The sequence below is a fragment of the Geodermatophilus sp. SYSU D01119 genome, from assembly GCF_054049975.1.
In genome coordinates, this window is the sequence record NZ_JBJGYL010000001.1 from 112,478 (window position 1) to 170,148 (window position 57,671).

Genomic DNA, 57,671 nt, shown 5'->3' on the forward strand with positions numbered 1-57,671 from the left:
CCATCTGCCACTACATCGCCGTCTACTTCGCGATGTACAACTCTCCTTTCGTCTGACCTCCGGTCAGACACCGCGGCCAGGTGCCGTTCCCCTGGTGCGCGGAGCCCTCCCCGACCGGTGTCGGGGGCCCCTGCGGGCCCCCGCTCCGCCGGTCCGCGGCTGCGCCGCGGTTCCCTCCGCACGTCACGTCCCGTCACGCCTCGGGGAGCCCCCGGCCCCCGCTCGGCGCGCCGCTCAGCTGAACGGAGGCCGGTCGTCCCAGCGGGTCGAGGTGCGGCCGGCGGCGCGCCAGGCGCGGGCCACGGCGTCGCGGTCCTCCTCGCCCACCAGGTTGCCCATCACCCGCAGGGCCACGGTCATGAGCGACCGCGAGCGCATCCCGACGGGACCCGCCGTGGGCAGGAACCGGGGCACCGTGAGCAGGCCGGCCAGCCGCCGGGCGATGGAGAACGCCTCCCCGTAGTGGCGGCGCAGCGTCGCCGGCCAGGCCTGCGACCAGTCGTCCTCGCCGAACAGGTCGACGACGGCCCGCCCGGTCTCCAGGCCGTAGTCGATGCCCTCGCCGTTGAGCGGGTTCACGCACCCGGCGGCGTCGCCGACCAGCGCCCAGTTCCGCCCGGCGACCCCGGAGACGGCGCCGCCCATCGGCAGCAGCGCCGACGCGACGTCGCGGACCGGCCCGTCGAGCTGCCACTCCTCCCGCCGCGACTCCGCGTAGAACTCCAGCAGCGCCTTGAGCTGCACGCCGGCCGGCCGGCGCGCCGTCGCCAGGGTGCCGACGCCGAGGTTCACCTCGCCGGCCGCCGCACCCAGCGGGAAGACCCAGCCGTAGCCCGACAGCAGCTCCCCCTCCTCCCCGCGCAGCTCGAGGTGGGAGGAGATCCACTCGTCGTCGCTGCGGCCGGAGCGGACGTAGCTGCGGGCGGCGACGCCGTAGGCGGTGTCGCGGTGCCACTCCCGCCCGAGCACCCGGCCCAGCGGCGAGCGCACGCCGTCGGCGACGACGAGCCGCCGGCAGGCGACGCTCACCCGGCTGTCGTCGGCGAGCTCGAACACCACCGCGGCGACGCGGTCGCCGTCGCGCTCGACGTCGACCGCCCGGGCGCCGTCGAGGGGCGCGGCGCCCGAGCCGAGCGCCACCTGGCGGATGCGGGCGTCGAGCCCGGTGCGCGGGACGGCGCTGCCGTGGTCGGGGAACTGCCCGCCGGGCCAGGGCAGCTCCCAGGTGCGGCCGAAACCGGCGGCGCGCAGGCCCCGGTTGCGGGCGTGCCCGCGGACCCAGTCGCCGAGGCCCAGCAGGTCCAGCTCGGCGACCGCCCGGGGCGTGAGCCCGTCCCCGCAGGTCTTGTCGCGGGGGAAGACGGCGGCGTCGGCCAGGACGACGTCGTGCCCGGCGCGGGCCGCCCACGCCGCCGCGGCCGATCCCGCGGGTCCGGCGCCCACCACGAGGACGTCGGTCGCGGACGGGACGGCGGCAGCTGCTGGCACGTCCCCAGTGTCCCTGCTCCAGACCGCGCGCTAGCCGAACAGGGGGAAGCGGCCCGCGGCCTCCCCCAGCGCCGTCCGGTCGGCGTCGGTGAGCGGCTCGCGGCCGGTGCCGCGGCGGGCCGCCGTCGCGTCGTCCCAGGCCGCGGGCAGCGGGCCGCCGAGCAGCCCTTCGAGCACGCGGCGCGCCTCGGCCAGGCCCCCCGGGCCGGGACCCGGGCGGTCCAGGTGCGCCACCAGGTCGAGGTGGTGGACGGCGGCCTCGACCGCGAGCGTCGAGCACAGGTCCCCGGCGGTCAGCACCCGGCCCTGCGTGCCCACCAGGTCGGTCGCGCCCACCCGGCCCGCGGTCACGCACACGGCGGCCGCCGTCTCGGCGTACAGCGGCGCCAGGTGCACCAGGCCGCCGGTCGTGCTGGCCCGCACGCGGGTGCGCCAGGCGGTGCCGTCGTCCTCCTCGGGCGTCGGCTGCCAGGACCGCCAGTAGACGACGGCGTCGGTGGTGGCCGGGCCGCCCGCCGGGGTGGCCAGGGCGACCAGGCCCCGGCGGGCGTCGTCGAGCAGGTGCTGGGTGAGGTCGAGGACGGTCCACCCGCTGCACCCGCTGGGCCGGTCCCCCTCCCCCGGCGTCAGGCCGGTGACCAGGCCGGCGAGGTCGGCGTAGGTGGCGCGCAGCAGGTCCGTGCTCACCCGGGCAGCCTGGCAGGGATCACGGCTGGGGACCGCGCGCCCGCACCTCCTCCACCGAGGCCATGGCCTCCCGCAGCTCGGTGAGCCAGGCGTCGGCGTTGCGGCCGACGAGCCGCACCGCCCACACCAGCGCCTCGGAGCGGGAGCGGGCGACACCGGCGTCGACCAGCGTGTCGAGCACGAGGCGCTCGGGCTGGCGCAGCCGGGTCATCACCGGCACCGAGGCGTTGGTGAACACCTCGCGCTCGTCGCCGCAGGACGCGCCCCAGGCCACCGAGCGGCCGTAGCGCTCCTGGGCGGCGTCGGCGATGGCCATGCGCTGCTCGCGGGTGTCCTCGCGGAAGCGGGCGATCCGCCCGGCGCGGGCGGCGGCCGGGTCCCCCTCGCCGGCGTCGGGCTCGGCCAGCGGACCGACGACGGTGATCTCGTCCCGGTCGACGGCGATCTCGACCGGCCCCGTGAACCAGCCGTCCGGGAGCCGGCCGGCGAACCAGCCGGCCACCTCGGCGCGGTCGACCGGGGGTGCGGCGTCGGCTCCCCGCCCGCGGCCGCCGGGGCCGCGACCGCGGAACCCGGGGGCGCCCATGCGGGCGAAGGGGGAGTCGGCGAAGCGGTGGTGTCCGTACACGACGACCTCCAGGTGAGACGTGATTACACGCTTACACGGTAGGTGCGCCGGCGGGACGTCACCACGGCCGGCGCTACGCCCGGAGCGGACACGCCCCGTGTCCACCCACCGTCACCGACCGGGCACGGACACGTCATGTGCTCACTCGTGTCGCGCACAGGGGCCCGTTTCCTGTCAACAGTGCACAGCCAGCAGCCCCGCGGATCGACATCCGCGGGCAAGCCGAGCCATTCCCTCGGCGGGCGTGTCTGCGGATTCTCTCCGTCGTCCGCACCACCCATCCCCCTGACCCCGGGAGACCCACCATGAGCACCACCCGTACCCGCGCCGCGCTGGTCCTCGCCGCTGCGGCGGCCTTCACCGGCGTCGCCCTGCCGTCGGCCTCGGCGGCCGGCTGCAGCACCGCCTGGGGCTCGCTGCCGGAGTCCGCCGTCGAGAGCGGCGGCGGCACGCTCGACGACGTCCGCGCCGGCCGGCACGCCTGCTACGACCGGCTCGTCCTCGACCTCGACGGCATCGACGCGTCCGAGGTGTCCTACGACGTGCGCTACGTGACCGAGGTCCGGGAGGACGGCTCCGGCGAGCTGGTCCCGCTGCGCGGCGGGGCCGACCTGCAGGTGCTCGTGCACACCCCGGCCTACACGGGAGGCGGCGCGGCCACCTACGACCCGGCGAACGACGCCGAGGCCGTCGACGTGGGCGGGTACTCCACGTTCCGCCAGGTCGCGTGGGCGAACTCGTTCGAGGGCGAGAGCACCCTCGGCCTGGGCGTCCGCGCCCGGCTGCCGTTCCGGGTCATGGTCCTCGACGGCCCCGGCGACGGGTCCCGCCTCGTCGTCGACGTGGCGCACACCTGGTGAGACGCGCGGGGGCGGGCCGGCACGCCGTCGCTGCCGCGCCGGCCCGCCCCTGCACTCCCCGGCCCGCCGGCGTCAGCCCGCCGGCGGGCCGGTCCGTCCGTCGTCGCGCTTCGGGCCCTCGATGGCGCGCGGGGCCCGGCGCAACGTGTCGAGCAGGTCCTGCCCCGGCTGCCGCGGCTCGACCAGGTCGGCCGGGGTGTCGGGGACGACCACCTGCGGCCCGTCGGGCTCGTCGAAGCTCCGCGGCAGCCGCTTGAGGTGCTTGCTCATCGACTTGACCAGCAGGAACGCCGCCAGCAGCAGGATCAGCGTGAGCAGGGCGCCCAGCGGGCCGGACTTGCCGACGTCCTCGGGCTGCTGGACGGCCAGGTGCACCAGCTCGAGCGCGGTCACGGGACCGGCACCTCGCTGCGGATGCCGGCGAACAGGTCGTCCTCGGGCAGTGTCGAGTCCACCAGCGAGCGGGCGAGCTCGTAGTCCTCGGTGGGCCACACCCTCTGCTGCAGGTCCATCGGGCAGGCGAACCAGCGGCCGTCGGGGTCGATCTGCGTCGCGTGCGCGATGAGAGCGGCGTCGCGGACCGGGAAGTACTCGGCGCAGGGCACCCGGGTGGTGACCCGGTGCGACATGTCCCGCTCGGGGTCCCAGTTCGCCAGCCACTCGGCGTAGGGCGACTCGGCGCCGGTCTCGAGCATGGCCTCGTGCAGCGCCCGCGTCCGGGTCAGCGTGAAGCCCATGTGGTAGTAGAGCTTGCTCGGTTGCCAGGGCTCGCCCAGGCCGGGGTAGCGGTCGGGGTCGCCGGCCGCCTCGAAGGCCACCACCGAGACGTCGTGCGTCTTGATGTGGTCGGGGTGCGGGTAGCCGCCGCGCTCGTCGTAGGTGAGGACGACGTGCGGGCGGAACCGCCGGATCAGCTCGACCAGCGGCGCGGCCGCCTCCTCGGTGGGCACGAGAGCGAAGCAGCCCTCGGGCAGCGGCGGCAGCGGGTCGCCCTCGGGCAGGCCCGAGTCGACGAAGCCGAGGAACTCCTGCTGGATGCCGAGGATCTCCCGGGCGCGCGCCATCTCCTCGACGCGCAGCTGCGGGAGGCGCTCCCAGATCTCCGGCCGGTCGAGCGCCGGGTTGAGCACGGAGCCGCGCTCACCGCCGGTGCACGTCGCCACCATCACCTGGACGCCCTCGGCGACGTACTTGGCCATGGTCGCCGCGCCCTTGCTCGACTCGTCGTCGGGGTGGGCGTGGACGGCGAGCAGGCGCAACGGGTCCGCTTCGGTCACCCGGACAGTGTCCCCCGAGGAGGCCGGCCGCCGCCGTGACGACCCCCATCCGGACGGGTGGATGTGCTGCCCGTCACGCTCCGTTCCGGTACGGTCCCGTCTCCCGACCGGCTCGCAGGTCCGTGCAGCGGCCCTCCGGCCGGTGTTAGCTTGGCCGGATCGACGTCGACCGCCCTCCCGTCCGGGAGGCGGCCCCCGAGAGCTGCAGGAGTACCGCGCGTGACCACCCCCACTGAGAACGAGCAGGGCATCTGGCTGACCCAGGAGGCCCACGACCGGCTGAAGGCCGAGCTCGACCAGTTGGTGGCCGGACGGCCGGCCATGGCCGCCGAGATCAACGCCCGCCGCGAGGAGGGCGACCTCAAGGAGAACGGCGGCTACCACGCCGCCAAGGAGGAGCAGGGCAAGCAGGAGGGCCGGATCCGCCAGCTCACCGACCTGCTCCGCAAGGCGCGCGTGGGCGAGCCCCCGACGACGGCGACCACCGCCGAGCTCGGCACCGTCATCACCATCCGGTTCCAGGGCGACGACGACACCGAGAAGTTCCTCCTCGGCTCGCGCGAGATCGCCGGCACCACCGACCTCGCCGTCTACTCGCCGGAGTCGGCCATGGGCTCGGCGATCCTCGGCTCGAAGCCGGGCACCTCGGTCACCTACAAGGCGCCCAACGGCCGCGACATCACCGTCGAGGTCGTCGCCGTCGAGCCGTTCGTCCCCTGACCGGGGTCCGCGCCGTGGCCCGCTCCCGGCGGGCGGAGAACACCGGCTTCGTCTGCGTGCACTGCGCCGCCGACGTCCCCGCCAACACCGACGGGCACTACCGGAACCACTGCCCGGTGTGCCTGTGGTCGCTGCACGTCGACGACCTCCCCGGCGACCGGGCCAGCGAGTGCCGGCAGCCGATGGAGCCGATCGGGCTGGTCGAGAAGTCCGGCAAGGGCTGGCAGGTGGTGCACCGCTGCACGGCGTGCGGCCACCGCCAGCCCAACCGGCTGGTCCGCGACGGCGACGCCCCCGACGACCTCGACCTGGTGCTCTCGCTCCCCTGGCTCTGACCCCGCACTGACGGCGTTCCGCTCACGCCGGAGCGAGAGCCCGCAGGCTCAGGTCGGCGGCGTCGAGGACGTGCACCCCGTCGTCGTCCGCCTGGACGAGTGCCTGCCCGTCCCGGACCGGGGCCATCCCGGAGACCGGCCGCCAGGGGCGCTGGTCCACCACCGCACCGTCGTCGGTGACCCGCACGAGGAACGTGCGGCGGCTGTCGAGGTCCGACCGCACGACCACCCACGTCCCCGACGCGGCGTCGCGGCCGACCCCGCGGATCCCCTCCCCCGGCCACGTCACGGACGCCCGCGGCACGCCGTCCCGGTCGAGCACGCGCAGCAGGGACCCGCCCTCCTCGGCCTCGACGACGGCGACCGTCTCCGGGGCCACCGCGGCGCTGAGCACCGCGGATCCCGCGAGCGGCGCCCGTCGCCGGACCGGCGTCAGGTCGGCATCCGCCACCTGCAGCCACCCGGTGCCGGCGAGCAGCGTCGTCCGCCTGTCCAGCGCCACCACCGTGGTGACCCCGCGCAGCGACGCCAGCTCCCGGCCCGTCCCCGCGTCGAGGACCAGCGTCGGCTGGCTCGCGTACCCGACGGCGACCCGGCCGCCGGTCAGCGCGGTCAGTTGCTCCACGTTGCGGCGCGTGCGGTTCTGCCAGATCCGGAAGCCGTCCAAGGCGTAGCCGCAGACGCCGTGCCGCGTCCACGCGCCCGCCACGACGACCGGCTCCGGCTCCGCGACGAGGGCCAGCCGGGTGCCGCCCGCGTCCAGGACGGTGTCGAGGCCGGTGACGTGTGCGCCCCGGGACGATGACCAGACGTCGACCGTCCGCTCCCACGACCCCGTCGCCACGAGGTCGTCGTCCCAGGGCGCCGCGGCGACGTGCCACACGCGGCGGCGCGCCGGCCCGCTCACGCCGGGGCGAGGCCGCGGCGGCGCAGGAGCGGGCCCGGGTCGGCGTCGCGGCCGCGGACCGCGCGGAAGGCCTCCAGCGGGTCCACCGACCCACCGACGGCGAGCAGCCGCTCGCGGAAGACGTCGCCGTTCTCCCGCCGCAGCCCGCCGTGCTCGCGGAACCACTCCACCGTGTCGGCGTCGAGCACCTCGGACCAGATGTAGGAGTAGTAGCCCGCCGCGTAGCCGCCGGCGAACACGTGCTGGAAGTACGTCGTCCGGTAGCGCGGCGGCACCAGGTCGAAGGCGACGCCGGCCCGCTCGAGCGCGCGCCGCTCGAACTCGGCCGGGTCGCCGACCTCGGTCTCCGGCGTGATGCGGTGCCAGGCCTGGTCGAGCAGCGTGGCCGCCAGGTACTCCAGCGTCGCGAAGCCCTCGCCCCACAGCCGGGCGGCCTCGATCGCCTCGACGACGTCGCCCGGCAGCGGCTCGCCCGTCTCGACGTGCCGGGCGTAGTGCCCGAGCACCTCCGGCCAGGTCGCCCACATCTCGTTCACCTGGCTCGGGAACTCGACGAAGTCGCGGGGCACCGCGGTGCCGGCGAAGCGCGGGTAGGTGACCGCGGAGCTCAGCCCGTGCAGCGCGTGGCCGAACTCGTGGAAGAGCGTGTCGACCTCGTCGAGGGTGAGCAGCGTGGGCCGGCCCTCCGGCGCGGGCGCCACGTTGAGGTTGTTCACCACCACCGGCCGGGTGTCGAGCAGCCGCGACTGCGTGACGAACGAGCTCATCCACGCCCCGCCGCGCTTGCCCTCGCGGGCGAGGAAGTCGCCGAGGTAGAGGCCGACCTGCCCGCCGTCGGGGCCGGTGACCTCCCAGACCCGGACGTCGGGGTGGTACCCGGCGAGATCGGGGCGGGCGGTGAACCGGAAGCCGTAGAGCAGCTCGGCGGCGCGGAACACGCCGTCGACGAGCACCCGGTCGAGCTCGAACCACGGCCGAAGCGCCGCCCGGTCGACCGAGTACCGCTCGGCCCGCACCCGCTCGCTGTAGTACGCCCAGTCCCAGGCGGCGAGGTCGGCGACGCCGTCACGGGCGGCCACCTCGGCGAGCGCCCCGGCCTCGGCGCGGGCGTTGGCCATCGACGGGCCGACCATCGAGGAGAGCATCGCGTCGACGGCGGCGGTGCTGCCCGCGGTCTGGTCGGCGAGCACGAGGTCGGCGTGCGTGGTGAAGCCGAGCAGGCGCGCCCGCTCGGCCCGGACCCGGGCGATGCGCGCGGCCACCGGCCCGTTGTCGTGCTCCCCCGCCGACGCGCGGCCCACCGACGCCTCGAACACCCGCCGGCGCAACTCCCGGTCGCGCAGCTTGGCGAGCACCGGCTGGCCGGTGGGCAGCAGCAGCGGCAGCAGGTGCCCCTCGAGGCCGCGGTCGGCGGCGGCGCGCGCGGCCGAGGCCACCTCCTCGTCGGACAGGCCGTCGAGCTCGGCGGCGTCGGCGACGCGCACCGCGGCGGCCTCGGTGGCCAGCTGCAGGTTCTGCCCGAACTGCGTGGACAGCTCCGAGAGCTCGCGGTTGAGCTCCGACAGCCGGGCGCGGCCGGCGTCCCCGAGGCGGGCGCCGGCCAGCACGCGGTCGAGGTGGTGGCGCTCGACCAGCCGGACGGCCTCGGCGTCCAGGCCCGAGGAGTGCCGCGCCTCGTGGACGGCGTCGATGCGGGCGAACAGCACCGGGTCCAGCCGCAGCGCGTCGGCGTGCGCGGCCTCCAGCGGCGCGAGCTCGCGCTCGATCTCCCGCAGCCGCGGGCTCGACAGCGACGAGGCGAGGTTGCCGAACACCGCCTCGGCCCGGCGCAGCAGCGCCCCCGAGCGCTCCAGCGCCACGACCGTGTTCTCGAAGGTGGGCGGCTCCGCCGAGCCGGTGATCGCCGCGAGCTCGGCGCGCTGCCCGGCCATCCCGGCCAGGATCGCCTCGCGGCAGTGCTCGAGCGTGATGTCGGCGAACGGCGGCAGCCGGTACGGCAGCGGCGACTCGGCGGACAGCGGGTTGTCGGCGGACAGGGCGGCGGCAGGCTCGGCGCTCATCGGCGTCCATCCTGCGCCGCTCCGCCCCGCCGGACACCAGTGGCCCGGAACCGGTGCGGTTCCGGGCCATGACATCGCGGTCCCACCGGACCGCACCGCGGCCGGGCGCCGTCCCGGCTGCCGGGGAGCCGGCCCCGCCGCTCCCGCGGAGATCTCCGGCCCCCACTCGTCCCGGCGACGGGCTCCGCCGCCGGGACGGGCGAGCCTCAGCGCGAGGCCGTGCGCTCGTACAGGCGGACCGACAGCGGCACGAAGACCGCGAGGATGACCGCCGTCCAGATGAGCGTGTAGAGCACCGGGTTCTGCAGCGACCACGCGTCGGGCACCGGGTAGTCGGCCGGCATGTTGCCGAACAGCTCCCGTGCGGCGAGCGTCACCGACGACACCGGGTTCCACTCGGCGAAGGTGCGCAGCACCGACGGGAAGGTCTCCAGCGGCACGAAGGTGTTCGCGATGAACGTCAGCGGGAAGATCACGATGAAGCTGGCGTTGTTGACCACCTCGGGCGTGCGGACCAGCAGCCCGACCACCGCCATCAGCCACGAGATGGCGTAGGCGAAGGCGAGCAGGACGAGGAACCCGCCCACCGCCTCGCCGATCGAGGAGTTGATCCGCCAGCCGACCACCAGGCCGGTCAGCGCCATCACCGCGATCGAGATGACGTTGAGCCCGGCGTCGGCGACCGTGCGCCCGACGAGCACCGCCGCCCGGGACATCGGCAGCGACCGGAACCGGTCGATGAGCCCCTTCTGCAGGTCCTCGGCGATGCTCGCGCCGGTGACCGTGGACCCGAAGACGACCGTCTGGGCGAAGATCCCCGGCAGCAGGAACTCCGCGTAGCTGACGCCCGGCGGCAGCCCGCCGATGGCGCCGCCGAACACGTAGCGGAACAGCACCACGAACATGATCGGCGACAGCGTGGCGAACACGATCAGGTCGGGGACCCGCTTGACCTTGATCAGGTTGCGCTTGGTGATGACGACGCTGTCGGACAGCGTCGCGGACAGCGAGCTCATCGCACGTCTCCCGTCGGGACCGGCTGGGCCGGGGTCTGGTCGGCGCCGGCGGACTCCTCGGCGCGCTCCTCGGCCGCGTGGCCGGTGAGGGCGAGGAACACGTCGTCGAGGTCGGGCCGGCGCAGCCCGACGTCGAAGATGTCGGCGGTGTGCCCGTCGAGGCGGGCCAGCGCCTCGGCCAGCACCTCGGCTCCCCCGCTGACCGGGATGCTCAGCCGGCGGGCCTGCTCGTCGACGTGCGGCTCGTCGACCGCCAGCGGCCGCAGCCGCTCCACCATCTGCGGCAGCGCGCCCGCGTCGGTGACCGCGAACTCCAGCCGCTGACCGCCCACCTGGGCCTTGAGCTCGTCGGCCGTGCCGCGGGCGATCACCCGGCCGCGGTCGATGACCACCATCCCGTCGGCCAGCCGGTCGGCCTCCTCCAGGTACTGCGTGGTCAGCAGGATCGTCGTCCCCCCGCCGGCGAGGTCGGCGATGAACTCCCACATCCCGAGCCGGCTGCGCGGGTCGAGCCCGGTGGTGGGCTCGTCGAGGAAGAGCACCCGCGGGCGGGCGATGAGCGAGGCGGCGATGTCCAGCCGCCGGCGCATGCCGCCGGAGTAGGTCTTCGCCGGGCGGCCGGCCGCGTCGGCGAGGTCGAAGCGGTCGAGCAGCTCCTGCGCCCGCGACCGCGACTCCCGCTTCCCGAGCCGGTACAGCCGGCCCACCATCTCCAGGTTCTCGAACCCGGTGAGGTACTCGTCGACCGCGGCGTACTGGCCGGTCAGCCCGATGACCGACCGCACCCGCGCCGGGTCGCGCACGACGTCGACCCCGGCCACCTCGGCCCGCCCGCCGTCGGGCTGGAGCAGCGTGGTGAGGATGCGGACGACCGTGGTCTTCCCCGCACCGTTGGGTCCCAGGAGGCCGAGGACGCTGCCCTCCGGGACGGTCAGGTCCACCCCCGCCAGGGCGGTGTTGGAGCCGAAGCGCTTCTGCAGTCCCTCGACGAGGATCGCGTCGCTCATGCCGGCCACGCTAGGTGTGAGGACCGACACTTCCGGGGCCCTGTTCGCGGGCAGCGCAGCTGAGGCACGTCCTGTCGACCGGGCCCGCGCCGCGAACTCATCGCGGCGCCGCGGATCAGTCCTCCGTGGGGGCGAAGCCGGCCTGCTCCAGCGCCGTGACGACGGTGGCGGCGTGGTCGGGCCCGCGGGTCTCGAGCACCACGAAGACCTCCACCTGGCCCAGGTCGAGACGGGTCGCCGTCCGCTCGTGCTCGACCTCCAGCACGTTGGCGCCGACGCGGGCCAGCACCGCCAGCACCGCCGCCAGGGAGCCGGGCCGGTCGGGCACGCGCAGCGTCAGCCGCAGGTAGCGCCCGGCGGCGGCCATGCCGTGCTGCACCACCTTGAGCAGCAGCACCGGGTCGATGTTCCCGCCGGAGACCACCGCGACCACCGGCGGCGGGAAGGCCGTCGGGTCGGCGAGCACCGCGGCCACCGCCGCCACGCCGGCCGGCTCGACGACGAGCTTGGCCCGCTCCAGGCAGAACAGCAGGGCGCGGGAGAGGTCCTCCTCGGTGACCGTGCGCACCTCGTCGACGAGGTCCCGCACGTGCGCGAGGGTCATCTCGCCCGGCGACCCGACCGCGATCCCGTCGGCCATCGTGGCCATCCCCGACAGCGGGACCGGCCGGCCGGCGGCCAGCGACCCGGGGAACGCGGCGGCCGCGGCCGCCTGCACCGCCACCACCCGCACGCCGGGGCGGCGCTCCTTGACCGCCGCGGCGACCCCGGACACCAGCCCGCCCCCGCCGGTGCACACGACGACCGTGGCGACGTCGGGGCACTGGTCGAGCACCTCGAGGCCGACGGTGCCCTGCCCCGCGATGACGTCCGGGTGCTCGAAGGGGTGGATGAACACCGCCCCGGTCTCCTCGGCGTGGGCCACCGCGGCCTCCAGCGCGGCGGTGAGGTCGGCGCCGCCCAGCCGGGCGTCGGCCCCGTAGGACCGGGTGGCGGCCACCTTGGGCAGCGGCGCGGTCTCGGGCATGAAGACGGTGGCGCGCACGCCGAGCATCCGGGCCGCCAGCGCCACGCCCTGCGCGTGGTTGCCGGCGCTGGCCGCGACGACGCCGCGCGCCCGCTCCTCCGCCGTCAGCCGGGACAGCCGCACGTAGGCGCCGCGGAACTTGAACGAGCCGGTGTGCTGCAGGTTCTCGCACTTGAGGTGCACCGGGCCGCCGACCCGCTCCGCCAGCGCCCGGGAGTGCTCCAGCGGCGTCCGCCGCGCCACCCCGTCGAGGAGGGCGGCCGCGGCCGCGACGTCGTCGCCACTGGTCAGCCGCACCACGGCGGACATCCTCCCAGGCCGGGTCCCGGCATCCGGGCATCCCCGCATCGCCGCAGGTCGTCGTACCGTGGCTGAGGTGACGGACGTCGCCCCAGCGCAGACCCCACCCGCACCCACGACACTCGGCGCGCTCCGCGACAGCGGGGCCGCCTTCCGGCCGGTCAAGGCCGAGATCCGCGCCAACCTGCTCGCCCGGCTCGGCGCCGGCGAGCCGACCCTGCCCGGCATCGTCGGCTTCGAGGACACCGTCGTCCCCGAGGTCGAGCGCGCCCTCATCGCCGGCCACGACCTGGTCCTGCTCGGCGAGCGCGGCCAGGGCAAGACCCGCCTCATCCGCACCCTCGTCGGCCTGCTCGACGAGTGGACCCCCGTGCTGGCCGGCAGCGAGCTCAACGAGCACCCGCTCGCCCCGATCAGCGTCTGGGCGCACCGCCAGATCGCCGAGCACGGCGACGACACCCCGGTCACCTGGCTGCACCGCAGCGAGCGGTTCGGGGAGAAGCTGGCCACCCCGGACACCAGCGTCGGCGACCTGATCGGCGACGTCGACCCGATCAAGGTGGCCGAGGGCCGCACCCTGGGCGACCCGGAGACGGTGCACTACGGCCTGGTGCCGCGCACCAACCGCGGCATCTTCAGCGTCAACGAGCTGCCCGACCTCGCCGAGCGCATCCAGGTCGCGCTGCTCAACGTGCTCGAGGAGCGCGACATCCAGATCCGCGGGTACCGCGTGCGGCTGCCGCTGGACCTGCTGCTCGTCGCCAGCGCCAACCCCGAGGACTACACCAACCGCGGTCGGATCATCACCCCGCTCAAGGACCGCTTCGGCGCCGAGGTGCGCACCCACTACCCGATCGAGCTCGCCGACGAGATCCGCCTGCTGCACCAGGAGGCGCAGACCAGCGGTCTCGGCGCCCCCAGCGGGCACGACGGCTTCGACGCGCCCGTCGTGCCGCAGCACCTGGTGGAGATCGTCGCCCGGTTCACCCGCCTGGTGCGCGAGTCCAGCCACGTCGACCAGCGCTCCGGCGTCAGCGCCCGGTTCGCCATCGCGGGCCTGGAGACCGTCGCCGCCTCCGCCGTCCGGCGGGCCGCGATCGCCGGGGAGACCCGGCCGGTGGCGCGGGTGGTCGACCTGCCGGGCATCGTCCCGGCCAGCCGCGGCAAGGTCGAGTTCGCCGACGCGGGCTCCGACCCCGACGACGACCGCGAGCTCGAGGTGCTCGAGCACCTGCTCCGGCAGGCCACCGCGCAGACGTTCCGCGCCCGCTGCGGCGGGCTGGACCTGACCGGCCTGCAGGAGCACTTCACCGGCGGGGAGACCGTCGAGTCCGGCGAGCTGGTGCCCGGCGCGGCGCTGCTCGGCCAGCTCGGCACGATCCCGCGCCTGGCCGAGCTGCTCGGGCGCCTCGGCGTGCCGGAGGGCGAGGAGTCGGCCGAGCAGGCCGCGGCCGCCGTCGAGTTCGCGCTCGAGGGCCTCTACCTCACCCGCCGGCTGGCCAAGGACACCGACGGCACCCGCACGGTGTACGGGGCCTGACGTGCCACGCCGGCCCGGGAAGGGCTACCGGTACGGACGCTGGCGGGGCGGGCCCGACCCGCTCGCCCCGCCCTACGACCTGGGCAGCGCCGTCGACGAGATCGGCGACTCCGTCCTGGGCGGCAGCGGCGTGCGGGAGGCGCTGCGCGAGCTGCTGCGCCGCGGCATGGACGGCCGGCGCGGCCTCGACGAGCTGCGCCGCTCGGTGCGCGACCGGCTGCGGCAGGCGCGCAGCGCCGGCCGCATGGACGGCACGCTGCAGGAGGTGCGCGAGCTGCTCGACCGCGCGCTGGACGCCGAGCGGCGGGAGCTGTTCCCCGACCCCGACGACGCCGCCCGGCTGGCCGAGGCCGAGCTGGACGCCCTGCCGGAGGACACCGCGGGCGCGGTCCGGGCGCTCAAGGACTACCCGTTCCGCTCGGGCGAGGCCCGCGAGGCCTACCAGCAGATCCAGGACCTGCTGCGGCGCGAGGTGCTCGACAGCTCCTTCGCCAACATGAAGCAGGCGCTGGAGAGCGCCACCGAGCAGGACGTGCAGGCGGTGCGCGACATGGTCGCCGACCTGTCGCGGCTGGTCGACGCGCACAACCGCGGCGAGGACACCGACGAGCAGTTCCGCGACTTCATGGAGAAGCACGGGCAGTTCTTCCCCGACGACCCGCAGTCGGTGGACGAGCTGATCGACTCCCTGGCCCGCCGGGCCGCCGCGCAGGAGCGGATGATGGCCGGCCTCTCCCCCGAGCAGCGGGCCGAGCTGGCCGACCTCATGGCCCAGACCATGTCCGACATGGGCCTGGCCAGCGAGATGGCCCACCTGCAGGACGCACTGCGCCAGGCGCGGCCCGACCTGCCCTGGGGCCAGCGCGGCCAGGTGCCCGACGGCGAGCAGTCCCTCGGCCTGGGCGACGCGACCAGCGCCGTCGCCGAGCTCGCCGACCTCGAGGCGCTGTCCAACCAGCTCTCCCAGGGCTACGCCGGCGCCTCGCTGGCCGACGTCGACGAGGAGCTGCTGGAGCAGGCGCTGGGCCGGGAGGCCGTCGACGACCTCGCGGCGCTGCGGCAGATGGAGCGCGAGCTGGAGCGGCAGGGCCACCTCATCCGGCGGGACGGCAAGCTGGAGCTCTCCCCCAAGGCGGTCCGCCGGCTGGGCGCCACCGCGCTGCGGCGGGTGTTCGCCAAGCTCGACGCCACCGGCCGGGGCGAGCACGACGTCGCCGACGCCGGCGCCGCGGGAGAGCTGACCGGCGGCTCGCGGGAGTGGCGGTTCGGCGACGAGCAGCCGCTCGACGTCGTCCGCACCGTCCGCAACGCCGTCCTGCGCACCGCCGGGGAGCGGCGTTCTCCGGCCCACCCCACCGCCCCGGGCGTGACTGGTGAGCGCCGGGTGCGCATCGCCGTCGAGGACTTCGAGGTGGTGGAGACCGAGCGGCGCACCGGGGCCGCGGTCGCCCTGCTGGTCGACCTCTCCTACTCGATGGCGCTGCGCGGCACGTGGGGCGCGGCGAAGTCGACGGCGATGGCCCTGCACTCCCTGGTCACCACGCGGTTCCCGCAGGACGCGATCCAGATCATCGGCTTCTCCTCCACCGCGCAGGTGCTGCGACCGGAGACGCTCGCCGAGCTCAGCGTGGACACGCTGCAGGGCACCAACCTGCAGCACGGGCTGATGCTGGCCCGCCGCTTCCTCGCCCAGCACCGCGACGCCGAGCCGGTGGTCCTCGTGGTCACCGACGGCGAGCCGACGGCGCACCTGGAGGAGGACGGGACGCCGTACTTCTGCTGGCCGCCGATGCCCGAGACGATCGCCAAGACCGTCGCCGAGGTGGAGCGGGTGGCCCGCTCGGGCGCGACGCTCAACGTGTTCGCGCTCGACCCGGAGCCCGGACTGGTGCACTTCGTCCACGACATCACCGCGCGCGCCGGCGGGCGGGTGTTCACCCCGGACAGCGACCGGCTCGGCGAGTACGTCGTCGCAGATTATCTGCGCTCCCGGAGGGGGCGGCGGAGCCGTTGAGGCCTGCTCCCGGGCCCCGGCCCGAGCTCGCGAGGGCTGGGGAGGAGCAGGTCCTCCCGCTGCGCACCCGCCGGGGACGCCGGGCCCGGTGACCGTCCGCGTCGGGCAGGTCGGCCTCGACGTCGTCCTGCCGTTGCGCAGCGCCGTGCTGCGCGACGGCGGGCCGGCCGGCCTGCCCGGCGACGACGACCCGGCCACCGTCCACCTCGCCGCCCGCACCGCCGACGGGCGGGTGGCCGGCGTCGTCCGGCTCTCCCCCGCCCCGTGCCCCTGGCGCGATGCCCGCGCGCCGTGGCAGCTGCGGGCCATGGCCACCGACCCGGCCGTCCGCGGCACCGGCGCCGGCCGGGCGCTGGTCGCGGCGGGGCTGGCGCTGGTCGCCGGCCGCGGCGGGGACCTGGTGTGGTGCAACGCCCGCGTCGGCGCGGCCGGCTTCTACGGGCGGCTGGGGTTCGCCGTGGTCACGGCACCCTTCGACGTGCCGCCGATCGGCCCGCACGTCGGCATGCTCACCGCGGTACCGGGTGCGACCCGCTCGAGCTGATGCCCGGGATGCGGCCCGCCCGGAAGGCGTCGACGAACAGCCGGTGGTCCTCCTGCGTCTGCCGGGCGTAGGAGTGCGCGAAGGCCACCATGTCGTCGAGGAACTCCTCGCGCCGGTCCCCGACGAGCTCCGCGATCGCCTCCTCGGTCTGGAAGTCGACGAGCGTGTGGTCGCTGTCGGCGTCGCCGACGCAGTGCATCTTCGCCGTCGCCCGGCCGAGCTGGACCATCACCGGGGCGATCTCCTCGGGCTCGGTGAGGTCGTCCCAGTCCAGGTCGTTCTCGTAGGGCGAGAGCTCCTGCACGACGAACCCCACGCCGCCGATCTCGGTGTGGCCGAGGAACTGCGAGGCGTGGGACTGCAGCGCCCGCTGGCTGACCGCCGTCCGGTGGCCGTGGTGCTCGAAGTAGGCGGCGATCCGCTCGTCGCGCACGACCCGGCTCGGTGCCGCCACGTTGCCCTGCTTGATCGACAGGACGACGTCGTTCTCCAGCGCCTGGTCGTAGCCCTCGAGCAGCACGTTGTAGGCGGGCAGGCCGGCGCTGCCGATGCCGAACCCGCCGGTGCCGATGACGTCCTTCACGTCGTAGGCGACGTCGCGGCGGCGCACCGGCGGGTGCACGGTCCCCCGCCAGCGGTCGAGCGCCGCCAGCACGCGCTCGCGCTCGGCGTCGTCGAGCCGGCGGGTGCGGCCGCCGTCGGCGAACCGCCGCTGGTACTCCTCGACGACGGTCATCCGGTCCAGCAGCGAGGCGCGGGTGCGCGTCGTCGTCTCGAGGATCGCCAGGCGCACCGCGCCCTCGGTGTCGGCCGCGGTGAGGGCGAAGGAGCGGTCGTCGTCGGAGCGGCGGAAGGCCTCGACCTGGTCGAGATACGCTGTGAGGTAGGCGCGCAGCAGGTCGGCGATCACGTCGTCGGCCAGCGCCTTCCGCCAGGCCAGCAGCGCGAAGCTGGCCACGAACCGGCGCAGGTCCCAGCTGACGTGCCCGACGTAGGCCTCGTCGAAGTCGTTGACGTCGAACACGATCCGCCCGGCGCCGTCCATGTACGTGCCGAAGTTCTCCGCGTGCAGGTCGCCCTGGATCCAGACCCGGCTGGTGCGCTCGTCGGCCCAGCGGTCGTCGAGGACGTCCATGTCCGCGTAGAACAGGCAGGCGCTGCCCCGGTAGAAGGCGAACGGGTCGGCCGCCATCTTGCGGAACTTGGTGCGGAACGCGTCGGCGTCGGCGGCCATCAGCTCGGAGAAGGCGTCGACCAGCACGTCGACGATGAGCTGCGACCGGTCACCGGGGGTCCCGTCGGCGGACACCCGTCGGGGGGATTCGGACACGGGGGGCACCGTAGAGGCTGGATAGCCTGCAGGACAGGTGGCTGCAGGGCGCGACGATCGGGGTGGCGGTGACGCGAGCGGGAACGGCCCGGCGGCTGGTGGCCGGCGCCGCCTACGGCGGCGGGGGCCTCGGCCTGGCCGGCGCAGGCCTGCTCGCGCTGCTGCGCCTGGAGGCCCGCGCCGCGCGGCGGCGCGTGGAGTCCCGCACCTCCCAGCAGGAGCCCCCGTCCGGCGACGGCGTCTACGGCCGCGGACGCGGGCGGGCCAAGCCGCTCGTGTTCGTCGTGCTGGGCGACTCCAGCGCCGTCGGCCTCGGTGTCGAGCGGGCCGGGGAGACGCCGGGTGTGCTGCTCGCCGCGGCGCTGGCCGAGCTGGCCGAGCGCCCGGTGCGGCTGGTGCGGGTCGCGGTCTCCGGCTCGGAGTCCTACGAGCTCGACCCCCAGGTGGACCGCGCGCTGGCGGAACGGCCCGACCTCGCGCTGATCATGATCGGCGCGAACGACGTCACCTCCCGCACCCGGCCGTCGGTGTCGGTGCGCCACCTCGCCGACGCGGTGCGGCGGCTGCGGGAGGCCGGCGCGCAGGTCGTCGTCGGCACCTGCCCCGACCTCGGCACCATCCGGCCGATCGGCCAGCCGCTGCGGCTCCTCGCGCGGCGCTGGAGCCGTCAGCTGGCCGCCGCGCAGACCATCGCCGTCGTGGAGGCCGGCGGGCGCACCGTGTCCCTCGGCTCGGTGCTCGGCCCCTCCTTCGCCCAGGACCGGTCGCTGTTCAGCGTCGACGAGTTCCACCCCAGCGCCGCCGGCTACGCCTCGGCCGCCGCGGTGCTCCTCCCGGCACTCGCCGACGCGGTCGGCGTCTGGCCCGAGCGCGCCGACCGGCGGCGGGTGCGCCGCGGCACCGTCCGCCCGGTGGCGCGGGCCGCGGCCCGCGCGGCCGGTCGCACCGGCACCGAGGTGCGCGCGACCGAGGTGCGCGGCTCGGGCACCGGCCCGCTGGGCACCTGGGCGCGGCTGCTCCGCCGCCGGCCCTCCGACCTGCCGGTCCCCGCGGGGGTCGACGCGGCCGACGAGCTGCCCGTCGGCTGACCGCCACGTGACACGGAACACAGCGGCCGTCTGTTCCGGCATCACCCGCGACCGGCCGCCTACCCGGGGGTAGTTTCCGGGGTGACCCGACACCCGGCACCCCCGGCCGGGAGCCCGCCTCACCGTGGAGGACCCCATGCCCGAAGCCGTCATCGTCGCGACCGCCCGCTCGCCCATCGGCCGCGCGTTCAAGGGGTCGCTCAAGGACTTCCGGCCCGACGACCTCGCCGCCACCATCATCCGGGCGGCGCTGGACAAGGTCCCGGCCCTCGACCCCACCGACATCGACGACCTGATCCTCGGCTGCGGCCTCCCCGGCGGCGAGCAGGGCCACAACATGGGCCGCGTCGTGAGCGTGCTCCTCGGCATGGACCACCTGCCGGGCACCACGATCACCCGGTACTGCTCGTCGTCGCTGCAGACCACCCGCATGGCGATGCACGCCATCAAGGCCGGCGAGGGCGACGTGTTCATCTCCGCCGGCGTGGAGATGGTGTCGCGGTTCGTGAAGGGCAACAGCGACTCGCTGCCCGACACGCACAACCCCGTCTTCGCCGACGCGCAGGCCCGGGTGGCCAAGACCGCCGAGAGCGGCGCCGACTCCTGGACCGACCCGCGGCAGAACGGCGAGGTCCCCGACATCTACATCGCCATGGGCCAGACCGCGGAGAACCTGGCGCTGCTCAAGGACGTCTCCCGCCAGGAGATGGACGAGTTCGCCGTCCGCAGCCAGAACCTGGCCGAGGAGGCGATCGGCGAGGGCTTCTGGGAGCGGGAGATCACCCCCGTCACCGCCCCCGACGGCACCGTCGTCAGCACGGACGACGGCCCGCGCGCCGGCACCACCCTCGAGGGCATCTCCGGCCTCAAGCCGGTCTTCCGCCCCGACGGCCGGGTGACCGCCGGCAACGCCTGCCCGCTCAACGACGGCGCCGCCGCCGTGGTGGTCATGAGCGACACCAAGGCCCGCGACCTCGGCCTGACCCCGCTGGCCCGCGTGGTCTCCACCGCGGTCACCGGCCTCTCGCCGGAGATCATGGGCTACGGCCCGGTCGACGCCTCGAGGCTCGCGCTGCAGCGGGCCGGCCTGACCATCGACGACATCGACCTCGTCGAGATCAACGAGGCCTTCGCCGCGCAGGTCATCCCCAGCTACCGCGACCTGGGCATCGACATCGACAAGCTCAACGTGCACGGCGGCGCCATCGCCGTCGGCCACCCCTTCGGCATGACCGGCGCCCGCATCACCGGCACGCTCATCAACGGCCTGCAGACCAAGGACGGGACCCTCGGCCTGGAGACCATGTGCGTCGGTGGCGGCATGGGGATGGCGATGGTCCTGGAGCGCCTCAGCTGACCCGTTCCTGAACGGCCAGTGGCCCGGGCCCCCGCGAGGGGACCGGGCCACTGTCGTGCGGGGCCCCGCCGCCGGGGCGGCGGAGCCGGTGCTCAGTTGTCCTGGAAGTAGGACAGCAGGCGCAGGATCTCCAGGTACAGCCAGACGACCGTGACGAGCAGGCCGAAGGCGACGTACCAGGCGAACTTGGCCGGGGCGCCGCGGCGGATGGCCTGGTCGGCCATGTCGAAGTCGAGCAGCAGCGTGAACGCCGCCACACCGATCACGACGAGGCTGAACACGATGGCCAGCGGGCCGCCGTCACGCAGGCCCAGGCCGCCGGGGACGAAGAACGACACCAGCAGGTTGACCAGCACGAGGGCCAGGACGCCGAACAGCGCGCCCACGACCCAGCGGGTCAGCTTGGGGGTGACCCGGATGGCGCCGGTCTTGTAGACCACCAGCATGCCGGCGAAGACGCCGAAGGTGCCGATGACCGCCTGGACGACGATGCCCGGGTAGATGGTGTTGAAGGCCTCGCTGATCGCGCCGAGCGCGACACCGTAGAGCGCGCCGTAGGCCAGCGTGGCCGCCGGGTTGGCGATCTGCTTGAAGCTGATCACCAGGCCCAGGACGAAGGCCACGAGGACCGCGGGCAGCGCCAGGCCCCAGGCCGCCTGACCGGGCAGGGCCCAGACGACGGCGGCGGCCAGGACGGTGACCAGGAAGGACAGGCCCGTCTTCTGGACGACGTCGTCCATCGTCATGTAGCGGGTGGCCGGGCCGGCGGGGGCCGGGGCACCGTACTGCTGGCCGTAGGGCTGGCCGTACTGCTGGTCGTAGCCCTGGGGAGCGCCGTAGGGCTGGGGCTGACCGTAGCCGGGAGCGGCGTAGCCCTGCTGGCCGTACGGCTGCCCGTACTGCTGGCCGTAGCCGGGAGCGCCGTACCCCTGCTGTCCGCTGCCGTTGGCGGCGTTGGCGAAGCCCCGGCCGAAGACCGGGTTGGAGCTGGGCATCGTCATCTCCTCGAGGTGACTGGTCGGTCGGTGGGCTGCACCCTCGCATCCCACTCGGTTCCTACAACGTCGCACGTGGCCTGGACGTTCCGCGCGCGACACGGTCACCCGTGCGGTGGAGACGGCCGTGGCGCCGCCCCCCGGAGGGGACGGCGCCACGGTCGGTCAGCGAGGGTCAGACGGCGTCGCCGTGGCTGTGCTCGTGGTCGTGCGCGAGCCCGCCACCACCGGTCTCCTTGCCGGCCGGCTGGCGGAAGTCGCGGTCGGCCGGGTCACCCTGGTAGGTGCCGCCCGGGACCGGCTGGCCCGTCACCCCGTTCACCCGCGAGGTGTCGTAGGCCAGCGTGAGCACCGCGTAGGCGATGGCGTCGGAGTTCGTGTCCAGCGCCACGCGGTTCACGTTCGCCAGCGTGTCCCCGACCTGGTGGTAGTTCGGGTCGTACGCCAGGCCCGCCGTGCCGCCGTAGTCGGCGGCCTGCTCCGGCGTCTTGACGCCCTCGGCGCCGGTGAACAGACCACCGGAGGGGATGCCGGCGAGGATGAAGGCCTGGTAGTCGCTGCGGCCGCTGAACTCGGTGGCCTCGTAGGGCAGCTGCCGCCGCTCGAAGTAGTCCTCGAGGACGTACTCGATCTGGTCCGAACCCTCGGGCACCGTCACGGGCGCGGTGAACGCCGACTGGTCGCCGTCGTAGATGAACCGGGCGAAGTTCGGCGAGCCGACCATGTCGAAGTTCAGGTACAGGCCGATGTCGGCGACCTGCTCCTCCGACAGCTGCGAGACGTAGTGGTTGGAACCGAGCAGGCCGTACTCCTCGGCGCCCCACCACGCGAAGCGGATGGTGTTCTGCGGCTTGGTCTTGGCGATGTTCTGCGCGACCTCGAGGATCGCCGCGCTGCCGGACCCGTTGTCGTTGATGCCCGGGCCCGCGGCGACCGAGTCGAGGTGCGCACCGGCCATGACGACGTTGTCGCTGGTGCGGCCCCGGAGCTCGGCGAGGACGTTCTCGGTCTCGCGGAGCTCGCTGATCGTCGTGGTGGAGATGGTCACGGTCGCACCCTCGAGGGCGCGGCCGGTCGCGTAGCTGACACCCACCGTCGGGACGGCGCCCTCGATGGGCGCGCCGAGCGTGGGGTTCAGCAGGATGTCGCGGCCGGGCTGGCCCTCGTTGAACAGGATGACGCCGGCCGCGTCGGCAGCGACCGCGTTCTGGACCTTGATGCCGAAGCTGCAGGTGCCGCGCTGCAGCAGCGCGATGCCGCCCTCCGGGAAGCCCTCGAAGTCCGCGGCCTCGCAGCCACTGGTGCTGCTGTTGGCCGGTCCCGTCGGGTCCACGATGTCGACGGCCGTGACGACGCCCGTGACGCTGCCGCTGCCCGAGTACGTGGCGACCGCGTAGTCCGTGTTCTCCACGTACGTGGTCGGGGTGGGCGTGACCTGGCTGAAGGAGCTCGGCGCGGTCTGCTCGAAGAAGGGGAACTCGAAGGACTGGCGGGTGACGGTGTACCCGGCGGCCTCGAGCTGCCCGGTCACGTAGTCCGCCGAGGCCGTGTAGCCGGGGCTGCCGGAGACGCGGGTGCCGCCGTTGGCGGTGGCGATGTCCTGCAGGGCCTGCAGGTGCTGGGTCACGCCGTCGACCGTGACGCACTCGGTCAGCTTGGCGACGGTGTTGTTGTTGCGGTTCTCGCAGGCGTTCCCGCCGGCCGCCGCGGGCAGCGCGGTGACGACGGTGCCGGCGAGTGCGAGGACACCGGCACTGCCGAGCACGGCCGCGCGCGACCGGCGGGACGGATGAGCTGAGGTCATGGACGTCTGTTCCCCTCGAACGTCGGAGTGAGCTCCATTGCTCACGGGGAGTCACCCTGCCGGATCGGTCACCGGGGACGTCAAGCCCTGTATTTCCTGCGGGTCGTGGTGTAGTGGGCCGCAGATCCTGCGGTGCCCCCGGTGGGACTCGAACCCACACTGCGACCCTTTTAAGGGGCCTGCCTCTGCCGATTGGGCCACGGGGGCGGGCGGGCGACGGACGCCCGGGAGGCTGCGTCAGCCGGCCTGCACGCGCTCGGCCCCCGGCCGGCCGGGGGCGAGGCCGGCCGCGGTGACGAACTCGCGGCGCGGGTCCTGCAGCTGGCCCAGGGCGATGACCTCGCGGCGGAACACCGAGGCCAGCGTCCAGTCGGCGACCACCCGAGCCTTGCGGTTGAAGGTCGGCACCCGGCTCACGTGGTAGGCCCGGTGCATGAACCACGCCGGCCAGCCCTTGAGCTTGACGCCGTAGACCTGCGCCACGCCCCGGTGCAGCCCGAGGCTCGCCACCGACCCCGCGTAGGCGTGCCGGTAGGGCCGCGGCTCCTCGCCGCGCAGCACCGCGACGACGTTGTCGGCCAGCCGCTTGGCCTGGCGGACGGCGTGCTGGGCGTTGGGCGCCGTGGTGGCGCCGGGCGTGTCCTTCGTGAGGTCGGGGACGGCGGCGAGGTCGCCGGCGGCCCAGGCGTCCTCGAGGCCGCTGACCTGCAGCGTGGGCTCGCAGCGCACGCGGCCGCGCTCGTCGAGGGGCAGGTCGGTCTCGGCGAGCAGCGGGTTGGGCTTGGTGCCCGCCGTCCAGACCAGGGTGTCGCTGGCGAAGGAGTCGCCGTCGCTGAGCCGCACGACGCCGTCGGACACCGCCTCGAGGCGGGTGTTGAGCCGCACGTCCATGCCGCGGGCGGTGAGCTGCTTGACCGTCCAGGCGGCCATGTCCAGGTCGACCTCGGGCAGGATCCGCCCGGTCGCCTCGACCAGCACCCACCGCATGTCGCCCGGCGACAACCGCGGGTAGTAGTGCTCGACGGCGTAGCGGGCCATGTCCTCGAGCTCGGCGAAGGCCTCGATGCCGGCGTAGCCGCCGCCGACGAAGGTGAACGTCAGCGCCCGCGCGCGCACGGCCGGGTCGTCGGTGGAGGCGGCGGCGTCGAGCCGGGCGAGCACGTGGTTGCGCAGGTAGATGGCCTCGCCGACGGTCTTGAAGCCGATGCCGTGCTCGGCCAGCCCCGGGATCGGCAGCGTGCGCGCCACCGAGCCCGCCGCCATCACCAGCACGTCGTAGGACAGCTCGTACGGCGCGCCCTCCACCGGCGCGATCCGCGCCCGCCGCTGGGCGTGCGACAGCGACACCACCGCGCCGGTCACCACCCGGCAGCGGGGCAGCGTGCGCCGCAGCGGGACGACGACGTGCCGCGGCTCCACCGAGCCGGCCGCCGCCTCGGGCAGGAACGGCTGGTAGGTCATGTGCGGCTGCGGGTCGACGACGACCACCTCGGCGCCGCCCCGGGCGAGCCGCTTCTGCAGCCGCAGGGCGGTGTAGAGGCCGACGTAGCCGCCGCCGACCACCAGCACCACCGGACGGGACCCAGCACCCGGACGAGTCGCCATGGGGCCAGCCTAGGGGCGCGGCAACCCGCCCTCGCCCCCGTGCGCCCGCCCCGTCCCGGCCAGCTCGGTGGCCCGCGCGAGGACGGCGTCGAGCATCGGCTCGGTGAGCCGGCCGGTGAAGGTGTTCTGCTGGCTGACGTGGTAGCTGCCCAGCAGGGTCAGCTCGCCGCGCGGCCCGGAGACGGTGACCTCGACCCCGTGCCCGAACGCCGGCCGCGGGCGGGGCAGCGCGTACCCGGCGTCGGCGAGGACCGGCCACAGCGCCGTCCAGCCGAACCCGCCGAGCACGACGGCGACCCGCAGGCCGGGCAGCAGCGCCAGCTCGCGGGCCAGCCAGGGCGAGCAGGTGTCGCGCTCGGCCGGCGTCGGCATGTTGTCCGGCGGGGCGCAGCGGACGGCGGCGGCGACCCGCACGCCGGTGAGCTCGAGGCCGTCCCCGACGTGGGTCGACGTCGGCTGGCTGGCCAGGCCCGCCCGCCACAGCGCGGCGAAGATCCAGTCGCCGCTGCGGTCGCCGGTGAACACCCGGCCGGTGCGGTTGCCGCCGTGCGCGGCCGGCGCCAGCCCGACGACGGCGATGCGGGCGTCGGCGGGGCCCAGGCCCGGCACCGGGCGGCCCCAGTAGTCCTCGTCGCGGAAGGAGGCCCGCTTGACCCGGGCCACCTCCTCGCGCCAGGCGACCAGCCGCGGGCAGGCCCGGCAGCCGGAGATCCGGGCGTCGAGGACGGCGAGGTCGCGCGCCGCGCGGGCGGAACGGGCGACGCCGGCGGGGCTGCGGGTGACGGGGAACCCCTGCGCGTCTCTCGATCGGCCCCGCTGCAGGGTCCCGCCGCGAGCCTGCGAGGGGCGGGGGGCAGTGGGGTCCTCCATCCGGCCAGTGGACCACCCGGGCGGGGACGGGCGGCCGCCGGGGCGGCAGGGCATGATCACCGCATGGCCCGCAAGGAGAAGGCGCCGCTGACCTGGAAGCTGCTCGGCTCGGGGCTCGCCGTCCCGGCCGGCATCGCCGCCCGCAAGCTCACCGACGCCGCCTGGTACGCCGCCCGCGGCACGAACCCGCCGAAGAACCCGGCGGCGCCCGGGGTGAGCTGGCCCGACGCGCTGGCCTGGGCGGCGTTCTCGGGGGTCGTCGTCGCCGCCGGCCGGCTGGTCGCCGCCCGCGGCGCCGCGGCCGCCTACCAGTCGCTGACCGGCAAGCTGCCCCCCGGGCTCAACGAGGGTCCCTGACCCGGCGCCCTCAGCCCCGGGCGAGCCGCAGGGCGATGCCGTCGAGGATGTCGTGCTCGCTCACGACCACCTCGTCGAGGGCGAAGGCGTCCATCACCACGCGGAGCACCAGCGCGCCGGCACCGATGACGTCGACCCGGCCCGGGTGCATGACCGGCTCCGCGGCCCGCCGCTCGCGGGTGGCGGTGAGCAGCCCGGCGGTGACCGACCGGACGGCGGCCACCGGGATGCGCGAGCCGTGGATGGCCGCCGCGTCGTAGGCCGGCAGCCGCAGCGCGAGCGCGGCGACGGTGGTCACCGAGCCGGCCAGGCCGACCAGGGTCGCCGCCTCCCCCACCGGCACCGCGGCGGCCACCTGGGCCAGCGCGGCGCGGATGTCGGACTCGGCGCGGCCGATCTCGTCGGCGGTGGGCGGGTCGCCGTGCAGGTGCCGCTCGGTGAGCCGCACGCAGCCGACGTCGACCGACCGCGCGGCGCGCACGCCACCGGCGTCGCCGAGGACGAACTCGGTGGAGCCGCCGCCGATGTCGACGACCAGGTACGGCGGGCGGGGCGGCGGGCCGCCGTGCCCGGCGGCCGCGGCGTCGAGCGAGGCGGTGGCGCCCAGGAAGGACAGCCGGGCCTCCTCGTCGCCGGGGACGACGTCGGGCGGCAGCCCGAGGGTGTCGCGGACCATCGCCTCGAAGTCGGCGCGGTTGGCCGCGTCGCGGGTGGCGCTGGTGGCCACCATGCGTACCGCCGTCGCGCCGAGGTCGCGGGACCGGGCGGCGTACTCGGCGAGCACGACGCGGGTGCGCTCGATCGCCTCGGGGGCCAGCCGGCCGGTGGCGTCGACGCCCTGGCCGAGCCGGACGACCTCCATGCGGCGCAGCAGGTCGGTGTGCGCGCCCTCGGGGGGCACGTCGGCCACCAGCAGCCGGATGGAGTTGGTGCCGCAGTCGATGGCGGCGACCCGGGTGACACTGCGGGTCACGGGCGGTCCTCCTCGGGGAGCGCGCAGGGCCCCTGGGCCCACCACTCCCCCATCTCGGCGACGGCGCGGTCGCCGATCGGGTTGACGCCGGGGCCGGCCGCGAGGGCGTGGCCGGCCAGCGCGTGCAGGCACTTCACCCGGTCGGGCATGCCGCCGGCGGTCGCGCGGGTGGGCAGCTCGCCGAGGGCGTCGCGCTCGGCGAGGTAGGCCTCGTGCGCGGCGAGGTAGGCGGCGGCCAGGTCCGGGTCGGTCCCGAGCTCCTCCTGCCACTCGCGCATCCGGCCGGCCGACTCCAGCCGGCTCGCGGCCGCCGAGGCCCGCGGGCAGGTCAGGTAGTACAGCGTCGGGAACGGGGTGCCGTCCTCCAGCCGCGGGGAGGTCTGCACGACGTCGGGCTGCCCGCAGGGGCACCGGTGCGCCACCGCGCGGACGGCGCGCGGCGGGCGGCCGAGCTGCCGGCCGACGGTCTCGCGCTCCTCCGGGCTGATCGGCTCGCGCACCCGCTCCCCTGGTGAGGTCATCCGTCGGCCTCCGCGACCGAGCCCAGCAGCTGCTCGTACCAGGGGCGGGCGGCGGAGGACGTGTCCGGCAGCGTGCCGGCGTCGCCCTCGGCCACCTCGCCGTCGACGACCACCACCAGCCGGTCACCGGGCAGCACGTAGGACAGCCGCTCGCGGGCCTGCTGCGCGGTCCAGTCCGGGTCGGACTGGCGCTCCAGCTGCGCCTGCAGGTCGGCGATGCGCTCGTCGTGGGCGCTGCTCTCGGCGGCGAGCCGGGCGAGCTCCGCCCGGCCCTCCAGCCACTGCCGCACCGGCCCGGCCAGGGTCAGCGCGAGCAGCAGGAGCAGGCCGACCAGCACGACGCCGCGCCCGGTGACCAGCGGCCGCCGGGTGGCGGTCACGCGCGGCGCGGGCCGCGGGGTGCGCCGGCCCTGGCGGCGGGCGTCGGGACGGCTGCCCGCGCCCGACCGCGTCCCGGCCGGGACCGGCCGGGACGCGGCGTGCGAGAGCGGGCGGCCGGTCGAGCGCCGCCTCCCCGTACCGGCGCTCACCCGGTCAGGAGATCCGCAGGCGGGGGAAGGCCGCCGCGCCGGCGTAGCGCGCGGCGTCGTCGAGCTCCTCCTCGATGCGCAGCAGCTGGTTGTACTTGGCCACCCGCTCGCTGCGGGCCGGGGCGCCGGTCTTGATCTGCCCGCAGTCGGTGGCGACGGCGAGGTCGGCGATCGTGGTGTCCTCGGTCTCGCCCGAGCGGTGGCTCATCATGCTGCGGTAGCCGCTGCGGTGCGCCAGGTTCACGGCGTCGAGCGTCTCGGTGAGCGTGCCGATCTGGTTGACCTTCACCAGCAGCGCGTTGGCGGCGCCGCGGGAGATCCCGTCGGCCAGCCGGGCGGGGTTGGTGACGAACAGGTCGTCGCCGACGATCTGCACGCGGTCGCCGAGGGTCTGGGTCATCGCCACCCAGCCGTCCCAGTCCTCCTCCGAGAGCGGGTCCTCGATGGAGACGATCGGGTAGGCGTCGACGAGCTCGCGGTAGTAGTCGACGAGGTACTCGGCCGACCGGGTCTGGCCCTCGAAGTCGTAGCCGCCCTCGCCGTGGAACTCGGTGGCGGCGACGTCGAGCGCGAGCGCGATGTCGGTGCCGAGCGAGTAGCCGGCCTTCTCCACGGCCTCGGCGATGAGGTCGAGCGCGGCGCGGTTGGTGGGCAGGTCGGGGGCGAAGCCGCCCTCGTCGCCGAGGCCGGTGGACAGGCCGCGGCCCTTCAGCACCGACTTGAGCGCGTGGTAGGTCTCCGCGCCGACGGCGAGCGCCTCGGCGAAGGTGGCCGCGCCGATCGGCGCGATCATGAACTCCTGGACGTCGACGTTGCTGTCGGCGTGGGCGCCGCCGTTGAGGATGTTCATCATCGGGACCGGCAGGAGGTGCGCCGAGGGCCCGCCCACGTAGCGGAACAGCGGCAGGCCGGTGGACTCCGCGGCGGCGCGGGCGACGGCGAGGCTCACGCCGAGGATCGCGTTGGCGCCCAGGCGGGACTTGTCCGGGGTGCCGTCGAGGTCGAGCAGGCGCTGGTCGACGAGGCGCTGCTCGGTGGCCTCGTAGCCGACGAGCTCGGGGCCGATGACGTCGAGGACGCCGTCGACGGCCTTGGTGACGCCCTTGCCGCCGTAGCGCTCCCCACCGTCACGCAGCTCCACCGCCTCGAAGGCGCCGGTGGAGGCGCCGCTCGGGACCGCCGCGCGGGCGATCGTCCCGTCGTCGAGGGCGACCTCGACCTCCACGGTGGGGTTACCGCGCGAGTCCAGGATCTCCCGCGCGCCTACGGCATCGATGCTCGGCACGGGGAGCAGCCTAGCGACGGCCGGGGGCGCACCCGTCCGCGGCGCGGAGCCGCGGCGGACCTGTCACCAGATGGTCACGGCGCGGTCACGGAGCGGCTCCGGCGGAACAGGATCGGCGCTAATCTCGGGCCTCGGGCGCCTCCCCGCGCCCACACCGTCGGAGGACCCGATGACCGAGCGCCGGCAGGACCCGCCCCCCTTCGACGCGGACGACGGGACGGGCGCGTCCGTCCTCGGCTTCCCGCCGGACACCTCGGCGGACGACGACACCGGCGACCTGGAGCCGGTCCCGGACGGCGCCGAGGTGGCCGGGGTCGCGGCCCGCCCCGGGCTGGCCTACGTGCGCCACCCCGACGTCGCGGGCGGGGTGCTCCTGCTGCTCGCCGGCGTGGCCGGGGCGGCGAGCGCATGGCTGCCGTGGGAGCGGGGCGGGGAGACGACCGGGCTGGACCTCGTGGCGCGCGCGGTCGGCGCGGCCCGGGACGGGGTGGCCGGGCTGGGACCCACCGGCCTGTGGCAGCCGGCGGCGGTGGCGGCCGGGAGCGCCGTGCTCGTCGTCCTCGGGCTCCTGCTGCTCCGGCCCGCGCGGGGCCACCGGGTGTCCGGGGTGCTCGCGCTGGCCGTCGCGCTGGCCGGAGCCGCCGCGGTGGCCGGCCGGCTGGTGGACGCCGGCTGGGACGCCGCCTCCCTCGGGCCGGGGGTCTGGTGCGCCGCCGCCGTCGCGGGGCTCGGCGTGCTCGGGGCGCTCAAGGCCATGCTCACCGCGCCCCGGGTGACCACCACGCCGGACGCGCCGCTGCCCGTCGGCTGACCGCGGCGGCGCTCCCCTCGCGCTGCGTCACCGCCCGCCGGAGCGCTTCACCCGCAGAAGATCGCGCGCGACCCGATGGGGTGAGGCGCGCTCCCGGGCCGGGGTCGGCCCGGCCTCCCGAGCCGCACACTCGGCCGGTGCCCGCCGGTCCGCGGTGGCGCGAGGAGGGGGACCCGCGTGACCGCCAGCCCGACGCTCGAGCGGCTCGACGGCGCCGACGTCCGGGCCGGCGAGCCGCAGGTGCACGTCGTCGCGCTGGAGGCCGTGACCGCGCCGACGACGGCCCTCCCCCGCGAGCCCTACGTCACCGTGCTGGTGCCCGCGCACGACGAGGCCGACCAGATCGCCGCGACCCTCGCGGGGCTGCGCCGCCAGACGCTCCCGCCGGCGCGCGTGGTCGTCGTCGCCGACAACTGCTCCGACGAGACGGTCGCCATCGCCCGGGCGGCCGGTGCCGAGGTGTTCGAGACCGTCGGCAACACCGACAAGAAGGCCGGCGCGCTCAACCAGGCGTGGGCGCTGCGCTTCCGCCGGGTGGCCGAGGACGAGCGCCGCGGGGGCGAGCGCCGGGCGGCCGACCGCCGCACCGGCACCGGCGCCACCACCGGGCCCGAGCGCCGCGCGGGCAGCCGGCGCACCGCGGCCGACCGCCGGGACGGCGCCGCCGACCGCCGCAGCTCCCCCACCGGCCGGCCCGACGCCGCCGACGACGACCTCGTGCTCGTCCAGGACGCCGACTCCTCGCTCGACGAGGGCTTCCTCGAGGGCGCCGCGCACCACGTGCTGACGGACGACCGGATGGGCGCGGTGGGCGGCACGTTCCGCGGCGACCCCGGCGGCGGCCTGGTTGGGCACCTGCAGCGCAACGAGTACGCCCGCTACGCCCGCGACGTGCGCCGCCTCCAGGGCAAGTGCCTCGTGGTCACCGGCACCGCCGCCATGTTCCGGGCGGCCACCCTGCGGCGGATCTCCGAGGCCCGCCTGGACGGCCGGGTGCCCCGGGGCGACGGCCGCGGCGGCATCTACGACACCACCGTCCTCACCGAGGACAACGAGCTGACCTTCGCGATCCTGCACCTGGGGTACCAGGTGCTCAGCCCGAAGGAGTGCACGCTCACCACCGAGGTCATGCCGACCTGGCGGGCGCTGTGGAACCAGCGGCTGCGGTGGAAGCGCGGCGCCATCGAGAACTGCGTGCAGTACGGCGTCACCCGGATCACCTGGCGCTACTGGGGCCGGCAGCTGCTCACCCTCGCGGGCGTCCTCATCACGTTCCTCTACCTCGGCTCGCTCGCGGTGTCCCTGGTCGGCACCGGGCACGTCAACGTGCAGCCGTTCTGGCTCGCGGTGACCGGTGTCTTCGTCCTCGAGCGGGTCATCACCGTCCGCGACCGCGGGTGGAGGCACATGCTCGCCGCGGCGACGATGTACGAGCTCCTCTACGACGTCTTCCTGCAGTTCGTGCACGCCCGCGCCTACCTCGACGCGGCCCTCCGTCGTGAGAGGAGGTGGTAGAGGTGTACGACAACCCCGCGGCTCCCCTGGCGGCCGGCGGCACCGGATCGGTGCTCGCCTACACCGGCTTCGGCAGCATCTGGCTGGCGCTGGCGGCCTTCGCGCTCATCGCGGTCGGCACGGCGCTCCTGCGCATCGTGCCGCGCAAGCAGGGCTGAGCCCCCGGGCCCGGTGACGACACCGTCACCGGGCCCGCGCTCACTCCCCGGCGCGCTCGCGGCGGCGGGCCTCGGCGTCGAGCTCGCCGGCGTAGCGGCGGACCGCCTCGCGCAGCGCGTCCTCGGCGTCCCAACCGCGCCGCTCCGCGGCGGCGACGACGGCCAGCAGCCGCTCCCCCAGCTCCTCCGGCGACGCCGACCCGAGGTCGGCCGGCTCCGGCACCGGGAAACCGGCCCGCCCGGCGCGGCGCACCAGCGCTGCGCCCCACGCGGCCGCCGGCTGCGAGCGCGAGACGCCCTCGGTGGGCGAGCGCCGCTGCTTCTCCGCCTTCTTGATCTCCTCCCACCCGGCCTCGACGCCCGCCACGTCGATGGGGGCACGGCCCGGCGATCGATCGCCGAACACGTGCGGGTGGCGGCGGACCAGCTTGTCCACCAGCTCCCCGGCGACGTCGTCGACGTCGAACCGGCGGCCGGGCTCGGCCTCGGCGGCCACCCGGGCGTGGAAGACGACCTGCAGGAGCACGTCGCCGAGCTCCTCGCGCATGGCGACCGGGTCGTCGTCGACGATCGCGTCGTAGGCCTCGTGCGCCTCCTCGAGCAGGTAGCCGCGCAGCGAGGAGTGCGTCTGCTCGGCGTCCCACGGGCAGCCGCCGGGCGAGCGCAGCCGGTCCATGACGCCGACGACGTCGAGCAGCCGGGCGCCGGGCGGCTCGGGCGCGCCGTCGACGACCTCGGCGCCGGGCACGGACTCCCCCGGGCCGGCGAGCACGGCGACGCCGTCGTCCAGGCCCGCGGCCTCGGGGGCGTCGGCGACCTCCCACCCGGCGGCGCGCAGGGCCTCGGCGGTGGCCGCGGCGCCGGGCAGCGCGGCGACCGGGCGGCCCGCGAGCGCGGCCCAGCCGGCCGGGCCGAGCAGGCCGGGCAGCCGCGGGCTGACGGTGACGACGACCGGGGGCACCGGGTCAGCCCTCCCCGGTCGTGGGCGCCGCGGTGCCGGCGTCGTCGAGGAGCTGCACGACGCCGCCGTCGGCCTCCTGCACGACGTCCTCCTCGAGGGCGCCGTAGCGGGGGTTGACGGTCACCGACAGCTCGTCCTGCACCTCGCCGACGACGGCGGCGCCGGCCTCCTCGACGCCGCCCGCGGCCTGGCTCTCGATGTCGGCCCGGGCCTCCTCGAACGACGGGGTGGTGCGGGTGGCGACGAAGACGACGACCACGCCGTCGACGCCGGGGACCGTGGTGGTGAAGCCGGTGCCCGGGGCGGCCGCCGTGATGCCCTGCGCGAGCGGGCCGCTGACCTCCGACACCGGCGTGCTCTCCACCTGCGGGAGCGAGTTCTGCCCGGGGAAGCGCGCGGCCACCGCCGGGTAGGACGCGGGCGCGGCGGTCAGCTCGGCGACGGCCGCGTCGGCGACGGCCTGGTCGGGGACGACGAAGTAGCCGACCTCGGCCTGCTCGAGGCCGGCGCGCGCCTCCTCGTAGCGGGCGCGCAGCGCGGCCTCCGACAGGGCGTCCCCCTCGCCGGTGGCGAGCCCCAGCTCGCGGCGCAGCAACTGCTGGCGGGCGCTCTCCCGGACGTCCTCGCGCGAGTAGCCCTGCCCGGCGGCCTGGGCGTAGAGGGCCTCCTCGTCCTGGCCGCCGAGCGCCTGGGTGATGAAGTCGGTGAGCTCGGCGTCGGTGACCTCGACGTCGTACTCGCGGGCGGCCGCGGCGTAGACCTGCTCGCGCACCAGCAGGGTGAGCACCTGGCGGGTGAAGTCGGCGCCCCCTCCCCCGGCCGCTTCGGCGATCGCCGGGTCGGCCAGGCGGTCGTCGACGGCCGACTGCAGCTCGGTGACGGTCACCTGCTCGTCGCCGACGTAGGCGGCCACAGACGGCGAGGTCCGGCAGCCGGCCACGGGGACGGCGACGGTCACGAGCCCCAGGACGAGGGCGGCGGGACGGCGGATGCGCACGCCCGCAGGCTGCCACATGCGCTGTGACGGCCGTCGCAGGACGCGGCCCGGCGGGACGGGGCGCTCGCCGCCCTCGGCCCCGCCGCCGCTCAGCTCGCCGCCGCCACCGGCTGCTCGATCACCGCGCGCAGCAGCGAGTGCAGGTGCTCGAGCAGGGCGACGTCGCGCAGCGGCGTCCGCCGGTCGGGGCCGACGGGCACCTTCAGCGAGATCGTCTCGACGGCGGACTTGTACGAGGCGCCGTCGGCGAGCCGGGCCAGGCGCATCTGCTGCGACTCGCGCAGCGGCACCGGCGACACCCGGATGACGCGGCCCTGCAGCGACACCTCGGTGATGCCGAGGGTGCGCACCGCGGCGCGGAACCGGGCCACCGCGAGCAGGTTGAGCACCGGGGCCGGCGGGGTGCCGTAGCGGTCGGTGAGCTCGTCGAGGACGGCCTGCGCCTGGTCGTCGTCCTGCACGCTCGCGACCTTGCGGTAGGCCTCCATGCGCAGCCGCTCGCCGGGCACGTAGTCGTGCGGCAGGTGGGCGTCGACGGGCAGGTCGACGCGCACCTCGACCGGCTCGGCGGGCGCGGCCTCGCCGGTGACCTGGGCGCGGTAGTCGGCCACCGCCTCGCCGACCAGCCGGACGTAGAGGTCGAAGCCGACGCCGGCGATGTGCCCGGACTGCTCGCCGCCGAGCAGGTTGCCCGCGCCGCGGATCTCGAGGTCCTTCATGGCCACGGCCATGCCGGCGCCGAGGTCGGTGTTGTGCGCGATCGTGGTCAGCCGGTCGACCGAGGTCTCGGTCAGCGGCCGGGACGGGTCGTAGGTGAAGTAGGCGTAGGCGCGCTCGCGGCCACGGCCGACGCGGCCGCGGATCTGGTGCAGCTGCGAGAGGCCGAAGGTGTCGGCGCGGTCGACGATCAGGGTGTTGGCGTTGGGGATGTCCAGGCCCGACTCGACGATCGTCGTCGCGACCAGGACGTCGTACTCCTTCTCCCAGAAGCCGACCATGATCCGCTCGAGCTCGTGCTCCTTCATCTGGCCGTGGCCGACGGCGACGCGCGCCTCGGGCACCAGCCGGCGGATCTTCGCCGCGGCCTTGTCGATCGACTGCACCCGGTTGTGGATGACGAACACCTGGCCGTCGCGCAGCAGCTCGCGGCGGACGGCGGCGGCCATCTGCTTGTCGTCCCAGGCGCCCACGTAGGTGAGCACCGGGTGCCGCTCCTCCGGGGGCGTGAGGATCGTCGACATCTCGCGGATGCCGGTGAGGCTCATCTCCAGCGTGCGCGGGATCGGGGTGGCCGACATCGACAGGACGTCGACCGCCGTCCGCATCGTCTTCAGGTACTCCTTGTGCTCGACGCCGAAGCGCTGCTCCTCGTCGACGATCACCAGGCCGAGGTCCTTGAACCGGGTGGTCGGCTGCAGCAGCCGGTGCGTGCCGACGAGCACGTCGACCTCGCCGGCGGCGAGCTGGCGCAGCGTCTCGGCGCTCTCGGCGTCGGACTGGAACCGGGAGAGCACCTTCACGGTGACCGGGAACTGGGCCATCCGCTCGGAGAACGTCTTGAAGTGCTGGTTGGCCAGCAGCGTCGTCGGCACCAGGACGGCGACCTGCTTGCCGTCCTGCACCGCCTTGAAGGCCGCGCGGACGGCGATCTCGGTCTTGCCGTAGCCGACGTCGCCGCAGATGACCCGGTCCATCGGCACCGGGTTCTCCATGTCCCGCTTGACCTCGTCGATGGCGGCGAGCTGGTCGGGCGTCTCGGTGAACGGGAAGGCGTCCTCGAGCTCGCGCTGCCAGACGGTGTCCGGGCCGAAGGCGTGGCCCTTGGTGGCCATGCGCGCGGAGTAGAGGCGGATGAGCTCGGCGGCGATCTGCTTGACCGCCTTGCGGGCCTGACCCTTGGTCTTCTGCCAGTCGGCCCCGCCGAGCTTGGACAGCGCCGGCTGCTCGCCGCCGACGTAGCGGGTGAGCTGGTCGAGGGAGTCGGTGGGCACGAACAGGCGGTCCGGCGGCTGGTTCCGCTTGCCCGGCGCGTACTCGACGATCAGGTAGTCGCGCTGCCCGCCGTGCACGGTGCGGCTGACCATCTCGATGTAGCGGCCGATGCCGTGGTGCTCGTGGACGACGAGGTCGCCGGGCTGCAGCTGCACCAGGTCGACGGCGTTGCGGCGGCGCGCGGGCATCTTCTGCGCGTCGCGCATCGTGGTGCCGCGCTGGCCGGTGAGGTCGTGCTCGGTGACCAGCGCGAGCTTCACGCCGGGGAAGGCGAAGCCGGACTCGAGGTTGCCCTGGGTGATGGAGGCGATCCCGGCCTCGGGCGCGGTCTCGAGGCCGGGGACGAGCCGCACGCCGAGGTCGGCGGCGCCGAACTGGTCGGCGGCGCGCTGGGCCGGTCCGGGGCCGGCGAAGGTCAGCACGACGCGCCAGCCCTCGCGGGTCCGGTCGCGCAGCGCGCCGACCGCGCGGTCGAGGTCGCCGGAGAAGCGCTCGACGGTGGTGGCGTCCAGCGCGGCCGCGTCGTCGTCGAGGTCGCCGAGGGTGAACGCGCCCGTGGTCCACCACGGCAGGCCGCGGCCGCGGGCGGCGGCCTCGACGTCCTCCAGCGCCCGGAACGACGACGCCCCGAGGTCCAGCGGCGCCTCGCCGGCCTCCGCGGCGGTCGCCCAGGACGCGGCGAGGAACTCCTCGGCGGTGCGGACGAGGTCGGCGGCGCGGCTGCGCACCCGCTCGGGGTCGGCGACCAGGACGTGGGTGCCCGCGGGCACGAGGTCGGTGAGCAGCTGCAGCTGCCCCTCGACCAGCGCGGGGGTGAGCGACTCCATGCCCTCGACGGCGATGCCCTCGGCGAGCTTGCCGAGCATCTCGGCGAGGCCCGGGTGCTCGGCGGCGAGTTCCGCGGCGCGGGCGCGGACGGCGTCGGTGAGCAGCAGCTCGCGGCACGGCGGCGCCCACAGCCGCTCCGGCCGGTCGTCGAGGGAGCGCTGGTCGGCGGCGGAGAAGTAGCGCAGCTCGTCGACCTCGTCGCCCCAGAACTCGACGCGGACGGGGTGCGGCTCGGTGGGCGGGAAAACGTCGAGCAGGCCGCCGCGGACGGCGAACTCGCCGCGCTTCTCGACCAGCTCGACGCGGGTGTAGGCGGCGTCGGCCAGCGCGCGGGCGACGTCGTCGAGCTCGGCGGTGTCGCCCGGCCTCAGCTCGACCGGGACGAGGTCGCCGAGGCCCGGCGCCAGGGGCTGCAGCACGCTGCGGACAGGGGCGACCAGCACGTCGACCGTGCCGTTCTCCCCGGGGTTCGTGAGGTCGCGGAGCACGGCCAGCCGGCGCCCGACGGTGTCCGCGCGGGGGGACAGCCGCTCGTGCGGCAGCGTCTCCCACGCCGGGAAGGTCTCCACCCGGCGACCCGGGAGGAAGCAGCGCAGCAGGTCGGCGGCGACGTCGGCGTCGCGCTCGCCGGTGGTGACCAGCAGGACCGGCACGCCGGCACCCGGCGCCTGCGCGGCCAGCGCGGCCGCGACCAGCGGCTGCACCGGCGGCGGCGCCGGGACGGCGAGCTCGGCCGACCCCGCGGCGGCCACCACGCGTGCCATGCCGGGATCGCTGAGGACGACGTCGAGCACGCCGCGCAGGCTCACGGGGACTTCCTCCTGGGGACGACGGCCCGCGCAAGGTGCCGCCGAGTGCGGCGCAGGCCCCCTCCCAGGCTAGACGCCGGGGACCGGCCCCGCCGGGGTGCGATCGGCCACCTCGGTGCGCGGGGCGGGCACCGCGGGCCGCGGCGTCCCGGCGTCGTCCGCGGTGCGCTCGAGGACCAGCGCGGCCAGCTCCCCCGCGTCCGGCTCGGGTGCGCGCACCGGCCGGCCGACCCCGGGCGGGACGACCTCCGGCCACACCGGGGCGGGCAGGCCCAGCGCCCGCCGGTGGACCTCCACGTAGCGGACCGCCTGCTCGGCCCAGTCGAGCTCGGCCACGGCCCGCGCCCGCGCGGCCAGCGACAGCTCCAGCCTCCGCTGCGGGTCGTCCAGCAGGGCGTCGATCGCGGCGGACAGGCCCTCCGCGCCGAGCGCCGGGTCGACGAGGACGCCCGTGTCACCGGCCGAGACGCGCGTCTCGGGCAGGTCGAAGGAGACGACCGGAACGGCGAAGGACATGTACTCCATGACCTTGTTCATCGTGGAGACGTCGTTGAGCGGGTTGCTCGGGTCGGGGCAGATGCCGAGGACCGCGGTGGACAGGTAGCGGGCGACGACCTCGGCGTCGGCGCGGCCGGTGAACGTCACGTGCTCGTCGAGGTCGAGCTCGGTGGCCAGCCGGCGCAGGTCGGGCAGCGAGTCGCCGAAGCCGAGCAGGGCGAGGTGGACGTCACGGCGGCCGCGGCCGTACACGAGGTCGGCGAGGGCGTGCAGGGCGAGGTCGACGCCGTCCTGCGGCCCCATGATGCCGAGGTAGACCAGGAGCTGGCGGCCGTGCCGCAACTCGGGCTCCGGGTGCCGCGGGCTCATCCGCGCCGTGTCGGGCCCGGACCGCACGACCGTCACCCGGGCCGGGTCGCGGTCGCCGCGGGTCACCGCCACGCGGCGGTAGGACTCGTTGGTCGAGACGACCTCGTCGGCGGTGCGGTAGGTGGAGCGCTCGAGCCAGAGCAGCGCCCGGTACTGCAGCCGCTCGCGGGCACTGCGCGGCTCCCCGAACCGGGAGCGGAAGACCTCGGGGTTGAGGTCGTGCTGGTCGTAGACGAACCGCACCCCGCGGCGCCGCCACAGCCGGGCGAGCAGCCAGTAGGTGTCGGGCGGGTTGCAGGCCTGGATGACCGAGAAGCCGTCCCGCCGCCACACGCGCACCGACAGCAGCGCCGTGCGGATCCAGCAGTAGACGAACTCGACGAGGTAGGACAGCACGCCGGAGGTGGCCGGCGCCGGCCGGTACTTGTAAACCGGCACCCCGTCGATGACCGCGAACGACGGGTCGCCCGGCCCCTTCGGACAGATTACCGAGACCCCGATGCCCTCGGCCACGAGCGCCTGGCACTCCAGCCAGACACGGCGGTCGAGGGGCACGGGCAGGTTCTGGACGATCACGAGGACTCGGGACATCGAACGCTGGCGCATGGTCATCCCTCGGGGCCGGGCACGTCGACGTGCGGTGACCCGCAGTGAGCGACGGTCGTCACGTTCCCGCCATCCACTGTGGGCCCGGCGGACAGTAGTGACGGCTGCCGCACCACGGGGACCTGCGCAACTCGGACCGGACGGTAGCCGCGGGGACGCCGGCGCCGAACGGCTCGGCGCGCGCTCCGCGCGCGTTCTCGCGCACGCAGGGTAACGGACGAGCGGGTGCGGCACATGGATCGGACCGCAATCGGGGCGCCGTGCGCGCAGGCATGGTCAGGACCGGGGGCGCTCGACATCATCGCGCCATGCCGCAGGACGGGGACGGGACGGGACGGCCACGCCGTCGGCCGGGCGCTGACCGTGCGCCGGGCTGGATCTGCTTCTCCGCCCAGGACTGGTGGTACCAGAACCAGGCCCACTCCGACTTCCAGCTGATGCGCCGGGTCGCCCGGACCAGGCCGGTGCTGCTCGTCAACTCCATCGGGCTGCGGATGCCGCTGCCCGGGCGCAGCACGCAGGTGCTGCGGAGGATCGCCCGCAAGGTGGCCAGCACGGCCCGGCTGGTCCGGCGCCCCCTCCCGGACACCCCGGGCTTCCACGTGATGACCCCGGTGGTCCTGCCCTTCTACGGCAGCCCCCTGCTCCGGCGGCTCAACGCGTGGAGCGTCCGCACGCAGGTCCGCCTCGTCAGCCGGCTCATCGGGCTGCCGCCGGACCCGGTCGTCGTCTGCACGATCCCGACGGCCTGGGACGTCGTCGCACCGATGTCCCGGCGCGCTCTGGTCTACAACCGTTCCGACCGGCACTCCGACTTCCCCGAGAGCGACCGGGCCACGATCGCCGCCCTCGAGGAGTCACTGCTGCGCACCGCCGACGCGGTGCTCTACGTCAGCCGGGCGCTGATGGCCGAGGAGGCGCCGCTCACCGGCAGCCGCGCGCGTTTCCTCGACCACGGCGTCGACCTCCGGCACTTCGAGCCGGGGGCCGGGCCGGAGCCGGCCGACCTCGCGCCGATCCCCCACCCCCGGGTCGGCTTCTTCGGCGGGCTGGACTCCTTCCTCGTCGACTTCGACCTGCTCGAGCGGGTGGCCCTGGAGGTCCCGGAGGCGCACCTCGTGCTGGTCGGTGACGCGGACCGGGCCACGGACCAGCTCACCCGGCACCCGACCGTGCACTGGCTCGGCCGCCGGTCGTACGAGCAGATCCCCGCCTACGGCGCCGGCTTCGACGTCGCCCTGATGCCGTGGCAGGACAACGAGTGGATCGCCCGGTGCAACCCGATCAAGATGAAGGAGTACCTCGCGCTGGGGCTCCCCGTGGTCAGCACCGACTTCCCCGAGGTCCGGCGGTACGCGGACACGATCGCCGTCGCCACCGACCGCGACGACTTCGTCGACCTCGTCCGGCGGACGCTGAAGGACAGCGGGCCCGGGGACCCCGCACGGCGGCGGGCCGCCGTCGTCGCCGACTCGTGGGACACCCGCGCCGCCGAGCTCGTCGCGGTCGCCGAGGGCGACGGGACGGCGGGCTGATGTGCGGCATCGTCGGCGTCCACCGGTGGGACGGCCGTCCCGTCGACCCGGACCTGCTCGACGCGATGGCCGGTCAGCTCGTCCACCGCGGCCCGGACGGGCACGGTCGCTGGACGTCCGGCTCCACCGGCTTCGGCCACCGCCGCCTGTCGATCATCGACCTCGAGCACTCGGCCCAGCCGATGGCCGGGCCCGGCGGCCGGCAGCACCTCACGTTCAACGGCGAGGTCCTCAACTACCGCGAGCTCCGGCGCGCCCTCCCGGACTACCCCTGGACGACCGACGGCGACACCGAGGTGGTCCTCGCGGCGTACCGGCGGTGGGGCGTCGAGGGCGTCCGCCGGCTGCGGGGCCAGTTCGCCTTCGCGCTGCACGACGCCGACACGGGCGAGCTGCACCTGGTGCGCGACCGCATGGGCGTCCTCCCGCTCTACTGGTACGCCGACGCCCGGATGATCGCCTTCGCCAGCGAGGTCAAGGCCCTGCTGCCCGCGCTGCCGCGGGTCGACGTGGACCTCCTCAGCCTGGGCGACCACCTGACCCACCGGTCGGTCCCGGCGCCGCACACGCTCGTCGCCGGCGTGCGCAAGCTGCGTCCGGGGCACCGGCTGCTCGTGCGCCCCGGGGGCCGGGTCACGGAGGTCCCCTACTGGCAGCTCCCGGCCGACCCCCCGGCGGTGGCCGTCAGCGAGGCGCAGGACGCGGTCGAGGAGGTGCACGCCGCCCTCCGGGCGGCCGTGGCGGAGGCGCTGGTCGCGGACGTGCCCGTGGGCGCCTACCTCTCCGGTGGCGTCGACTCGAGCCTGATCGTGGCGCTGATGTCCGAGGCGCGCGGCCGGCAGGGGGTCTCCACCTACGCCGCGGGGTTCGACGACCCGCGCGTCGACGAGCTGCCCTGGGCCCGCCGGGTCGCCGGCCTCGTGGGTGCCGACCACCACGAGGTCACGGTCGGCGCGGAGGACTTCACGGCCCTGCTGCCGAAGCTCACCTGGCACCGGGACGCCCCCCTGTCCGAGCCCGCCGACGTCGCGGTCCACCGGCTGGCCGAGCTGGCGCGCCGGGACGTGACCGTGGTGCTCTCGGGCGAGGGCAGCGACGAGCTGTTCGCCGGCTATCCCAAGTACCGCGCCGCCGCCCTCGCCTCCTGGGTGGACCGGGTCCCGCGGGCGGTCCGCGGGCCGGCCCTGCAGACGGCGGCCCGCGCGCTCCCGCCGCGCTTCTCCCGCGCCGCGGTGCTCATGCGCGCGCTGTCCGCCGACGACGAGCCGGAGCGCATGCGCAGCTGGTTCGCCCCCTTCTCCCCCCGCGAGCGCCTCCGGCTGCTCGGCGGACAGCCGTCCCGCCCCGCAGCGGCCGCGTACCGGCGCGCGCACGGCGACGTCGTGCGGCGGATGCTCTACGCGGACTGCCACGCGTGGCTCTCGGACAACCTGCTCGAGCGCGGGGACCGCATGTCGATGGCCGCCTCCCTGGAACTGCGGCCGCCGTTCCTCGACGCGCGGGTCGTCGACCTCGCCTTCTCCCTCCCCACGGAGGTGAAGCTGCGGGGCGCCGTCGGCAAGTGGGTGGTCAAGGAGGTCGCCCGCCGCTACCTACCCGACGAGGTGGTCGACCGCCGGAAGTCCGGGTTCAAGGTCCCGCTCGACGCCTGGTTCCGCACCGGCGAGCTGCGCGACATGGCCCGCGACCTGCTCCTGCGCCCGGCGTCGTTCGTCGGCGGCGTCCTCGACCGGGCCGAGGTCGCCCGGGTGCTCGAGGACCACGAGGCCGGCCGCAGCGACGAGGCGAGCCGGCTGTGGACCCTGCTGGGCCTGGAGGTCTGGCACGACACGCTGGCGGGCGTCCGCGCGCCCGTGGCCGTCGGGTCGTGACCGGCGCGGACACCCTCGCGGCCGGCCGGCGCGGGGACGACGGCCCGCGGGGAGCGGGCCCGGTGACCCACGTCCTGCTGACGCGCTTCAACCTCCCCTCGAAGGGCCACGAGAGCACGATCCGGGCCCGGGAGAACTGGCTGCGCGACCGGGTCGACCTCTTCGAGCGCTGGTGCCTGCCCTCGGTGCTGGGCCAGACGGAGCGGGCCTTCACCTGGATCGTCTACCTCGACCCGCAGAGCCCCGCCTGGCTCCTCACCTGGGTCCGTGCCCACCGGGACCGGGGACACCTCCACCCGGTTCTCCGCGAGGAAGTGCCCCGTCCGGTCCTCCTCGACGACATCCGGGCGGCCACCGGGTCGGACGGCCGGGGCGACCTGATCACCACCAACCTCGACAACGACGACGGCCTGGCCCGGGACTTCGTGGCGAGGGTGCAGGCCGCCCCCGTGGCCGGCGACCCGACGGCGGTCTACCTCGGTGACGGCCTGGTCGTCAGCGACCGGCGGCTCTACCGGCGGACCGACCGGCACAACGCCTTCTGCTCGGTCCGGGAGAGCTGGCGGGACCCCGTCACGTGCTGGGGCGAGTGGCACAACCGGCTGCCCGAGGTGATGCCCGCCGTCGTGCTGCGGGGGTCCCCGGGCTGGCTGCAGGTCGTGCACGGCGCCAACGTCAGCAACCGCGTGCGGGGGCGGCGCACCCGGCCCGGGCCGCACCGCGCCGCGTTCCCCCGGCTGCTGGACGGCCTGCCCGAGCCCGGGCGGGCCGAGCTGGTGCGGGAGACCGCGCGGGTCCCGCTCCGCGAGTCCCGCGACCTGGCGCGCGCCACCGTGCGGACGACGCTGGTGCGGGTCCTCGGCAAGGAGGGGTTCGACCGCGCCAAGCACCGCTGGGCCTCGATGGCCGCGGCGGGACCGGTGCGCCACCCCCTGACCCCCCGGCGGCGGGACGGATGACCGTGGGCTCCACGCGCGGCGCGGTGCGGTCGGCGGTCGTCCCCCCGTACGGCACGGCGGCACCCGAGCGGCACGCCGTCGTCGCGGTCGGCGCCTACGCCGTCGCGCTGTTCGTCTTCCCCTCGAACATGGTGCTCGAGGTCGTGGGCGGTCAGGGGTCGGTCGCGGGGCTGCTCGCCCTCTCGCTGTTCGTGGTGTACGTCGCCTCGACGCTCATGGGCTCGCACGACCCGCTCGCGGTGCGGCACCCCACGCGGGGGGCGCTCCTCCTGCTCACGGTCATGAGCCTCGTCGCGTGGGCCCTGACCCCGTTCCACGGCCTCACCGCGACCCAGCAGACCGGGGCCGACCGCTGGATCCTCATGCTGGCCGGGTTCGCCGGGGTCGTGCTGGTCACCGCCGAGGGCCTCACCACGGTGGCCGCGCTGGTGCGTGTGCTGCGGGCGATCGTGCTCGGCGCCGCCTTCTGCTGCGCGGTGGCCCTCGTGCAGTGGCTCTTCCAGTACGACCTCAGCGCGCTGCTGCGCCAGTCGCTGCCGGGCTTCTCCGTGCACCTCGCCCACGGCGTCTACGAGGACCGGGCCGCCCTGACGCGGGTGTTCGGGACGACGGCGCACCCCATCGAACTCGGGGTGATCGCCGGGATGCTGCTGCCGCTGGCCCTGGTCCTCGCCATGCAGGACCGGGCCCGGCCGTGGCTGCTGCGGTGGGGGCCGGTCGTGCTGATCGCCACCGCCATCCCCGCCTCGGTGGCCCGGTCGGCGGTCCTCGCCGTCGTCGTGTCCTCGGCCGTGCTCGTCGCGTGCCTCCCGCCGCGACCGCGGGTGACCGCGATGGTCCTGCTCCCCCTCGGCACCTTCGTCGTCGGCCTGGCGCGTCCGGGCTACCTGCGGACGCTCGCCGACCTCGTCGGTGCCGGGTCGGACGACGCGTCGGTGCAGGGCCGGCTGGTGGACCTCCCACTCGTCGGCCGCCTGGTGTCGGAGCACCCCTGGTTCGGCACCGGCCCCGGCACGTACACCCCGATGACGTCGATGGACATCCTGGACAACCAGTACTTCACCAGCGCGATCGAGCTGGGCCTCGTCGGCCTGACCGGGCTGGTGGCGTGGTACCTGGTCCCGATCGTGGCGGCCCTGGCTGCGCGGGCCCGGTCCTCCGACCCCCTGCTCCGGGCGCTCGCCGGAGCGATCGCCGCGGCCGCCACGGCCAGCGCCGTCTCCGCCTCCACCTTCGACGCCCTGTCGTTCAACACCTACGCCGGCCTGCAGGCGCTCCTCGTCGGGTGCGCCGGCGCCTGCTGGCTGCTCTCCGGCCGGGAGCGGAGGGAGTCCCCCACCGCGGGCTCCCGCACCCGGCCGCCCGCCCCCCCTCGACCCCAGCACGGGAGCTGACCATGGACCTCCTCGCGATCGTGTCGTCCCTGCGGCGGCACTGGATCATCACCCTGGTGGTGGCGCTGCTGACCCTGGTCGGGGCGCTGGCGGTGGTGTCACTGACACCGCGCGTCTACAACAGCAACGCCTCGTTCGTGCTGGTCAACCCCGAGCCACAGCCCACCGACGCGGAGCTGCTGGCGGACCCCTCACTGGCGGGGGTCAACTGGGACAACCCCTACCTGCGCTTCGCCAGCGAGGGCACCGTGGGGCAGGTGCTGGCGGCCCGGCTGAGCAGTGCGAGCGTCCGCGAGGCACTGGCCGGCGAGGGGGCGGACCCGGACTACGAGGTGACCCAGTCGGCCGTGTCGGCGCAGATCATCGACGTGGTCGGCACCGGGGAGACGCCGGAGGCGGCGGATGCCACCCTCGCGGTGGTGAACCAGCGCATGGCCGACGAGCTCGCGGCGATGCAGCGGGTCTTCGGCGCCGACGACCGCACGCTGATCACGCTGCTGCCGGTCGCCACCCCCACCCGGGCACACCTCATCGTGTCGGGCACGATCCGCACCCTGGTCGGGGTCGGCGCGGCCGGGGCACTCCTCCTGTTCGCCGCCATCTCCCTGGCCGAGGCACGCCGCCACGCCCGCGAGCGGGTCGAGGACGACGGGGTCGCCACCGGGCGGCACGGGTACGCCGGCTCGGAGCCGCCGGCCGACCGGCCCGAGGTGCACCGGGTCGTCCCGGCCGGCCGCGACGACCGGCGCTCCCCCACCGCCACCGTCCGGCCCGGAGCGATCCCCGCGGCCAGGGACGAGGCGCCCGAGGCCGACCGGGCGGCGGACCTGCAGCTGTCGGCGACCGCCGGCGCCCGGGACGACTGACGTGGACCGGACGGGGGCGGACGCCGGCGGCGGGGTGGACGACGTCGCCCTGGTCGTCGTCACCTACGACTCCGTCGCGGACGTGGCGGACCTCGTGGCGAGCCTCGACGCCGGCCTGCGCGGGGTCAGGCGGTACCAGCTGGTGGTCGTCGACAACGACTCCTCCGACGGCACCGCCGACGAGGTGGCCCGCGTGGCGCCCTGGGCCACGCTCGTCCGGTCCGCGGACAACCGCGGCTTCGCGGCCGGGCTCAACACCGGCTTCGCCGCGGCTCGTCCCGCGCGGGCCGTCCTGGTGCTCAACGCCGACGTCCGGCTGCAGGAGGGCTGCGTCGCCCGGATGCTCCAGGCCCTCGACGAGCCCGGCGTCGGGATCGTCGCCCCCCGGGTGCTCGACGTGGACGGACACGTCTTCCCCTCGCTGCGCCGCGAGCCGACGCTGCCCCGGGCCCTCGCGACGGCGGTCCTCGGCGGCCGGCGCGTGGCCCGGCTCGCGCCGCTGAGCGAGACGGTCACGGGGAGGGATGCCTACGCCACCCGCCGGGTCGCGGACTGGGCGACCGGCGCGGTGCTCCTCGTCTCGGCGCGGTGCTGGCACGACGTCGGCGGCTGGGACGAGTCCTTCTTCCTCTTCTCCGAGGAGGTCGACTTCGCGCTGCGGGCGCGCGACCACGGCCACCGCGTGGTCTACGAGCCGACGGCGGTGGCCACGCACATCGGCGGGGTCACCAACAGCCGGGACCCCGTGCTGTACGCCCTGCTGGCCAGCAACCGGGTGCGCCTGTACGCCAAGCGGCACACCGCGGTGGCGACCCGGGCGTACTCCGGCGCGGTCGCCCTCCACGAGACCCTGCGGGGACTGCGCCGCGGGGAGATGCACCGGGCCGCCCGGTCGGCCGTCGTGGCGGCGGGCGAGGGTGAGACCGCGGCCGAGACGATGGCCCGCCTCCGCGGGCACCGGCCCCGGCAGGCCCCCGCGGCCGGGGCCGGCTGAGCGCGGCCGCGGGACCCGGGGACGACGGAGGGGGCCGGCGAGCGCGTGCTCGCCGGCCCCCTCACGTCCGGGTCACGGTTCGCGGACCGGTGTCCCCTTCGCGTCCGCCGCCGTGGCGCTGTAGAGGTAGTTCTCGCTCCACGTCGCCCAGCCGACGCCGGAGGACACGACCGCCGGCCCCCAGCCGGTCGAGCGGAACCGGTTGTTCGTCGCGTGGACGTTGCCGTACCGGCCGCCCTTGTCCTCGAGGTAGAGGTTGAAGCCGCCGCCCTCGATGTAGTTGCCGGTCACCCACACGTTGTAGATGTCGACCCAGGTCGGCTGGATGAACAGCCCGCCGGTCTCGTTGCCCGACTGGCAGTCCAGCCGGTTGTTGACGAACTGGACCCGGCGGGTGTCACCCGCGTTCCGGCGGAAGTCCCGGATCGTCGCGGCCTCGTTGTGGCTGCTCGCGTAGGACCGCAGGCCCGTCACGTAGTTCTGCTCGGCCAGGCCGTCGAACGTCGTGCCGGTCCCGAAGAAGCAGATGCCCGACCCCATGCCGTGCATGTACGTCCGCTGCAGCGTGCCGATGCCGCGGAAGGCGCAGGCCTGGCCGATGCTGGACGCCGGCGCGAGGGAGGCGTCGATCTCCGAGTCGACGATGGTCACCGACCGGGCCGACTGCACGACGCACTCGTTGGCGCCGCAGACGTCGTTGGAGACGACGGCGCGGTCGTTGCCCGTCCGCGGCTGGATGCAGGACCGGCTGATGACGATGTCACCGTTGGACAGGTCGAGGTTGCCGGTGATCCGCACCCCGGTGATCCGGGCGCCCGCGGGCGGCTTCAGCGAGCCGGTGTAGGCCGGCAGGGACGAGCAGCTCAGTCCGAGCGGCGCCAGGCCGACGTTGGTCGCGTTGATCTGCCAGCCCATCAGCGTCGAGGGCGCCGTGCCGGTCGCCGGTGGAGCAGCCGCCGGGGCACCCGCCGAGACCGACGTCGACGGCGCGGCGGCCGGCGCCGAGCTGGTCGCCGGCGGGGCGGTGGTCACGGGCGCGGAGGCACTCGTCGACGGTGCCGGGGTGGACGGCACCGAGGTCGACGGCACCGAGGTCGACGGGGCGGTGGTCGACGGCGCGGTGGTCGACGGGGCGGTGGTCGACGGCGCAGTGGTCGGCGCGGCCGGAGCCGTCGTCGTCGGCGCGGTGGGCGCGGGCGCGGCGGGGAGGAACAGCGGCGTCACGGAGTAGTCGCTGTTCTGCCAGGTGCTGCCGGGGAAGGCGGCGCTGCCGCCGTACCGGTAGACGCCCGCACCGACGGGCGCGGACAGGTGGCGGGTCTGGCGCGGCTGCGACCAGTACGACCGGGTGGCCGAGTAGCGGCCGGCCGGGGCCAGGTAGGACGCGACGTACTCGTGCCCGGCGGTGACGCGGACGGGGCTGGGGAACCGCTGCTCGACCCAGCCGGTGCTGAGGTTGCCGAGGGGCGCCGAGGTGGCGACGACCTGGCGGGTGGCCGCGTCCCACAGCTGGACGACGCGGGCGGTGTTGGCGCGCGTGGCGCGGTGGAACGAGACACCCGTGACCGTGCCGTCGGTGAGCGGCGTGAACCGGACGCCGAGGGTCACGGACTCGCGGTCGGCATCGGCGACCGGGCTGGTCGGCAGCGGCAGCCGCTGCGTGGTGGTCGGGGCCGGGGCGGACGAGGCGGCGTAGGCCCCGTAGGAGGCGCCGGCGACGACGAGACCGGCCACCAGGGCCAGGATCCGGAGGGTGAACCCCCGTCGGCGCGCGGGGCGGGCCGGGGAGCTGTGAGATGTCGGGGGCCGGTGGGCCCCGCCGTCGGACGGGGACGTCGGACGGCGGGCGGACCTGTTCTGGGCATGGGCGTGTCGAGGCACGCGTTCCTCCGCGGTACTGGCATGAGGGGGGTGGGCGCGACGCGCGGAACACCCCGTTGGCGGTGCGACGACCGCCAATGCTCACTGTGCGTAGGCCCCTACATGAGGGCGAGTTACGACGCGCGACGCTACACGATGGTCACGAAAGCATCACGACACACGGGCGAAGTGTGACGCGAGTGGCAGACGGGATCCCCTCACGACCGTCAGGGGGCCGCGACCGGCTCCCCCCGGTGCTCGGGACGCGCCGGGTCGTCGAGGTGGTTGTCCGCCCAGCGGGTCCACCCGGCGCCGCCCTGGACGTACGCGGCGCCGTAGCCGGTCCCGGAGAACCGGTTGTCGACGGCGACCACGTCACCGTAGCTGCTGCCGAAGTCCTGGTTGAGCCCGAGCTGGTAGCCGCCGCCCTCGAGCAGGTTGCCGGTGATCCGGACGTTGTCGATGTCGCCGGACCACGTCTGCACGAACAGGGCGCCCGTGTCGCTGCCGGAGCTGCAGTCGAACCGGTTGTCGGCCACGAGCAGCGTGCGCCCCGGCTCGGCGCTGGTGTCGAAGTCGCGGATGGTGAAGGCGTCGCTGTGGTTGCCGTCGGTGGCCGGGTTCCCGTGGGCCCGCAGGCCGGTCACGTAGTTGCGCTCGACCACGCTGCTGAGGTGCCGGCCGGTGTTCACCAGCCCGATGCCGCTGCCGACGTCGTGGACGTGGTTGCCGCGCAGGTCGGCGATGCCGAGGAAGCCGGTCGTCATGGCGGCCTCCTCCGGGGACAGCAGCGAGCCGTCGATCTCCGACCAGCTGATCGTCACGCGGCTCGGCGGCGCCGGGCAGCCGGTCTCGTCGGAGCAGTCGTCCAGGTGGGTGGTCGTGAGGACGGGCAGCCCACGGCCGACGGAGGTCGGCTGGACGCAGCTGCGGGTGATCGTGATGCCGCCGTTCGACAGGTCCAGCGGGGTGGTCACGCGCCGCTGCTCGATGACCGTGCCGGCGGCCGGCCGGACCGCGCCGGTGTAGAGGGGCAGCTCCTCGCACGTCAGCCCGAACGGGCGCAGGCCGGTGTTCCCGGCGTCCAGCTCCCAGCCGCGCAGGGCCGGTCCGGGCGGGTCCGCGGTGGCCGGTGCAGTGGGCGTCCCCGCCCCGCCCCCGGGGCCGTCCGGCAGGTCCGGGAGGACCACGACCAGCAGTGCCACGGCGAGCAGGAGGGCGGCCAGCGCGGCGACGACGAGCCGCCTCACCGGCGCCGGCCCACGCGGCGACGGTCCGGCCGGATCCCCGGGACCCGGCTGCGGCCCCCTCTCGGGCACCTCCCGCGGGGGGAGGCTCAGCCCGCGCATGTCCGTTCGATCATGTCGACGACGCACCGGCAGGCGGGCTCCCAGCTCGTGCCCCGGACGGTGGCCGCGGCCCGCTCGGCCGTCGTCCCGTCCGCGGAGTCCACGACCTCCACCAGCGCGCGGGCGAGGGCGGTCGGGGTGGCCCGGGCCCACACCACCGCGGGACTGGTCAGCGTCGTGCGGGCTCCCTCGAAGTCGTTGCAGACGGGGACGACACCGGCGGCGAGCATCTCGTGCGGAACGAGGGACACGTTGGTGAACGACAGCGCCAGGGCCGCGCTGCACCGGTTGTACAGGGCGTTGAGCTCGGCCGGGCGGACCTTGCCGTGCACCTGCGCGGGGAAGCGTGGCCGGGCGACGGACCCGAAGACGTGGATCGGGACGTCGGGCCGCTGCCGGTGGAACTCCTGCAGGGCCATCACGCCCAGCTCGTGGCCGCGACGGGCCACGCCGGGACGGGAGAAGAAGGCCACACCGCGCCGGGGACCGGGGTCGGTGACCCGGTAGGCCTGCAGGTCCGCGCCGAAGTCGGCCACCACGGACTCGACGCCGAAACGCTTCTCCAGCTCCACGGCCAGCATGGGCCCGACCGTGACGTGGCGGAACCCGAAGCGGTAGGTGTCCTCCGCCAGCTCGTGCTCGGCCCCGTGGGCGTAGAAGTGCGGCTCGTAGTCCTGCACCAGGTAGAAGCGGCGGCCGGGGGCCCGGCTGCCGGCCAGGACGTGCGCCGTCAGCCAGGAGGTGGCCACGAGGGCGTCCATCGGCAGGAGCCCGGCGCGGGCGCTGCGCACCTCGGCACGGACCTCGGGCCACCACGCCCGGACGGTCGCCTCGTACGGACGGACGTCGTCGTTGCGGCTGTCGTAGACGAACAGGACGCAGCGGTGCCCCGCCTGCTCGAGCGCGCGCACGAAGCGGAACAAGGTGGTGTGGCCTCCCGACCCGGCCGAGGGCGGGGAGATGACCCAGCCGACGGTGAGGGAGGAGCCGGGCGCCCGCGCGGGCGGATCCGGCGGCGCCACCACCTCCGAGGAGTGGACGACGTCCCCGGCCAGCAGGGGCAGTCCAGGGGCGAGCGCGGCCGTCAGGCGGCCGTCGGCACCGACGGTCCTGGCGAGCAGGCCGGCCACGCCGTCGCTGCGCACCACCCGGACGGCCTTGGCCACCTTCGCGATCGTGCCCATCGGGCCCCGCCTCCCCGTCAGTCCCCGTCGGCCGGGGACACCCGCCCCGGCACCGCAGCCGCCCGCCCCGCCCCCGCCGTGACGGCCTCCGGCGGCCTGGCGGACGCCGCCGGGTCCGGGCGGACCGTCCGGCTGCGGAGCACCGCGGGCAGGACGACCGCCGCCCACGCCGCGACGCCGCCGAAGCTGCCGGCGACCAGCGAGAGGACCGCGGTCCCGGACACCTGGGCGCCGGCCCAGGCCACCGCCCCCACGACCACGGTGACCCCGGCACCGGGGAGTGCCGCGCGCACCAGGCCGGCGGCCCCGACGCCGTGGGCGCGCACCGCGAGCAGGTAGGCCGGGACGGTCACGACCACCGCGACCAGCAGGTGCACCCAGCCGGCCCCGGCGAGCCCGGAGGACACGACGGCCGCGTACATCGCCGGCGTCAGCAGGACCAGCCACAGGACCTGGATCGACAGCACCGTCCGGGTGGCGCCGCGGGCGATCAGGAAGGACACGAAGATGTCCAGCACGACCCGGAGCGCGCCGAAGAGCGCCAGCCCCGGCAGCGCCGCGGCGGCGGGGAGCCAGCGGGCGCCGTAGAGGAATTCGACGAGCGGCCCGGCGAGGACCGCCAGCAGCGCTCCGGCCGGCAGGGCCACGAGGGCCGTCGCCCGCACCGCCGTCTCCAGCCCGTCCGCCGGCCGGCCGCCCTCCTCCCCCGCGCGCACGAAACCGGGCAGGGCGACGGCCCGGGCCGCCATGCCGATCACGGACATGGGCCAGGAGGACACGTTGAAGGCCAGGACGTAAAAGCCCAGCCCCAGGACCCCGACCCAGTGGCCGACGATGGCGTTGTCGACGGTGAGCAGCACCCAGGAGAGCACGTTGGCCGCCGCCAGGGGGAGCCCGAAGGTGAGGGCCCGCAGCCCCGTCCCGCGGTCCCACCCGAACCGGAGCCGCTCCCCTGCGAGGACGAACAGCAGCACCGTCGAGGAGACCTGGGCCGTGACCCGGCCGATCGCCAGGGCCCAGACGCCGAGGCCGGCGAGTGCCAGCACGAGCGTGACCACGGTCGACACGGCGAAGTTGGTGGCGTCGACGGCGAACTGCCGCCGCTGCGCGAACTCGCGCTGCAGCTTCGCCGAGGGCACCGCTCCGACGCCGCCCAGCAGGACGACGACGGACATGACCTGGACCGTCGCGGTCGCCTGGGGCGCCCCCATGAAGGCGGACAGCCATGGCGCGGTCACGCACATGAGCCCGACCACCAGACCGCCGGACACCGTCGCCACGGTGGTGACCGTCGGCCCCTGCTCGCGGAGCCGACCGTGCTTGACGAGGTAGGACGTCAGGCCGAACTCGGCCAGGTTGATCAGGACGGTCTGGGCGGTGAGCGCGACCGCGAAGACCCCGAACGCCTCCGGGTCGAGGATGCGGGCGAACAGGATGCTGGACAGGAAGGTGCCCAGCCGGAGGGTGGCGCTGTTGGCCAGGCTCCAGACGAGCCCGGTCCGGACCAGCCGCCCGAGCTCGCCGTCGGCCGGCGAGGTCGTGCTCACAGGCCGAACCGCCGCCAGCGCCGCCACCACAGGTGGGAACGGCCGCGCAGGTACAGCGACGCGGCGGCCCGTTCCCACTCCGGAGGGGTGGCCTCCCGTCGCTCGGTCACGGCCCGCCAGGTCGGCGTGCGGACCACGCCCGGCCAGGTGTCCCGGGCCCAGTCGGTGAACGCCTCGACCGTGTCCGCGCCGCTGCCGCCGCCGGCCAGCCGGGCCCGCCACGCCAGCCGCAGCGCCTCGCGGGCCAGGGCCCGGCGGGCGGCGAGACGGCGGGTGGACCCGTCGGACCGGCCGTCCGGCGCGAAGGCCGCGTCGAAGACCGTCAGTCGCTCCCGCAGGTCGTAGAGCAGGCTCCCGTAGTCGGTGAGGTGCATGTTGGCGCCGTGCGCCCGGTAGAACGCCTGGTGGGGACCGTTGACCCGGCCGACGGAGCCCAGCTGGGCGGCGCGGATCCACAGGTCGAGGTCCGCCGCGTGCGGGAGTGCGGGGTCGTAGCCGACCAGCTTGTCCATGATGCTGCCGCGCATCACGACCTCGGGGTTGACCACGACGTTGTGGGCGTGCCGGCTCAGCCGGTACGCCCAGCGCTCACCCGACCAGACCGACCAGCTGCGCACCGCGGTCCGGGCGGGGGGCGGGGCCTCGGCGAAGCTCTCCGCGTAGCCGTAGGTGAAGGCCACGTCGGGGTGGGCCTCGAGGAGCGCCGCGGCGCGGGCGAGGCTCCCGGGGGCGAGCAGGTCGTCCGCGGACAGCAGCACCACGTGGTCCCCGTCGACCTCCGCGAGGCCGTCGTTGTAGGTGGCGATGTGCCCCCTGTTGACCGGGTGCGCGAGCACCCGGACGCGGGGGTCGGCCGCGGCGAGCCGGTGGGCGACCTCGACGCTCCCGTCGGGTGAGGCGTCGTCGACGACGAGCACGTCGACCTCGACGCCGGGCTGGCCGAGGGCGCTGGCGACCGCGTCCGGCAGGTAGTGGCCGTAGTTGTAACAGGGGATGACCACCGACACCCGCGGTCGCGTGGTCAGCGGCTGGACCCGCACCCGGTTCATGGCACCTCCGCGTACCGCAGGTCGGTCAGTCCACCGCCGTCGGCGGGGAGCGCGTACGCCTGCCCGCAGGCGGCGCAGGTGAGGTCGTCGTCGAGGCGCTCGCCGCAGGCGCAGACCCAGCCGCGCACCCGGGCGGGGTTGCCGGCGACGAAGGCGTGGGCCGGGACGTCGCGGGTGACCACCGACCCGGCCGCGGCGAAGGCGTGCCGTCCGATCCGGGTACCGCACACGACGACGGCGCCGGCGCCCAGCGTGACGCCGTCCTCGACCACGGTGGGCAGCAGCGCCGCGGCGCCCTTCTTCACGTGCGCGCGCGGCCGCAGGTCGTTGGTGAAGACGACGCCGGGGCCGAGGAAGACGTCGTCGCCGACGTCGACCCCGGCGAAGACCATCACCCCGTTCTTCACGGTGACCCGGTCGCCGAGCCGGGCACCGCCCTCGACGTAGGCGTGGTCGCAGACGTTGCAGTCGGCGCCGATGCGGGCGCCGGGCAGCACGTGCGCCCAGGCCCACACCCGCGTGCCGGGCCCGACGTCGTCGCTCTCGCAGAGGCCCAGGGGGTGCACACGCACGCCGGCCGGCTCAGCCACGGCGGGCCACCGCCCCGGTGAGCACCGCCGCCACCCGCTCCTGCTGGGCGACGGTGATGCCCGGGTAGATCGGCAGCGACAGGATCTCCCCCGCCGCCCGCTCGGCCACGGGGAAGTCGCCCACCGCGTGACCGCCCGGCGCGAGCGCGCCGGTCAGGTGCACCGGCACGGGGTAGTGGACGCCCGCGCCGATGCCCGCCGCGTCGAGGTCGGCCAGGACGGCGTCGCGGGCGGGCACCCGCACGACGTACAGGTGCCAGACGTGCTCGTTGCCCGGCGCCACCCCGGGCAGGCGGACTCCGGGGACGCCGTCGAGCAGGACGGCGTAGCGCTGCGCGGCGGCGGCGCGCTCCGCGTTCCACTCCGCCAGCCGGCGCAGCTTGGCGCGCAGCACGACCGCCTGCAGGGTGTCGAGACGGGAGTTGAAGCCGAGCACCGGGTGCTGGTACTTGACCTCGCTGCCGTGGTTGGCCAGCAGCCGCACGGTGCGGGCGATGCCGTCGTCGTCGGTGGTCACCGCGCCCGCGTCGCCGTACGCGCCGAGGTTCTTGCCGGGGTAGAAGCTCGTGCCCGCGGCAGTCCCCCACCCGCCCATCGGCACGCCGCGGTGGGTGGCGCCCTGCGCCTGGGCGGCGTCCTCGACGACGACGAGGCCGTGCCGGGCGGCGACGTCCGCGATCTCGGCCATCGGCGCCATCTGGCCGAACAGGTGCACCGGCAGCACCGCGCGGACCTCGCCGGCGACGGCCTCGAGGGCGGCCGGGTCGAGCAGCAGGTGCTCGTCGTCGACGTCGACCGGCACCGGCCGCGCGCCGGCGCGCAGCACGGCCTCGGCGCTGGCGACGAACGTGTTGGCCGGCAGCGCCACCCCGTCGCCGGCGCCGATCCCGCAGGCCCGCAGCGCGAACTCCAGCGCGTCGGTGCCGTTGCCGACCCCGACGCAGTGCGCCCGGCCGGTGGCCGCCGCGAACTCCTCCTCGAAGGCGCCGACGTCGGGTCCGCCGATGAACGCGGTGGTGGCCAGCACGCGGGCGAACCCCTCGGCCACCTCGCCCGCAACGCGGTCGCGCTGCACGCCGAGGTCGACCAGCGGCACGGGACCGGTGGTCAGGGAGCTGTCGAGCGTCGTCACAGGGAGGCCTCCACGAGCGCTGCCGGGGACGGGATGAGGGGGCGGGCCGGGTTGCCGGCCCAGGTCTCGCCGGGCGGGACGTCGCGGACGACGACGCTGCCCATGCCGACGAGCGCGCCGGCGCCGATCCGCCGGTGCTCGCGGACGAGCGCGCCGGAGCCCAGGTAGGCGGCGGGCCCGACGGTGACGCCGCCGGCCAGCCGCACGCCCGCGCCGAAGGTGGCCGCGTCGGCGACCTCGTCGTCGTGGGTGAGCACCACGTGCGGCATCGCGTACACGTGCCGGCCGACGGTGACCGCGGCCGTGAGCACGACGCCGGCGTGCAGGACGGAGCCCGCCCCGACGGTGCTGTCCGGCGAGACGGCGGCCAGCGGGTGCACGACGGTGGCGAAGGCCTCGTCGGGCAGGCCGAGCCGGGCGGTGAGCCGGGCCCGGGAGCCGGGGTCGCGCGGCGAGCCGACGCAGGCGAGCAACAGCGCCCCGCGGGCGGCGTGCTCCGCGGCGGTGGTGGTCGGCCCGAGGACGGGCACGCCGTCGACGGCGGTGCCCGCCCGCGCCGGGTCGTCGTCGAGCAGCCCGGCGACGGTGACCGGCTCGCCGGCGGCGCCCGGGCAGGCGCGCAGCAGCTGGACGACCTCGCGGGCGGAGCCGCCCGCGCCGAGGACGACCAGCGGCCGCGGGGCGCCGCTCACGGCACCAGCGCCGCGCGCAGCGCGTCGACGACGCGGTCCTGCTCGCCCTCGGTCATCTGGTGGAACAGCGGCAGCACGAGGCTGTCGGCGGTGAGCCGCTCGGTGGCCGGCAGCGACACCCGCGGCCGGTCGGCGTAGGCGGGCTCGAGGTGGGCGGCCATGATGCCGCGGCGGCCCGACACCCCCACCGCGCTCATCCGCGCGAGCACGGCGTCGCGGCCGACGGGCGCGTCCTCGGGCAGCAGCAGCCAGCAGGACTGGACGTTCGTCGTGCCCCACGGCGGGTCGGCCACCAGACGCAGCCCCGGCAGGTCGGCGAGCAGCGCGCGGTAGCGGGCGGCGAGCTCCCGGCGGCGGGCGACCATGGCGTCGAGCCGGGTGAGCTGGACCTGGCCGATCGCGGCCTGCACGTCGGTCATGCGGAAGTTGAAGCCGGGCTCGAGGTACTGCTCGGGCGCGACGCTGCCGCTGGCGTGCCGGTCGGCGGCGCTGACGCTCATGCCGTGCTCGCGCAGCCGGCGGGCACGGGCGGCGACCTCCGCCGAGGGGGTCACGAGCATTCCGCCCTCGCCGGTGGTGACGAGCTTGCGCGGGTGGAAGGAGAAGGCGGCCAGCTGCGCCCCGGCGCCGACCGGGCGGCCGTACAGGGTGCTGCCGATGGCGCAGGCGGCGTCCTCCACGACGGGGATGCCGCGGGGCTCGAGCAGTGCCCCGACCGCGGCGGTGTCGGCGGGGACCCCGGCCTGGTGGACCAGGACCACCGCACGGGTGCGCGGGGTGAGCGCGGCCTCGACCGTGCCGGGCGTCAGGTTGCCGGTGACCAGGTCGACGTCGGCGAACACCGGCTGCGCGCCCACGTGCCGGACGGCGTTGGCCGTGGCGATGAAGGAGAACGACGGGACGACGACGTCGTCGCCGGGACCCACGCCGAGCAGGTGCAGGGCCAGGTGCAGCGCCGTCGTGCAGTTGGAGACGGCGACCGCCTCCGCCGCACCGACCCGGCGGGCGAAGGCCTCCTCGAAGGCGCGCACCCGCGGGCCCTGGGCCACCCAGCCGGAGGCGACGGCCTCCGCGGCGGCCGCGGCCTCCTCCTCCCCCAGCCACGGCCGCATGACCGGGATGACCGGGAGGGCGACCGGCGCGTCGAGCGCGGTCACGCCGGCGTCTCCTGCCCGAGCCGCTGCTCCGCCCGCCACCAGTCGACGAGCCCGCGCAGGCCCTCGTCCAGGCCGATCCGGGCGGTCCAGCCGAGCTGCTCACGGGCGGCGGTGACGTCGGCGAGCCGCCGGGTGACCGCGTTGACCTTCCGCGCCTCGCCGTGCACCGGCGTGAGGTCCGACCCCATGGCCGCGAGCAGCCGGTCGGCGAGCTCGCGGAGGCTGGTCTCGGTGCCCGAGGCGATGTTGAAGACCGTGTCGGTGACGTCGGCCTGCGCGGCCAGCAGGTTCGCGCGGGCGATGTCCTCCACGTGGACGAAGTCCATCGTCTGCAGGCCGTCGCCGAGGATGAGCGGCGGCTGCCCGGCGTCGATGCGCTCCATCCAGCGGATGAGCACCTCGGTGTAGACGCCCCAGACGTCCATCCGCGGGCCGTAGACGTTGAAGTAGCGCAGGGCGACCGAGTCGAGGCCGTACATGGCCGTGAAGCTGCGCAGCATGCCCTCGTTGAAGGCCTTCGCCGCCCCGTAGAAGGTGTCGTTGTTGTACGGGTGGTGCCGCTCGGTGGTCGGGAACTCCTCGGCGAGGCCGTAGACCGACGCCGACGAGGAGGCCACCACCTTCGCGACGCCGTGCTCGGCGGCCGCCTCGAGGACGGTGAAGGTGCCGTCGACCAGCGACTCCAGCGCCAGCCGCGGCTGCTCCGCGCACTGGGTGATGCGCAGCGCGGCCAGGTGGAAGACCAGGTCCTTCCCGCGGGTCAGCTCGTGCACCAGGGCGACGTCGCGGATGTCGCCCTCCACCACCCGGACGACGTCCCCAC

At 75.5% G+C, this 57,671-nt stretch carries 52 protein-coding genes and 1 tRNA gene (2 of these 53 running past the window's edge); 19 read left to right on the forward strand and 34 right to left on the reverse strand.

Going from position 1 to position 57,671, the window contains the following annotated elements; translation table 11 throughout:
* A protein-coding gene (trhA, locus tag ACI79X_RS00590; RefSeq protein WP_457023474.1) for a PAQR family membrane homeostasis protein TrhA crosses the window boundary here: on the forward strand, positions 1–56 show its end. 757 nt of this gene lie to the left of the window's left edge; the window shows 56 of its 813 coding nt (coding positions 758–813); the start codon falls outside the window, past its left edge; the stop codon is at positions 54–56.
* 178 nt (positions 57–234) lie between these two features.
* On the opposite strand, the gene ACI79X_RS00595 is transcribed toward trhA, so the two are convergent.
* The 3 genes from ACI79X_RS00595 to ACI79X_RS00605 are packed head-to-tail and all read right to left on the reverse strand — an operon-like array spanning position 235 to position 2,803.
* Positions 235–1,488 carry a geranylgeranyl reductase family protein gene (locus ACI79X_RS00595; RefSeq protein ID WP_457023475.1) on the reverse strand — a complete coding sequence of 418 codons (1,254 nt, stop codon included), beginning with the start codon at positions 1,486–1,488 and terminating at the stop codon, positions 235–237.
* A gap of 30 nt (positions 1,489–1,518) precedes the next feature.
* Positions 1,519–2,175 carry a maleylpyruvate isomerase N-terminal domain-containing protein gene (locus tag ACI79X_RS00600; RefSeq protein ID WP_457023476.1) on the reverse strand — a complete coding sequence of 219 codons (657 nt, stop codon included), beginning with the start codon at positions 2,173–2,175 and terminating at the stop codon, positions 1,519–1,521.
* A gap of 19 nt (positions 2,176–2,194) precedes the next feature.
* Positions 2,195–2,803 (reverse strand): hypothetical protein, encoded by a 609-nt coding sequence (locus ACI79X_RS00605; RefSeq protein ID WP_457023477.1) that lies wholly within the window; start codon positions 2,801–2,803, stop codon positions 2,195–2,197.
* A gap of 305 nt (positions 2,804–3,108) precedes the next feature.
* On the opposite strand from ACI79X_RS00605, the gene ACI79X_RS00610 reads away from it, so the two are divergent.
* Positions 3,109–3,663: an AMIN-like domain-containing (lipo)protein gene (locus tag ACI79X_RS00610; RefSeq protein WP_457023478.1), complete on the forward strand. Its 555-nt coding sequence runs from the start codon at positions 3,109–3,111 to the stop codon at positions 3,661–3,663.
* A gap of 72 nt (positions 3,664–3,735) precedes the next feature.
* On the opposite strand, the gene ACI79X_RS00615 is transcribed toward ACI79X_RS00610, so the two are convergent.
* Both ACI79X_RS00615 and mca read right to left on the reverse strand, forming a co-directional pair.
* On the reverse strand, positions 3,736–4,056 hold the full coding sequence (locus tag ACI79X_RS00615) for a hypothetical protein (RefSeq protein WP_457023479.1): 321 nt from the start codon (positions 4,054–4,056) through the stop codon (positions 3,736–3,738).
* Entirely contained in the window at positions 4,053–4,940 is an 888-nt protein-coding gene (gene mca / locus ACI79X_RS00620; protein ID WP_457023480.1) for a mycothiol conjugate amidase Mca, read from the reverse strand. Before mca ends, ACI79X_RS00615 begins: the two co-directional genes overlap by 4 nt.
* Positions 4,941–5,159: 219 nt before the next feature.
* Between mca and greA the strand changes: the two genes are divergently transcribed.
* Positions 5,160–5,660: a transcription elongation factor GreA gene (gene greA, locus ACI79X_RS00625; RefSeq protein ID WP_457023481.1), complete on the forward strand. Its 501-nt coding sequence runs from the start codon at positions 5,160–5,162 to the stop codon at positions 5,658–5,660.
* Between the two features lie 14 nt (positions 5,661–5,674).
* Entirely contained in the window at positions 5,675–5,995 is a 321-nt protein-coding gene (locus ACI79X_RS00630) for an RNHCP domain-containing protein (protein ID WP_336032853.1), read from the forward strand.
* 22 nt (positions 5,996–6,017) lie between these two features.
* On the opposite strand, the gene ACI79X_RS00635 is transcribed toward ACI79X_RS00630, so the two are convergent.
* From ACI79X_RS00635 to ilvA, 5 genes are all read right to left on the reverse strand, one after another.
* Positions 6,018–6,902 (reverse strand): hypothetical protein, encoded by an 885-nt coding sequence (locus ACI79X_RS00635; RefSeq protein WP_457023482.1) that lies wholly within the window; start codon positions 6,900–6,902, stop codon positions 6,018–6,020.
* Positions 6,899–8,962 carry a M3 family metallopeptidase gene (locus tag ACI79X_RS00640; protein WP_457023483.1) on the reverse strand — a complete coding sequence of 688 codons (2,064 nt, stop codon included), beginning with the start codon at positions 8,960–8,962 and terminating at the stop codon, positions 6,899–6,901. Before ACI79X_RS00640 ends, ACI79X_RS00635 begins: the two co-directional genes overlap by 4 nt.
* A 206-nt stretch (positions 8,963–9,168) precedes the next feature.
* Positions 9,169–9,978, reverse strand: a complete 810-nt coding sequence (locus tag ACI79X_RS00645) for an ABC transporter permease (protein ID WP_457023484.1) — start codon at positions 9,976–9,978, stop codon at positions 9,169–9,171.
* Complete coding sequence (locus tag ACI79X_RS00650) at positions 9,975–10,985, reverse strand: ATP-binding cassette domain-containing protein (RefSeq protein ID WP_457023485.1); 1,011 nt, start codon at positions 10,983–10,985, stop codon at positions 9,975–9,977. Before ACI79X_RS00650 ends, ACI79X_RS00645 begins: the two co-directional genes overlap by 4 nt.
* Positions 10,986–11,100: 115 nt before the next feature.
* On the reverse strand, positions 11,101–12,312 hold the full coding sequence (gene ilvA, locus ACI79X_RS00655; protein WP_457023486.1) for a threonine ammonia-lyase: 1,212 nt from the start codon (positions 12,310–12,312) through the stop codon (positions 11,101–11,103).
* Between the two features lie 76 nt (positions 12,313–12,388).
* On the opposite strand from ilvA, the gene ACI79X_RS00660 reads away from it, so the two are divergent.
* From ACI79X_RS00660 to ACI79X_RS00670, 3 genes are all read left to right on the forward strand, one after another.
* Positions 12,389–13,852: a sigma 54-interacting transcriptional regulator gene (locus tag ACI79X_RS00660; protein WP_457023487.1), complete on the forward strand. Its 1,464-nt coding sequence runs from the start codon at positions 12,389–12,391 to the stop codon at positions 13,850–13,852.
* Position 13,853: 1 nt separating this feature from the next.
* The gene (locus tag ACI79X_RS00665) at positions 13,854–15,866 is read left to right on the forward strand and encodes a VWA domain-containing protein (protein ID WP_457023488.1); all 2,013 of its coding nucleotides are present in this window, start codon (positions 13,854–13,856) and stop codon (positions 15,864–15,866) included.
* Between the two features lie 88 nt (positions 15,867–15,954).
* Positions 15,955–16,410, forward strand: coding sequence for a GNAT family N-acetyltransferase (locus ACI79X_RS00670; protein ID WP_457023489.1), 456 nt, complete (start codon positions 15,955–15,957; stop codon positions 16,408–16,410).
* On the opposite strand, the gene ACI79X_RS00675 is transcribed toward ACI79X_RS00670, so the two are convergent.
* Complete coding sequence (locus ACI79X_RS00675) at positions 16,376–17,740, reverse strand: DUF2252 domain-containing protein (RefSeq protein ID WP_457023490.1); 1,365 nt, start codon at positions 17,738–17,740, stop codon at positions 16,376–16,378. The genes ACI79X_RS00670 and ACI79X_RS00675 overlap by 35 nt on opposite strands.
* Before the next feature lie 68 nt (positions 17,741–17,808).
* On the opposite strand from ACI79X_RS00675, the gene ACI79X_RS00680 reads away from it, so the two are divergent.
* Both ACI79X_RS00680 and ACI79X_RS00685 read left to right on the forward strand, forming a co-directional pair.
* The gene (locus ACI79X_RS00680) at positions 17,809–18,828 is read left to right on the forward strand and encodes an SGNH/GDSL hydrolase family protein (RefSeq protein ID WP_457023491.1); all 1,020 of its coding nucleotides are present in this window, start codon (positions 17,809–17,811) and stop codon (positions 18,826–18,828) included.
* A gap of 136 nt (positions 18,829–18,964) precedes the next feature.
* Entirely contained in the window at positions 18,965–20,185 is a 1,221-nt protein-coding gene (locus tag ACI79X_RS00685; protein ID WP_457023492.1) for an acetyl-CoA C-acetyltransferase, read from the forward strand.
* Positions 20,186–20,277: 92 nt separating this feature from the next.
* Here ACI79X_RS00685 and ACI79X_RS00690 read toward each other — a convergent pair whose 3' ends face one another.
* The 5 genes from ACI79X_RS00690 to ACI79X_RS00710 form a co-directional block, all read right to left on the reverse strand.
* Complete coding sequence (locus tag ACI79X_RS00690; protein ID WP_457023493.1) at positions 20,278–21,180, reverse strand: Bax inhibitor-1/YccA family protein; 903 nt, start codon at positions 21,178–21,180, stop codon at positions 20,278–20,280.
* Positions 21,181–21,355: 175 nt separating this feature from the next.
* Positions 21,356–22,984: a M28 family metallopeptidase gene (locus ACI79X_RS00695; protein ID WP_457023494.1), complete on the reverse strand. Its 1,629-nt coding sequence runs from the start codon at positions 22,982–22,984 to the stop codon at positions 21,356–21,358.
* A 133-nt stretch (positions 22,985–23,117) separates the two neighbouring features.
* A tRNA-Leu gene (locus ACI79X_RS00700) sits at positions 23,118–23,191 on the reverse strand.
* A 30-nt stretch (positions 23,192–23,221) separates the two neighbouring features.
* Positions 23,222–24,589, reverse strand: a complete 1,368-nt coding sequence (locus tag ACI79X_RS00705; protein WP_457023495.1) for an NAD(P)/FAD-dependent oxidoreductase — start codon at positions 24,587–24,589, stop codon at positions 23,222–23,224.
* Positions 24,590–24,598: 9 nt separating this feature from the next.
* Positions 24,599–25,459, reverse strand: a complete 861-nt coding sequence (locus ACI79X_RS00710) for a uracil-DNA glycosylase (protein ID WP_457023496.1) — start codon at positions 25,457–25,459, stop codon at positions 24,599–24,601.
* 63 nt (positions 25,460–25,522) lie between these two features.
* Between ACI79X_RS00710 and ACI79X_RS00715 the strand changes: the two genes are divergently transcribed.
* Entirely contained in the window at positions 25,523–25,816 is a 294-nt protein-coding gene (locus tag ACI79X_RS00715) for a DUF4235 domain-containing protein (protein ID WP_073418609.1), read from the forward strand.
* Positions 25,817–25,826: 10 nt separating this feature from the next.
* On the opposite strand, the gene ACI79X_RS00720 is transcribed toward ACI79X_RS00715, so the two are convergent.
* From ACI79X_RS00720 to eno, 4 genes are read right to left on the reverse strand one after another with little or no spacing between them, the layout of a single operon-like run.
* Positions 25,827–26,789: a Ppx/GppA phosphatase family protein gene (locus ACI79X_RS00720; RefSeq protein WP_457023497.1), complete on the reverse strand. Its 963-nt coding sequence runs from the start codon at positions 26,787–26,789 to the stop codon at positions 25,827–25,829.
* A complete protein-coding gene (locus tag ACI79X_RS00725) occupies positions 26,786–27,310 on the reverse strand; it encodes a DUF501 domain-containing protein (protein ID WP_457023498.1) in 525 nt (174 codons plus the stop codon). Before ACI79X_RS00725 ends, ACI79X_RS00720 begins: the two co-directional genes overlap by 4 nt.
* Positions 27,307–27,840, reverse strand: a complete 534-nt coding sequence (locus tag ACI79X_RS00730; protein ID WP_457023499.1) for an FtsB family cell division protein — start codon at positions 27,838–27,840, stop codon at positions 27,307–27,309. Before ACI79X_RS00730 ends, ACI79X_RS00725 begins: the two co-directional genes overlap by 4 nt.
* 4 nt (positions 27,841–27,844) lie before the next feature.
* The gene (gene eno / locus ACI79X_RS00735) at positions 27,845–29,125 is read right to left on the reverse strand and encodes a phosphopyruvate hydratase (protein ID WP_457023500.1); all 1,281 of its coding nucleotides are present in this window, start codon (positions 29,123–29,125) and stop codon (positions 27,845–27,847) included.
* A gap of 169 nt (positions 29,126–29,294) precedes the next feature.
* Between eno and ACI79X_RS00740 the strand changes: the two genes are divergently transcribed.
* The 3 genes from ACI79X_RS00740 (at position 29,295) to ACI79X_RS00750 (ending at position 31,609) form a co-directional block, all read left to right on the forward strand.
* Positions 29,295–29,936, forward strand: a complete 642-nt coding sequence (locus ACI79X_RS00740) for a hypothetical protein (RefSeq protein ID WP_457023501.1) — start codon at positions 29,295–29,297, stop codon at positions 29,934–29,936.
* 177 nt (positions 29,937–30,113) lie between these two features.
* Positions 30,114–31,451, forward strand: a complete 1,338-nt coding sequence (locus ACI79X_RS00745; RefSeq protein WP_457023502.1) for a glycosyltransferase — start codon at positions 30,114–30,116, stop codon at positions 31,449–31,451.
* Positions 31,452–31,453: 2 nt separating this feature from the next.
* Positions 31,454–31,609 carry a hypothetical protein gene (locus ACI79X_RS00750; RefSeq protein ID WP_175562777.1) on the forward strand — a complete coding sequence of 52 codons (156 nt, stop codon included), beginning with the start codon at positions 31,454–31,456 and terminating at the stop codon, positions 31,607–31,609.
* 40 nt (positions 31,610–31,649) lie between these two features.
* On the opposite strand, the gene ACI79X_RS00755 is transcribed toward ACI79X_RS00750, so the two are convergent.
* The 4 genes from ACI79X_RS00755 to ACI79X_RS00770 form a co-directional block, all read right to left on the reverse strand.
* Positions 31,650–32,570, reverse strand: coding sequence for a MazG family protein (locus ACI79X_RS00755; RefSeq protein ID WP_457023503.1), 921 nt, complete (start codon positions 32,568–32,570; stop codon positions 31,650–31,652).
* Between the two features lie 4 nt (positions 32,571–32,574).
* The gene (locus tag ACI79X_RS00760) at positions 32,575–33,567 is read right to left on the reverse strand and encodes a SurA N-terminal domain-containing protein (RefSeq protein WP_457023504.1); all 993 of its coding nucleotides are present in this window, start codon (positions 33,565–33,567) and stop codon (positions 32,575–32,577) included.
* Positions 33,568–33,656: 89 nt separating this feature from the next.
* Complete coding sequence (mfd, locus tag ACI79X_RS00765; RefSeq protein ID WP_457023505.1) at positions 33,657–37,196, reverse strand: transcription-repair coupling factor; 3,540 nt, start codon at positions 37,194–37,196, stop codon at positions 33,657–33,659.
* Positions 37,197–37,265: 69 nt separating this feature from the next.
* Positions 37,266–38,654 carry a glycosyltransferase family 4 protein gene (locus ACI79X_RS00770; RefSeq protein WP_457023506.1) on the reverse strand — a complete coding sequence of 463 codons (1,389 nt, stop codon included), beginning with the start codon at positions 38,652–38,654 and terminating at the stop codon, positions 37,266–37,268.
* Positions 38,655–38,977: 323 nt separating this feature from the next.
* Here ACI79X_RS00770 and ACI79X_RS00775 point away from each other — a divergent pair, with 323 nt between their 5' ends.
* From ACI79X_RS00775 to ACI79X_RS00800, 6 genes are all read left to right on the forward strand, one after another.
* Positions 38,978–40,204, forward strand: a complete 1,227-nt coding sequence (locus tag ACI79X_RS00775; protein ID WP_457023507.1) for a glycosyltransferase — start codon at positions 38,978–38,980, stop codon at positions 40,202–40,204.
* A complete protein-coding gene (asnB, locus tag ACI79X_RS00780) occupies positions 40,204–42,075 on the forward strand; it encodes an asparagine synthase (glutamine-hydrolyzing) (RefSeq protein ID WP_457023508.1) in 1,872 nt (623 codons plus the stop codon). Before ACI79X_RS00775 ends, asnB begins: the two co-directional genes overlap by 1 nt.
* A 62-nt stretch (positions 42,076–42,137) precedes the next feature.
* Complete coding sequence (locus ACI79X_RS00785; protein WP_457023509.1) at positions 42,138–43,034, forward strand: glycosyltransferase; 897 nt, start codon at positions 42,138–42,140, stop codon at positions 43,032–43,034.
* Positions 43,035–43,036: 2 nt separating this feature from the next.
* Positions 43,037–44,428 carry an O-antigen ligase family protein gene (locus tag ACI79X_RS00790; protein ID WP_457023510.1) on the forward strand — a complete coding sequence of 464 codons (1,392 nt, stop codon included), beginning with the start codon at positions 43,037–43,039 and terminating at the stop codon, positions 44,426–44,428.
* A gap of 2 nt (positions 44,429–44,430) precedes the next feature.
* A complete protein-coding gene (locus tag ACI79X_RS00795; RefSeq protein WP_457023511.1) occupies positions 44,431–45,294 on the forward strand; it encodes a Wzz/FepE/Etk N-terminal domain-containing protein in 864 nt (287 codons plus the stop codon).
* A gap of 1 nt (position 45,295) precedes the next feature.
* Entirely contained in the window at positions 45,296–46,288 is a 993-nt protein-coding gene (locus ACI79X_RS00800; RefSeq protein ID WP_457023512.1) for a glycosyltransferase family 2 protein, read from the forward strand.
* Positions 46,289–46,360: 72 nt separating this feature from the next.
* Here the strand turns inward: ACI79X_RS00800 and ACI79X_RS00805 are convergent, their stop codons facing one another.
* The 10 genes from ACI79X_RS00805 to ACI79X_RS00850 form a co-directional block, all read right to left on the reverse strand.
* Entirely contained in the window at positions 46,361–48,022 is a 1,662-nt protein-coding gene (locus tag ACI79X_RS00805) for a DUF4082 domain-containing protein (protein WP_457023513.1), read from the reverse strand.
* A 353-nt stretch (positions 48,023–48,375) separates the two neighbouring features.
* A complete protein-coding gene (locus ACI79X_RS00810; protein WP_457023514.1) occupies positions 48,376–49,398 on the reverse strand; it encodes a hypothetical protein in 1,023 nt (340 codons plus the stop codon).
* 86 nt (positions 49,399–49,484) lie between these two features.
* A complete protein-coding gene (locus ACI79X_RS00815; protein WP_457023515.1) occupies positions 49,485–50,681 on the reverse strand; it encodes a rhamnosyltransferase WsaF family glycosyltransferase in 1,197 nt (398 codons plus the stop codon).
* Between the two features lie 17 nt (positions 50,682–50,698).
* Entirely contained in the window at positions 50,699–52,228 is a 1,530-nt protein-coding gene (locus ACI79X_RS00820) for an oligosaccharide flippase family protein (protein ID WP_457023516.1), read from the reverse strand.
* Positions 52,225–53,277 (reverse strand): glycosyltransferase family 2 protein, encoded by a 1,053-nt coding sequence (locus ACI79X_RS00825; RefSeq protein ID WP_457023517.1) that lies wholly within the window; start codon positions 53,275–53,277, stop codon positions 52,225–52,227. Before ACI79X_RS00825 ends, ACI79X_RS00820 begins: the two co-directional genes overlap by 4 nt.
* Positions 53,274–53,849 carry an acyltransferase gene (locus ACI79X_RS00830; RefSeq protein WP_457023518.1) on the reverse strand — a complete coding sequence of 192 codons (576 nt, stop codon included), beginning with the start codon at positions 53,847–53,849 and terminating at the stop codon, positions 53,274–53,276. The genes ACI79X_RS00825 and ACI79X_RS00830 overlap by 4 nt, the downstream gene beginning before the upstream one ends.
* Before the next feature lie 10 nt (positions 53,850–53,859).
* Positions 53,860–54,999 (reverse strand): DegT/DnrJ/EryC1/StrS family aminotransferase, encoded by a 1,140-nt coding sequence (locus tag ACI79X_RS00835; RefSeq protein WP_457023519.1) that lies wholly within the window; start codon positions 54,997–54,999, stop codon positions 53,860–53,862.
* A complete protein-coding gene (locus ACI79X_RS00840; RefSeq protein ID WP_457023520.1) occupies positions 54,996–55,691 on the reverse strand; it encodes an acetyltransferase in 696 nt (231 codons plus the stop codon). Before ACI79X_RS00840 ends, ACI79X_RS00835 begins: the two co-directional genes overlap by 4 nt.
* A complete protein-coding gene (locus ACI79X_RS00845; RefSeq protein ID WP_457023521.1) occupies positions 55,688–56,848 on the reverse strand; it encodes a DegT/DnrJ/EryC1/StrS family aminotransferase in 1,161 nt (386 codons plus the stop codon). Before ACI79X_RS00845 ends, ACI79X_RS00840 begins: the two co-directional genes overlap by 4 nt.
* Positions 56,845–57,671 carry the 3' portion of an NAD-dependent epimerase/dehydratase family protein gene (locus ACI79X_RS00850; RefSeq protein WP_457023522.1) on the reverse strand. It continues 172 nt past the right edge of the window, so 827 of the gene's 999 nt are visible here — the last part of the coding sequence; its start codon lies beyond the right edge, outside the window; its stop codon occupies positions 56,845–56,847. Before ACI79X_RS00850 ends, ACI79X_RS00845 begins: the two co-directional genes overlap by 4 nt.

Coding starts and splice junctions, on each gene's coding strand:
- ACI79X_RS00610 (WP_457023478.1), top strand. CDS start 3,109: ATGAGCACCACCCGTACCCGCGCCGCGCTGGTCCTCGCCGCTGCGGCG.
- ACI79X_RS00640 (WP_457023483.1), bottom strand. CDS start 8,962: ATGAGCGCCGAGCCTGCCGCCGCCCTGTCCGCCGACAACCCGCTGTCC.
- ACI79X_RS00645 (WP_457023484.1), bottom strand. CDS start 9,978: ATGAGCTCGCTGTCCGCGACGCTGTCCGACAGCGTCGTCATCACCAAG.
- ACI79X_RS00650 (WP_457023485.1), bottom strand. CDS start 10,985: ATGAGCGACGCGATCCTCGTCGAGGGACTGCAGAAGCGCTTCGGCTCC.
- ACI79X_RS00685 (WP_457023492.1), top strand. CDS start 18,965: ATGCCCGAAGCCGTCATCGTCGCGACCGCCCGCTCGCCCATCGGCCGC.
- ACI79X_RS00690 (WP_457023493.1), bottom strand. CDS start 21,180: ATGCCCAGCTCCAACCCGGTCTTCGGCCGGGGCTTCGCCAACGCCGCC.
- ACI79X_RS00695 (WP_457023494.1), bottom strand. CDS start 22,984: ATGACCTCAGCTCATCCGTCCCGCCGGTCGCGCGCGGCCGTGCTCGGC.
- ACI79X_RS00705 (WP_457023495.1), bottom strand. CDS start 24,589: ATGGCGACTCGTCCGGGTGCTGGGTCCCGTCCGGTGGTGCTGGTGGTC.
- ACI79X_RS00710 (WP_457023496.1), bottom strand. CDS start 25,459: ATGGAGGACCCCACTGCCCCCCGCCCCTCGCAGGCTCGCGGCGGGACC.
- ACI79X_RS00715 (WP_073418609.1), top strand. CDS start 25,523: ATGGCCCGCAAGGAGAAGGCGCCGCTGACCTGGAAGCTGCTCGGCTCG.
- ACI79X_RS00725 (WP_457023498.1), bottom strand. CDS start 27,310: ATGACCTCACCAGGGGAGCGGGTGCGCGAGCCGATCAGCCCGGAGGAG.
- ACI79X_RS00740 (WP_457023501.1), top strand. CDS start 29,295: ATGACCGAGCGCCGGCAGGACCCGCCCCCCTTCGACGCGGACGACGGG.
- ACI79X_RS00770 (WP_457023506.1), bottom strand. CDS start 38,654: ATGTCCCGAGTCCTCGTGATCGTCCAGAACCTGCCCGTGCCCCTCGAC.
- ACI79X_RS00775 (WP_457023507.1), top strand. CDS start 38,978: ATGCCGCAGGACGGGGACGGGACGGGACGGCCACGCCGTCGGCCGGGC.
- asnB (WP_457023508.1), top strand. CDS start 40,204: ATGTGCGGCATCGTCGGCGTCCACCGGTGGGACGGCCGTCCCGTCGAC.
- ACI79X_RS00795 (WP_457023511.1), top strand. CDS start 44,431: ATGGACCTCCTCGCGATCGTGTCGTCCCTGCGGCGGCACTGGATCATC.
- ACI79X_RS00815 (WP_457023515.1), bottom strand. CDS start 50,681: ATGGGCACGATCGCGAAGGTGGCCAAGGCCGTCCGGGTGGTGCGCAGC.
- ACI79X_RS00825 (WP_457023517.1), bottom strand. CDS start 53,277: ATGAACCGGGTGCGGGTCCAGCCGCTGACCACGCGACCGCGGGTGTCG.